This is a genomic window from Xanthobacter sp. SG618 (assembly GCF_012932745.1).
In the GTDB taxonomy this organism is placed as follows: Bacteria; Pseudomonadota; Alphaproteobacteria; order Rhizobiales; family Xanthobacteraceae; genus Xanthobacter; species Xanthobacter flavus.
On sequence record NZ_JABBHL010000011.1, the window covers coordinates 57,096 to 112,189 of the forward strand.

General features: G+C 67.8%; 56 protein-coding genes (2 of these 56 cut by a window edge). 19 read left to right on the forward strand and 37 right to left on the reverse strand.

Translation table 11 applies throughout. The annotated features are described in order from the left end of the window. Nucleotides 1–1,442, forward strand: partial view of a coniferyl aldehyde dehydrogenase gene (locus FHT36_RS23135; RefSeq protein WP_348644555.1) — the 3' portion only. Its footprint begins 34 nt before the window's first position; the window shows 1,442 of its 1,476 coding nt (coding positions 35–1,476); its start codon lies off the left edge, out of view; its stop codon occupies nt 1,440–1,442. A gap of 97 nt (nt 1,443–1,539) precedes the next feature. Here the strand turns inward: FHT36_RS23135 and FHT36_RS23140 are convergent, their stop codons facing one another. Continuing rightward, nucleotides 1,540–2,058, reverse strand: a complete 519-nt coding sequence (locus tag FHT36_RS23140) for a MarR family winged helix-turn-helix transcriptional regulator (protein WP_210257949.1) — start codon at nt 2,056–2,058, stop codon at nt 1,540–1,542. Between the two features lie 519 nt (nt 2,059–2,577). Here FHT36_RS23140 and FHT36_RS23145 point away from each other — a divergent pair. After that, nucleotides 2,578–3,513, forward strand: coding sequence for an ABC transporter substrate-binding protein (locus tag FHT36_RS23145; RefSeq protein WP_210257950.1), 936 nt, complete (start codon nt 2,578–2,580; stop codon nt 3,511–3,513). Nucleotides 3,514–3,553: 40 nt separating this feature from the next. Here FHT36_RS23145 and FHT36_RS23150 read toward each other — a convergent pair whose 3' ends face one another. The 13 genes from FHT36_RS23150 to FHT36_RS23210 all read right to left on the reverse strand — a co-directional run bounded on the left by FHT36_RS23150 (nt 3,554) and on the right by FHT36_RS23210 (nt 20,634). Further along, nucleotides 3,554–4,975 (reverse strand): amidase, encoded by a 1,422-nt coding sequence (locus FHT36_RS23150; protein WP_169124818.1) that lies wholly within the window; start codon nt 4,973–4,975, stop codon nt 3,554–3,556. Nucleotides 4,976–4,977: 2 nt separating this feature from the next. Next, nucleotides 4,978–5,499: an aromatic-ring-hydroxylating dioxygenase subunit beta gene (locus FHT36_RS23155; RefSeq protein ID WP_169124819.1), complete on the reverse strand. Its 522-nt coding sequence runs from the start codon at nt 5,497–5,499 to the stop codon at nt 4,978–4,980. A 12-nt stretch (nt 5,500–5,511) separates the two neighbouring features. Next, a complete protein-coding gene (locus tag FHT36_RS23160; protein WP_169124820.1) occupies nt 5,512–8,388 on the reverse strand; it encodes an FAD-dependent oxidoreductase in 2,877 nt (958 codons plus the stop codon). Nucleotides 8,389–8,474: 86 nt separating this feature from the next. Further along, the gene (locus FHT36_RS23165; RefSeq protein ID WP_169124821.1) at nt 8,475–9,602 is read right to left on the reverse strand and encodes a 2Fe-2S iron-sulfur cluster-binding protein; all 1,128 of its coding nucleotides are present in this window, start codon (nt 9,600–9,602) and stop codon (nt 8,475–8,477) included. Continuing rightward, nucleotides 9,599–10,420 (reverse strand): xanthine dehydrogenase family protein subunit M, encoded by an 822-nt coding sequence (locus tag FHT36_RS23170; RefSeq protein ID WP_169124822.1) that lies wholly within the window; start codon nt 10,418–10,420, stop codon nt 9,599–9,601. The genes FHT36_RS23165 and FHT36_RS23170 overlap by 4 nt, the downstream gene beginning before the upstream one ends. Further along, the gene (locus tag FHT36_RS23175) at nt 10,417–12,819 is read right to left on the reverse strand and encodes a xanthine dehydrogenase family protein molybdopterin-binding subunit (protein ID WP_210257951.1); all 2,403 of its coding nucleotides are present in this window, start codon (nt 12,817–12,819) and stop codon (nt 10,417–10,419) included. The genes FHT36_RS23170 and FHT36_RS23175 overlap by 4 nt, the downstream gene beginning before the upstream one ends. Nucleotides 12,820–12,896: 77 nt before the next feature. Further along, complete coding sequence (locus FHT36_RS23180; RefSeq protein WP_169124823.1) at nt 12,897–13,985, reverse strand: TRAP transporter substrate-binding protein; 1,089 nt, start codon at nt 13,983–13,985, stop codon at nt 12,897–12,899. A gap of 49 nt (nt 13,986–14,034) precedes the next feature. After that, nucleotides 14,035–15,924 (reverse strand): TRAP transporter large permease subunit, encoded by a 1,890-nt coding sequence (locus FHT36_RS23185; protein WP_169124824.1) that lies wholly within the window; start codon nt 15,922–15,924, stop codon nt 14,035–14,037. 54 nt (nt 15,925–15,978) lie between these two features. After that, nucleotides 15,979–16,587 (reverse strand): TRAP transporter small permease subunit, encoded by a 609-nt coding sequence (locus FHT36_RS23190; RefSeq protein WP_169124825.1) that lies wholly within the window; start codon nt 16,585–16,587, stop codon nt 15,979–15,981. Between the two features lie 70 nt (nt 16,588–16,657). Then, a complete protein-coding gene (gene maiA / locus FHT36_RS23195) occupies nt 16,658–17,293 on the reverse strand; it encodes a maleylacetoacetate isomerase (protein ID WP_169124826.1) in 636 nt (211 codons plus the stop codon). 100 nt (nt 17,294–17,393) lie between these two features. After that, the gene (locus FHT36_RS23200; protein WP_024276908.1) at nt 17,394–17,762 is read right to left on the reverse strand and encodes a hypothetical protein; all 369 of its coding nucleotides are present in this window, start codon (nt 17,760–17,762) and stop codon (nt 17,394–17,396) included. Between the two features lie 420 nt (nt 17,763–18,182). Then, on the reverse strand, nt 18,183–20,264 hold the full coding sequence (locus FHT36_RS23205) for an ATP-binding protein (protein ID WP_169124827.1): 2,082 nt from the start codon (nt 20,262–20,264) through the stop codon (nt 18,183–18,185). Further along, entirely contained in the window at nt 20,251–20,634 is a 384-nt protein-coding gene (locus tag FHT36_RS23210) for a response regulator (RefSeq protein ID WP_169124828.1), read from the reverse strand. Before FHT36_RS23210 ends, FHT36_RS23205 begins: the two co-directional genes overlap by 14 nt. A gap of 222 nt (nt 20,635–20,856) precedes the next feature. On the opposite strand from FHT36_RS23210, the gene FHT36_RS23215 reads away from it, so the two are divergent. After that, on the forward strand, nt 20,857–22,152 hold the full coding sequence (locus FHT36_RS23215; RefSeq protein ID WP_169124829.1) for an EAL domain-containing response regulator: 1,296 nt from the start codon (nt 20,857–20,859) through the stop codon (nt 22,150–22,152). Continuing rightward, nucleotides 22,142–22,957 (forward strand): response regulator, encoded by an 816-nt coding sequence (locus FHT36_RS23220; protein ID WP_246702405.1) that lies wholly within the window; start codon nt 22,142–22,144, stop codon nt 22,955–22,957. Before FHT36_RS23215 ends, FHT36_RS23220 begins: the two co-directional genes overlap by 11 nt. A gap of 65 nt (nt 22,958–23,022) precedes the next feature. Here the strand turns inward: FHT36_RS23220 and FHT36_RS23225 are convergent, their stop codons facing one another. From FHT36_RS23225 to FHT36_RS23335, 23 genes are all read right to left on the reverse strand, one after another. Then, nucleotides 23,023–24,699 carry a methyl-accepting chemotaxis protein gene (locus FHT36_RS23225; protein ID WP_169124830.1) on the reverse strand — a complete coding sequence of 559 codons (1,677 nt, stop codon included), beginning with the start codon at nt 24,697–24,699 and terminating at the stop codon, nt 23,023–23,025. Between the two features lie 119 nt (nt 24,700–24,818). Next, the gene (locus tag FHT36_RS23230; protein WP_169124831.1) at nt 24,819–25,490 is read right to left on the reverse strand and encodes a response regulator transcription factor; all 672 of its coding nucleotides are present in this window, start codon (nt 25,488–25,490) and stop codon (nt 24,819–24,821) included. A gap of 310 nt (nt 25,491–25,800) precedes the next feature. Further along, complete coding sequence (locus tag FHT36_RS23235; RefSeq protein ID WP_169124832.1) at nt 25,801–26,646, reverse strand: protein-glutamate O-methyltransferase CheR; 846 nt, start codon at nt 26,644–26,646, stop codon at nt 25,801–25,803. Then, entirely contained in the window at nt 26,643–27,788 is a 1,146-nt protein-coding gene (locus FHT36_RS23240) for a chemotaxis response regulator protein-glutamate methylesterase (protein ID WP_210257952.1), read from the reverse strand. Before FHT36_RS23240 ends, FHT36_RS23235 begins: the two co-directional genes overlap by 4 nt. After that, nucleotides 27,788–28,165 (reverse strand): response regulator, encoded by a 378-nt coding sequence (locus FHT36_RS23245; protein WP_169124833.1) that lies wholly within the window; start codon nt 28,163–28,165, stop codon nt 27,788–27,790. The genes FHT36_RS23240 and FHT36_RS23245 overlap by 1 nt, the downstream gene beginning before the upstream one ends. Continuing rightward, on the reverse strand, nt 28,166–28,678 hold the full coding sequence (locus tag FHT36_RS23250) for a chemotaxis protein CheW (protein WP_169124834.1): 513 nt from the start codon (nt 28,676–28,678) through the stop codon (nt 28,166–28,168). Further along, the gene (locus FHT36_RS23255) at nt 28,675–31,362 is read right to left on the reverse strand and encodes a chemotaxis protein CheW (RefSeq protein WP_169124835.1); all 2,688 of its coding nucleotides are present in this window, start codon (nt 31,360–31,362) and stop codon (nt 28,675–28,677) included. Before FHT36_RS23255 ends, FHT36_RS23250 begins: the two co-directional genes overlap by 4 nt. 90 nt (nt 31,363–31,452) lie before the next feature. Further along, entirely contained in the window at nt 31,453–32,010 is a 558-nt protein-coding gene (locus FHT36_RS23260; protein WP_169124836.1) for a hypothetical protein, read from the reverse strand. Further along, a complete protein-coding gene (locus FHT36_RS23265; RefSeq protein WP_169124837.1) occupies nt 32,007–32,396 on the reverse strand; it encodes a hypothetical protein in 390 nt (129 codons plus the stop codon). The genes FHT36_RS23260 and FHT36_RS23265 overlap by 4 nt, the downstream gene beginning before the upstream one ends. Further along, nucleotides 32,393–32,977, reverse strand: coding sequence for a rod-binding protein (locus tag FHT36_RS23270; RefSeq protein WP_169124838.1), 585 nt, complete (start codon nt 32,975–32,977; stop codon nt 32,393–32,395). The genes FHT36_RS23265 and FHT36_RS23270 overlap by 4 nt, the downstream gene beginning before the upstream one ends. Before the next feature lie 50 nt (nt 32,978–33,027). Beyond that, nucleotides 33,028–33,429: a hypothetical protein gene (locus FHT36_RS23275; protein WP_169124839.1), complete on the reverse strand. Its 402-nt coding sequence runs from the start codon at nt 33,427–33,429 to the stop codon at nt 33,028–33,030. Nucleotides 33,430–33,431: 2 nt separating this feature from the next. Then, on the reverse strand, nt 33,432–34,187 hold the full coding sequence (gene fliR, locus FHT36_RS23280) for a flagellar biosynthetic protein FliR (RefSeq protein WP_169124840.1): 756 nt from the start codon (nt 34,185–34,187) through the stop codon (nt 33,432–33,434). A gap of 7 nt (nt 34,188–34,194) precedes the next feature. After that, nucleotides 34,195–36,276: a flagellar biosynthesis protein FlhA gene (gene flhA / locus FHT36_RS23285; RefSeq protein WP_169124841.1), complete on the reverse strand. Its 2,082-nt coding sequence runs from the start codon at nt 36,274–36,276 to the stop codon at nt 34,195–34,197. Nucleotides 36,277–36,303: 27 nt separating this feature from the next. Next, entirely contained in the window at nt 36,304–36,570 is a 267-nt protein-coding gene (gene fliQ, locus FHT36_RS23290; RefSeq protein WP_169124842.1) for a flagellar biosynthesis protein FliQ, read from the reverse strand. Between the two features lies 1 nt (nt 36,571). Beyond that, complete coding sequence (gene flgD / locus FHT36_RS23295; RefSeq protein ID WP_169124843.1) at nt 36,572–36,979, reverse strand: flagellar hook assembly protein FlgD; 408 nt, start codon at nt 36,977–36,979, stop codon at nt 36,572–36,574. A gap of 90 nt (nt 36,980–37,069) precedes the next feature. Beyond that, nucleotides 37,070–37,483, reverse strand: coding sequence for a flagellar biosynthesis repressor FlbT (gene flbT / locus FHT36_RS23300; RefSeq protein WP_169124844.1), 414 nt, complete (start codon nt 37,481–37,483; stop codon nt 37,070–37,072). Beyond that, nucleotides 37,480–37,827, reverse strand: coding sequence for a flagellar biosynthesis regulator FlaF (gene flaF / locus FHT36_RS23305; RefSeq protein WP_169124845.1), 348 nt, complete (start codon nt 37,825–37,827; stop codon nt 37,480–37,482). The genes flbT and flaF overlap by 4 nt, the downstream gene beginning before the upstream one ends. A 14-nt stretch (nt 37,828–37,841) precedes the next feature. Then, the gene (locus tag FHT36_RS23310; protein WP_169124846.1) at nt 37,842–38,891 is read right to left on the reverse strand and encodes a flagellar hook-associated family protein; all 1,050 of its coding nucleotides are present in this window, start codon (nt 38,889–38,891) and stop codon (nt 37,842–37,844) included. 3 nt (nt 38,892–38,894) lie between these two features. Continuing rightward, nucleotides 38,895–40,349 carry a flagellar hook-associated protein FlgK gene (gene flgK / locus FHT36_RS23315; protein WP_169124847.1) on the reverse strand — a complete coding sequence of 485 codons (1,455 nt, stop codon included), beginning with the start codon at nt 40,347–40,349 and terminating at the stop codon, nt 38,895–38,897. Between the two features lie 32 nt (nt 40,350–40,381). Beyond that, nucleotides 40,382–41,638, reverse strand: a complete 1,257-nt coding sequence (locus FHT36_RS23320; protein WP_169124848.1) for a flagellar hook protein FlgE — start codon at nt 41,636–41,638, stop codon at nt 40,382–40,384. 109 nt (nt 41,639–41,747) lie between these two features. Continuing rightward, the gene (fliI, locus tag FHT36_RS23325; protein ID WP_169124933.1) at nt 41,748–43,070 is read right to left on the reverse strand and encodes a flagellar protein export ATPase FliI; all 1,323 of its coding nucleotides are present in this window, start codon (nt 43,068–43,070) and stop codon (nt 41,748–41,750) included. 26 nt (nt 43,071–43,096) lie between these two features. Further along, nucleotides 43,097–43,819 (reverse strand): flagellar basal-body rod protein FlgF, encoded by a 723-nt coding sequence (flgF, locus tag FHT36_RS23330; RefSeq protein WP_169124849.1) that lies wholly within the window; start codon nt 43,817–43,819, stop codon nt 43,097–43,099. A gap of 1 nt (nt 43,820) precedes the next feature. Beyond that, entirely contained in the window at nt 43,821–44,585 is a 765-nt protein-coding gene (locus FHT36_RS23335) for a DUF1217 domain-containing protein (RefSeq protein WP_169124850.1), read from the reverse strand. A 443-nt stretch (nt 44,586–45,028) separates the two neighbouring features. On the opposite strand from FHT36_RS23335, the gene motA reads away from it, so the two are divergent. The 15 genes from motA to FHT36_RS23410 all read left to right on the forward strand — a co-directional run. Further along, entirely contained in the window at nt 45,029–45,916 is an 888-nt protein-coding gene (gene motA / locus FHT36_RS23340; RefSeq protein WP_169124851.1) for a flagellar motor stator protein MotA, read from the forward strand. A 3-nt stretch (nt 45,917–45,919) separates the two neighbouring features. Beyond that, nucleotides 45,920–46,855 (forward strand): flagellar motor switch protein FliM, encoded by a 936-nt coding sequence (locus tag FHT36_RS23345; protein ID WP_169124852.1) that lies wholly within the window; start codon nt 45,920–45,922, stop codon nt 46,853–46,855. Next, nucleotides 46,836–47,138 carry a hypothetical protein gene (locus tag FHT36_RS23350; protein WP_169124853.1) on the forward strand — a complete coding sequence of 101 codons (303 nt, stop codon included), beginning with the start codon at nt 46,836–46,838 and terminating at the stop codon, nt 47,136–47,138. Before FHT36_RS23345 ends, FHT36_RS23350 begins: the two co-directional genes overlap by 20 nt. A gap of 51 nt (nt 47,139–47,189) precedes the next feature. Next, nucleotides 47,190–47,516: a flagellar motor switch protein FliN gene (fliN, locus tag FHT36_RS23355; RefSeq protein ID WP_371745101.1), complete on the forward strand. Its 327-nt coding sequence runs from the start codon at nt 47,190–47,192 to the stop codon at nt 47,514–47,516. A 7-nt stretch (nt 47,517–47,523) separates the two neighbouring features. Then, nucleotides 47,524–48,546 carry a flagellar motor switch protein FliG gene (locus FHT36_RS23360; protein WP_169124855.1) on the forward strand — a complete coding sequence of 341 codons (1,023 nt, stop codon included), beginning with the start codon at nt 47,524–47,526 and terminating at the stop codon, nt 48,544–48,546. Between the two features lie 38 nt (nt 48,547–48,584). Then, nucleotides 48,585–49,661, forward strand: coding sequence for a flagellar biosynthesis protein FlhB (flhB, locus tag FHT36_RS23365; protein WP_169124856.1), 1,077 nt, complete (start codon nt 48,585–48,587; stop codon nt 49,659–49,661). Continuing rightward, on the forward strand, nt 49,648–50,103 hold the full coding sequence (locus FHT36_RS23370; RefSeq protein ID WP_169124857.1) for a hypothetical protein: 456 nt from the start codon (nt 49,648–49,650) through the stop codon (nt 50,101–50,103). Before flhB ends, FHT36_RS23370 begins: the two co-directional genes overlap by 14 nt. A gap of 114 nt (nt 50,104–50,217) precedes the next feature. Then, nucleotides 50,218–50,598, forward strand: a complete 381-nt coding sequence (flgB, locus tag FHT36_RS23375) for a flagellar basal body rod protein FlgB (RefSeq protein ID WP_169124858.1) — start codon at nt 50,218–50,220, stop codon at nt 50,596–50,598. Then, nucleotides 50,595–51,017: a flagellar basal body rod protein FlgC gene (gene flgC / locus FHT36_RS23380; RefSeq protein WP_169124859.1), complete on the forward strand. Its 423-nt coding sequence runs from the start codon at nt 50,595–50,597 to the stop codon at nt 51,015–51,017. The genes flgB and flgC overlap by 4 nt, the downstream gene beginning before the upstream one ends. Then, a complete protein-coding gene (locus tag FHT36_RS23385) occupies nt 51,017–51,343 on the forward strand; it encodes a flagellar hook-basal body complex protein FliE (protein ID WP_169124860.1) in 327 nt (108 codons plus the stop codon). The genes flgC and FHT36_RS23385 overlap by 1 nt, the downstream gene beginning before the upstream one ends. Before the next feature lie 10 nt (nt 51,344–51,353). Next, the gene (gene flgG / locus FHT36_RS23390; RefSeq protein WP_169124861.1) at nt 51,354–52,142 is read left to right on the forward strand and encodes a flagellar basal-body rod protein FlgG; all 789 of its coding nucleotides are present in this window, start codon (nt 51,354–51,356) and stop codon (nt 52,140–52,142) included. 89 nt (nt 52,143–52,231) lie between these two features. Continuing rightward, complete coding sequence (gene flgA, locus FHT36_RS23395; protein WP_169124862.1) at nt 52,232–52,753, forward strand: flagellar basal body P-ring formation chaperone FlgA; 522 nt, start codon at nt 52,232–52,234, stop codon at nt 52,751–52,753. Next, nucleotides 52,750–53,856 (forward strand): flagellar basal body P-ring protein FlgI, encoded by a 1,107-nt coding sequence (gene flgI, locus FHT36_RS23400; RefSeq protein WP_169124863.1) that lies wholly within the window; start codon nt 52,750–52,752, stop codon nt 53,854–53,856. The genes flgA and flgI overlap by 4 nt, the downstream gene beginning before the upstream one ends. A 108-nt stretch (nt 53,857–53,964) precedes the next feature. Then, a complete protein-coding gene (locus tag FHT36_RS23405) occupies nt 53,965–54,660 on the forward strand; it encodes a MotE family protein (protein WP_246702406.1) in 696 nt (231 codons plus the stop codon). Further along, nucleotides 54,660–55,094, forward strand: partial view of a flagellar basal body L-ring protein FlgH gene (locus FHT36_RS23410; RefSeq protein ID WP_169124864.1) — the 5' portion only. 303 nt of this gene lie beyond the right edge of the window; the window shows 435 of its 738 coding nt (coding positions 1–435); it begins with the start codon at nt 54,660–54,662; its stop codon lies off the right edge, out of view. The genes FHT36_RS23405 and FHT36_RS23410 overlap by 1 nt, the downstream gene beginning before the upstream one ends.

Sequence of the window (55,094 nt, forward strand, 5' to 3'; positions counted from 1 at the left end):
CGACGGAAGGGACGGAGCCCCATCCGCCGCAGGGCGACACCCCGCTGGCCCTTATGGCTCAGCTCTTCGCCGCCCAGCGACACGCCTCGCGGCAAGAGCCTCCCCCACCGGCCGAGGCCCGCCGGCAGGCCTTGTCGGCGCTGGAAACGATGGTGCGCAGCCATCTTTCCGAGATCGCCCAGGCCATCTCGCAGGATTTCGGCGGGCGGGCGGTTGCCGAGACGGAACTTCTCGAAGCGGTGCCGCTGCTCGGCGCCGTGCGCCATGCCCGGCGCCATCTCGCCCGCTGGATGCGTCCGGAGCGGCGGCTTGTGGCATGGCAGTTCCTGCCGTCCCGCGCCTATGTGCGGCATGAGCCGCTGGGCGTCGTCGGCATCCTGTCACCCTGGAACTATCCCCTGCTGCTCACGCTCTCGCCACTGGTCGATGCGCTTGCCGCCGGCAACCGGGCGCTGCTGAAGCCGTCCGAGCTGACGCCCTGCTTTTCCGCCCTGCTGGCGCGCCTGGTGAGCGAGGCCTTTCCCGCGGATCGCGTCGCGGTCGTCACCGGAGGGCCGGCGGTCGCGGCGGCGTTCTGCGCCCTGCCGTTCGATCACATCGTCTTCACCGGCTCCGGCGCTGTCGCCCGCAAGGTTCTGGCCGCGGCGGCGCCGAACCTCACCCCCGTGACTCTGGAGCTGGGCGGCAAGTCGCCGGCCATCGTCTGCCCGGACTATCCCCTCGCCGCCGCCGCGCGCAGCATCGCGCTCGGCAAGTTCCTGAACGCGGGCCAGACCTGCATCGCGCCCGACTATGTGCTGGTGCCCCACGACAAGACCGAGGAACTCGCTGAGGCCATCCTCGCGGAGGTCAGGCGCGCCTGGCCGACTATCGAAGACAATACCGACTATACCGCCGTCATCGAGCCGCGACACTTCGAGCGGCTTGCCACGGCCGTCGAGGAGGCGCGCGTAGGCGGAGCGCGCACCTTCGTCCATGGGATCGCGGGTGAGAGGGGGCGCTTTCCGCCCACCATCGTGCTGGATGCCCCGCCGGACAGCGTGCTCCTGCGGGAGGAGATATTCGGTCCGGTGTTACCCATCGTCCCCTACCAGAACCTCGATGACGCCCTGGCCTTCATCGTCGCGCGGGAGCGACCTCTGGCGCTCTATTGCTTCACCCATGACCGCGCCATGCGCGAAAAGCTGCTCGACGGCGCGACATCGGGCGGCGTGACAGTGAACGGCACATTGCTGCACGTGGCGCAGGAGGGGCTGCCCTTCGGCGGCATCGGACCGAGCGGCATGGGCGCCTATCATGGCCGCGACGGCTTCCTGCGCCTCTCCCATGCACGGGCGGTGCATGTCGCGGGACCGGTCAACGTGCTGGAATGGCTGGGACCGCCCTACGGCCGCTTCGCCCGCTTCGTCGCCGACCTGATGATCGGACGACGGAAGGGCTGAGCGTTCGGGGTGTGTCAGGAAGAGCCGATGGCACAAGGCCCGCCCACTGATTTCATTGCCCGACTTGGGACGAACGGGTCAGACCTCGGCCTGGCGTTCAATCCTCTTCCCGTCCGCGGCGACGGCGAACCTTGAAATCGGCCTTCAGCTCCGCGCGGCTGTAGTGATTGTTGCCCTCCACCAACTGGGTCAGCATGGCGAGGAAGGCCGAGCGATACTCCGGATCAAGCGGCTCCAGCAGACGCTGCTGGGCGCGAACCATGGCGCTGTACATCTCGCCCACCAGCGCCCGTCCCTGCTCGGTGAGGAAGGCGTTCATGGCGCGCCGGTCCGTCTCCGACCGCTCACGGCGGACGAGGCCGCGCTCGGAAAGCCGTTCCAGCACGTCCGCGACGTTGGTGCGATCGATGCCCACCTCGACGCCGATGGTGCGCTGGTCGCTGCCGGAATGCTGGAGCAACGTGGTCATCAGGCCGTACTGCACGGGCGTGATGTTGAAGGCCTTGCACTCCTCCAGGAAGATGGCGGAGTGGATCTGGTGCAGCCGGCGCACGAGATAGCCAGGGCGCTCCCAGAGCGGCATGGTCGGCGAAGAACCATCGCGCGCGGCAGGCATCTCCCGGGGCTCGGCATCCGCGCGAACGCGTGAAGCCGCACCGTTCCGCGCACGTGCCGGCTCCTGCTCGGGGGGCTGTCCGGTCTCCTGGGCCTTCTGCGCCCCCCTTCGCCGGCGTCCCGCATCCCGACCGCGGGCGGCGGTTGCGTCCAAGGCGCCGGAAGCCGTCATGTCCTTCCCCTTCAAAGCCTCACCTTCCATCTTTCTCGAACGGCGGCGCGAGACTGCACTGCGCTGCATAACGCCTTGGCCGGAAAGGATGGGAGCACAACCACCGCCACGCCGGCAAGCGCCAGCACCTCTCGTCGAATCCCGCTCTGGAAGAGCCTTCCCACCAAGGGCACGTTTCGTGCAGTGTACCACATTGTATCACGCTCGATACGGGCTTTTCCCGTGAGGCAAGAACACTGGAAGCGCTATCAGAAAAGGATCAATCCGATGTTTGGACTGTCTGCCCCGGCCCTCCTTGCATCAATTATGAGCTGTATGCTGATTACCCTCCCAGCACATGCAGCAGATGTGATCCGCGTACGGCTCGACTGGACGCCATGGGGTAACCATGCCCCATTCCACCTTGCCGCAAAGAAAGGCCTGTTCGCCGCGAACGGGCTCGACGTGGAGCTGGTGGATGGAATCGGCTCCGTGTCCACCGTGCAGATCGTCGGCAATGGCGAATATGACGTGGGCCATGCGTCTCTCGCCCCCATGGCGATCGCCCGCGCCAAGGGATTGCCGGTGAAGGCCATCGCCGGCTTCATACGCCAGAACGACATCGGCCTCCTCGTTCCGAAAGACAGCGGTATCAACGGTCCGGCTGACCTGAAGGGCAAGAAGCTCGCCTTCACCGCGGGCTCGCTGGAGGCCCCCTTCATCGATCGCTTCCTGACCGCCGGCGGTCTGAAGCGCTCGGACGTGGAACTGGTGGCCGTGGATGCGTCCGCAAAGGGCGGCACCTACATGGCTGGACGCTCGGACGGGGTCTTCTCCACCGTGCCCTTCATCCTGCCGGTGGTGAATGCGCAGCGCCCGTCCAACACCATCAATTTCACGACCTATGGACTGGCCTTCCCCAGCTTCGGTCTGTTCGCGACGGAGAAGACCATCGCGGCCAAGGCCGACGCCCTGCGCCGCTTCTCGAGCATCGTTGCCGGCATGTGGACCTACATCATGAACGGACACGAGGATGAGGCCGTTGCCGCCATCGTGGAGGCGCGACCCAATGCCAAGCTCAATCCGGCCATCCTGCGTCAGCAGATCGACGTGCTGAAGGGCTTCGTCTCCACCCCGGCCACCCAGGACAAGCCCATGGGCATCATGGCCGAGGCCGATTGGACCAAGGCGCTGGACGTGCTGGCGGAAGGCGGGCTGGTGCCCGCCGGCCAGGCTGCGCCCAGCTATTTCACCAACGACTTGATCGATACCAATCTGTCGAGCCGGATCGCATCCGGGAAATAGGACGCATCTCCCGCAGCCGGCCACCCGGCTGCGGGAGTTTTCAGATGGAAAGCCCAGTAGCGGAACAGACCGGCGGGGGCATCTCGGCCGCAAGACCCGCAGCCGCCGAAAGCAGCGCCATGTCGGCGTTCCACCGTCCCACCAGTTGGACGGCGAGCGGACCGCCATTTTCCGCAAGCCCGACGGGAACGGCGAGCGCGGGGTGGCCGGACAGGTCGAACAGGGACAGGGCCGATGTCCATTCCGCCCGGAGCGGACCGACCGCCTCGCCGTCGATCACCAGCGGCTCCGAAAGGTCGAAGTCCGCCGCCACCAGCGGTGCAGAGAGGCAGGGGGTCAGGATAAAGTCGTACTGCGCGAACTTCGCCTGAACGCCCCGGAACAACTGGGCACGGGCCACCTGCGCCCGCATCAGATCGAGCGCGCTAAAGCCCCGCGCGGCCTCGATCCCGGCCCTGAGCGCCGGCGAGAGCCGCGCGAAATCTTCTGCGGAGGTCGAGGCGAAACGCAGCGCCCAGTTGGTCTGCTGCAGGGTGCTCCAGATCGGATCGGGCGCGGCGAGGGCGTAGTCCTCCTCGACCACCTCTGCGCCGAGACGCTCCAGCGCCTGCGCCGCCACCCGGGTCGCGGCCTCGACTTCGCGCGAGACGCGGGCATTGCCGGCGCGCATCCACAGGAGCACGCGGGAGCCCTCCAGACTTGCGGCGGCCGGGGCGAGCGGCGGCGCCCGCAGACTCCAGGGGTCAGCCGGCGACGGGCCGGCGATCACGGACAGGGTCGCCGCAATGTCGGCCACGCTGCGGGCGATCAGCCCGAGATGGATGAAGCTGCCGAACGCATCCGGCACACGCTCGTGGGGCACGAGGCCGAGGGTGGGCTTGAAGCCATAGGTCCCCGTCGCGGCGGCCGGCAGGCGGCTGGAGCAGCCGGCGTCGGTGGCGAGCGATACCGGTGTCACCCCCAGAGCGACGCTCGTTCCGGCGCCGGAGGAGGAGCCGCCACAGGTCAGCCCCGGCGCGAAAGGGTTGAGCGTCAGCCCGTTGAGCGGCGACGAGCCGAGCGGCGAATGGGCAAATTCCGTCGTCGTCGTCTTGCCGATGATGATGGCACCGGCCGCCCTGAGCCGCGACACGGCCGCAATGTCCGAGGCTGCGGGCTGGGCGGCGGCGAACAGAAGCGAACCCCAGCGGGTCGGCAGGCCGGCACAGTCCAGGATGTCCTTGACCGAGACCGGCACACCTGTGAGCGGCCCCGGCGTCTGTCCAGCAGCGATGCGGGCATCCATGTCCGCCGCAGCGGCGCGGGCCCGGGCGCCGTCGAGGGCGGCGAAGCAGTTGAAGCCCGCCTGGGCCGCCTCCGCACGTGCCAGCGCCCCGTCCAGGCTTTCCGTCACCCGCCGCGTGCCGGCCGCATGAGCTGCAGCAAGGCGCGCGACTTCGCTCTCTCTTCCGATGCCGTCCATGCTCACACCGGGATGCACAAGGCGTTGTCGATGAGCAGGCTGTCATAGATGCAGACGCGCGAGGCGAGCTTGAGGCCCCCCTCCTCCCGCACGAAGCGGTCGATGTAGCGCCCCACCTGATGGATGGTCGCATCCGGCCGGTCGAACAGCACCTGGAACACCACATAGTTCGCCGTGGCATCGATGCTGCCGTCCGCGGCCTCCGCGACCTTGATGTTGCCGACCATGTGCCGCAGGTAGCGCGGCGCGAACATGGCGGTCTTTTCCAGCGCGAAGGCGCGGTCGCGGATCATGCCGCGATTCTCGCAATAGATGAGGCCGACCGGCAGCTTCCGGTCGTAGTTCTCGCGCGAGATGATGTTGTAGAAGCCGTTGACGGTGAACATCTCGGCCCAGTCCGCGAGGCGCTGCTCGTCGAGGGCGGAGGCATAGGCCTCGTTGAAGGCCTCCACCTCGGCCTTCAGCAGCAGCGCATCGATAAGATCGTCACGGGAAGGCGCGTTGGCGCTTGCAGGGTTCAGCATATTCGCACCTCCTCAGGCGATGCCCATGGCGTCGCGCCAGTGGCGGTACATGGCACGGATGGCCGCTTCCGAAATGAGCGTATCGGCAGTGCCCGCCTCGGTGCCGGGATCGAGCTTTACGAGATGCTCGCCGCCAGGCACGCCCAGCATGCCGTCCTGGACGAACTTGATGGCCTCGTTGTCCTCCAGCCCCAGAAAGCCGGCCGGCCCCATGAGGTTGCCCTGGCGCAGGCGATGGCGGGTCATCTCCTCGTCGTCGCCCTCGAAGCCGAACATGGTCCATTTCATGATGAACTCGTTCGGACCGGTCGGCACGATATGGCGGATGCCCAGCGTGTTCATTTCCCGCTGCACGATGAGGTTCGGCCAGATGGTCGCCATGGTGACGGACCACGGGCTGTCGAACTCGTCGATGAAGTCCATGAAGCGCGGCTCCTCGAGGGTCATTCCCTCCTTGTAGGCGCGCATTTCCTTCTTCTTGTCGGCGTCGATGTGGGTGGTGTCCGACTTGGCGGAGGCCATCACCCCGTGCCGGCCGGAAGGGTCCGCCAGCATCAGCGACTTGTTGCCCGCCACCAGCAGGCCGAACGTGACCAGGAAGGTGTGCAGCAGGGTCGCGTGATAGGGGTCCTTGAGGTTCTCGTGATAGAGCTTCCAGTTGCCCGGCAGGCTATGGCGGTAATGGCCGAGCAGCTTGGGCTTGCGGCCGTCGAAGGTGGCCTCGAACTCGCGCAGCACCTCGGGACCGAGATAGTCCGGGAAGCTCTCCATGCCGTCGGCATAGGAGGCGAAGACGACGCCCCGATGGGTGGTGACGTTGAGCTGCTTCAGGCCATGGTCGGCCGGCTTGAAGTCCTTCGGCATGCCGCCCTTGCCGTCCACGCCACGGCGGAAGGGCACGCCGACGAGGTTGCCCTTCAGGTCGTAGGACCACTGGTGATAGGGGCAGACGAACTCCTTGGCGTTGCCCGACAAATCCCGGCAGAACTCGGCCGCGCGATGGGCGCAGCGGTTCTCGAAGACGTGGATCGTCCCATCTTCTGCACGGGCCACGACCACGGGGGTGGGGCCGACATTGGACCTGATGAAGTCGCCGGGATTCTCAATCTCGCATTCCAACGCGACGAAATTCCATGTGCGACCGTGGAAGATGCGCTCCACCTCGCGCTGGTACACGGTCTCGTCCGTGTAGACCCAATCCGGGATGATGGAGAGGCCTTCCTGCGGCCATACGTATTTCTTGGCGAACTGGACGTCGGGGCTCGCGCTCATGTCGTCCTCCTCGGGATCGATCGGCGTGGGTTCGAATTCTCCCGGCGCAAGAAGACGCGCGCCGTGGGCGGCAAGGTCGAAGGGGGTGTCGGATGCCAATTCCGCGCGGGCGGCGCGGATGGCGGCGGCATCAGAGAAGGCGATCACGGCAGTGACGCGCCCGTCCGCGAGGGTGCGGTAGACGGCACCCGCAGCGCCGTCGGTGCCGCTCAGGGCCACGTCGTCGCTGGTGCCCGGCACGCCCAGCATCTGGATGTTGAGGCCGAACTGGTCAGTCCAGAACCAGGGCGCCTTCTCGGCGCGGATGGTGTCGTCGCCGGCGATGCTGCGGCCGGCGGCGGCGCCCTGTTCCTCGGCATTCTGCCAGCTCTCGAGCCGCCCGCGCCGGCCATTGAGCGGCGCATGATGGAGCGCGCAATCGCCGGCGGCCCATATGCCCTCGACGGAGGTGCGGCCGGCAGCATCCACCACGATGCCGCCCGCCACCTCGCAGCCGGCAAGGGCCGCGAGCTCGGTCTCCGGCACAAGGCCGACGCCCACGAGAACAGTGTCGGCGACGACCTCGCCCGCCGTGGTCGTGAGAGCCAGAGCCCCGTCCCGCGCAGTGATGGCCTCGACCGCGACATCGCGCCGGACCTCGACGCCATTGGCTTGCGCGAGCCTTCGGAAGGCCGCGCCAAGGCCCGGCGGCAGGAGGCGCGACATCAGCTCGCCCTCGCGCTCCAGCAGCACGACCTTAAGGCCGCGGGCACGCGCTGCGGAGGCGAGTTCCAGCCCGATGAAACCGCCGCCGACCACGGCAACGGTGCGGGCGGACGCAAGGGAGGAGGCGATGGATTGTGCATCCTCAAGGGTCCTGAGGTGATGCACGCCGGGCAGATCATGGCCGGGAACACCGAGCCGCCGGGCCGTGCCACCGGTGGCGATGAGGAGGGCGGCGTAGGGAATTTCCGCGCCATCCGAGAGGGTTGCGACACGTGCCGCCGCATCGACGGCGGTGACGCGCACGCCCGGATGGAAGGTCACGCCCAGCGCCGCCAGATCGGCGGGTGGTAGGCGGCAGGCGGACGCGGGATCGAAGGTGTCGCCCAGCGCTTCCTTGGAGAGCGGCGGCCGTTCATAGGGCAGATGCGGCTCGGCGCCGACGAGGTGGATCGGCGCGGAAAAGCCGGCCACCCGGGCCGCGCGGATGGCAGCGGCCGCCGCCTGCCCGGCGCCGGCGATCACCAGAGGAAGTGGCTCGACACTGGTGATTTCAATCACTTGGCCGGCATCCGCCTCACTCTCCGCAGCGGGGCTTTCGCTGGCGCTTTCGAGGTCGACGAGCACCGCGCCGCCCTCCACCTTGGCGGCGTAGGTGGCGAGGTCTCGGGTCAAGGGAGCGCATAAAGCGCGGCCGGTTCGGATGTCGAAGACGCCCTGGTGGAGGGGGCACTCGATGGTGCCGTCCTCCACATAGCCGTCCTTCAGGAAAGCCAGCGCGTGGGTGCAGATTCCGTGGGTGGCGTGGACCTCATTTCCCATACGAAACAAGGCGATAGGAACACCGTCCACCTCGACGCCGGTGACACCGCCGTCGCGCAGCGCGTCGAGTTCCGCCACCTTCCTGAAGCCCATCGCGTCCTCCCACCGTTTCCGGCGAATTTAATCAGTATACTTTCTATTTTCGGGCGACAAGGCACCCGGCATTCAAACGTTCGGTATCAGTTCGGGGGGCGTTTCACCCAGGTTTTCACCCGTTCACCCCACGTTGCCAGCACCACTTTGAAAATGCCCAGTGCCGAAAGCCCCGCCGGAGCGGTCGGCGCCTCGCCCTTCAGGGCGGCGGCGAGATTGGTGGCGAACACCCCTGTCAGGTGCGCGACCAGGTTCTGCACCAGCGCCCCCCGCGAGAACTGGGCGAGGGGGCCGGAGATGCGGTAGCGCAGGGAGAGGTCGATGGTGCTGCCCGTGCCGGCCGGCTTCAGGGCGAAGGCGATCTCGCCGTGGGCTTTTGAGCCGGAGCCGGTGTCGCGACCTGAGCCGTTGACGAGGCCGGTGCGGGCGGCATCGTCGAAGGCCACGGTGGCGTCACCACCGAAGGCCGCCTTGATGGGACCGAAGGTGACGACCATGCGGCCCTCCAGCCTCTGCCCGTCGAAGGCCGTGACCTCGGCACCGGGCAGGCAGCGGGCGATGAGGTGGATGTCCTTCAGTGCCGGCCAGACCACCTCCGGCGCGGCATCCACGGTGAGGCTCTGGCGGATCTCGCTGCCGCCGGCGCCAACAGTCGCGGGAGCCGACGCCGCCTTCACGGCGGAAGCCACAGCGGCCACCGGCGCGGGCGCGGCAGCCGCCGCGATGCCGATCGCCTCCGCCTGCGCTGCCGGAGACTTGCCGGCCGAGACGGCACAAACGGCATTCACAATGCCCACATAGCCGGTGCAGCGGCAGAGATTGCCGCTCAGCTCCTCGCGCACCGTGCGCTCGGAGCTTTCGCCGAGGCGGCTCACGATGTCCCGCGAGGAGATGAGCATGCCCGGCGTGCAGAAGCCGCATTGCAGGGCATGGTGGGCGGAGAAGGCCTCGCGCAGCTCCGCCATCAGAGGATCGGCATCGAAGCCCTCGATGGTGCGGATGTCCGCCCCGTCACAGGCGGCGGCGGAGGCGATGCAGGAGCGCTGGGGCTTGCCGTCGATGAGCACGGTGCAGGCGCCGCATACCCCCTGCTCGCAGCCGAGATGCGTGCCGGTGAGGTTCAGCTCCTCCCGCAGGAAATCGGCGAGATGGGTGCGCGGCTCTACCTGACGGGACAGGCGCTGGCCGTTGACGGTAAGGGTGATGGCGTTCATGCGAGCCCCGCATCGCTGAAGGCGCGGTCCACGGCCACCTGATGGAGCGCGCGGAACGCCTCCGGATGGCCCGCCAGCACGGCCTCGATTTCGTCCTGAGCGGCGGCGCGCGCCCCCGCAATGTCCCCGGCCTTGAGGCGTTCACCGGCCCCGGCCAGCACCAGCGGCGGCGCCTCCACGGCGCCCGCCACCACCCGGGTGAGGCCCCGCTCGGCATCCACCACAACGGCGCCGATGGCCTGGGCAAACTCGCCGGTCTTGCGGCACACCTTGTGGTAGCCCGTCTTCGCTCCGGCGGAGAGCACCGGCACACGGATGGCGGTGATGATCTCGCCCGCCACGAGCGTGGTGGTGTAGGCCGCCAGCATGAAGTCGGCCATGGCGCAGGCCCGCGTGCCGCTGCGCCCGCGAATGAGGAGCGTCGCGCCCAGCACGGTCATGGTGGTGATCCAGTCGGCCGCCGGGTCCGCATGGGCGATGCTGCCCCCGATGGTCCCGCGATTGCGCACGGCACGATAGGCGATGCCGTGGGCGACGCGGCGCATGAGGCCGGCCGTCACGTCCGGCACCACGCCGTCCTCGATCTCCGCATGGGTCCAGCCGGCGCCGATGTCGAGATGGGTCGCGCTGCCCTCAAGGGTACGCAGCTCGCTGACGCGGCGCAGGTCCACGAGCGCGGCGGGGCGGGCCAGCCGCAGGTTCAGCATCGGCCCCAGCGAGCAGCCGCCGGAGACGAGCTTCGTCCCCTCCCCTGCCAACATGGAGAGCGCCTGATCGAGGGAGGTCGCGAGGGTGAGGTCGAAGGCTGCGGGCTTCATGCGGCGCTCCGTCCGGAGGTGGTGCGTCGCGCCTCGGCGAGGGCCGCGAGCACCCGCTCCGGCGTCGCGGGAATCTCGCACAGGGTGGCGCCGAGCCCCTTCAGCGCATCGTTGATGGCATTCACGATGGCGCCGGCCGGGGCGATGGCGCCGCCCTCGCCCACCCCCTTGATGCCATGGGCGGAGAAGGGGGACAGCGTCTCGGTGTGGGCGATGCGCACCTTGGGCAGCTCGGTGGGGCCGGGCAGCAGATAGTCCACGAGGGTGGAGGCGAGCGGCTGGCCTTCGGAATCGTAGGTGCTTTCCTCGAACAGCGCCGTGCCGATGCCCTGGGCGACGCCGCCATAGGCCTGCCCCTCGACGATCATGGGGTTCACCATGCGCCCGCAATCCTCCACCACCACATAATCGAGGATTTCCGTGGCGCCGGTCTTCACGTCCACGGCCACGAGGGCGGCGTGGGTGGCGTAGGAGAAGAGGCCCGTGTCCACGTCCGGCTTGTAACCCTCGGTCACTTCCAGGCCGCCGGTGTCCACGCCATCGGGCAGAACCTCGGGGGTGCGATACCATGCGCGGGCGATCTCGGCGAAGGTCACGGATCCGGTCGGCCCGTGGATGGCGCCGCCCTCGAACCGCACCTGTTCGGCCGCGCATTGCATGAGGTGGGCGGCCAGCGCCTTCACCTTCTCCGCCAGCTTCTGCGCTGCCTTGGAGACCGCACCGCCGGCCATGACCATGCCGCGCGAGGCATAGGCGCCGGTGGAGAAGGGCGTGGTCGCGGTGTCGCCCAGCGTCACGCGGATCTGCGCGATGGGCAGCGTGAGGATCTCGCTCGCCACCTGCGCCAGCGTCGTCTCAAGCCCCTGGCCGATGGTGTGGATGCCCGCCTTCACGTCGGCGCTGCCGTCCGGGTTCAGGCGGATGGTGGCCTGCTCGTAGCCGGGCACCAGCGGCGTGCCCCAGGAGGCGAACACCTTGGTGCCGTGGGCGGACTGCTCGGTATAGGTGGAGAAGCCGACGCCGATGCGCCGCCCATCCTTTTCCCCCGCCTGCTGCCGGGCGCGGATGGCGTCGAAGCCGATCATCTCACGGGCGGTGGCCAGCGAGGCCGGATAGTCGCCGCTATCGTAGAATTTCTTGGTGATGTTCAGATAGGGCATGGCCGAGGCGGGCACGAGGTTCTCCGCCCGCACGTCCACCGCCTCGCGGCCCACGGCGGCGGCGACCGCATCGATGGTCAGCTCCATGGCGAAGCACACGCCCGGCCGCGCCACGCCGCGATAGGGGGCGAAGGGCGGCTTGTTGGTGGCCACCGAATAGGTCTTGCAGCGATATTGGGGCCAGATGTACGGCCCCGGCAGGTTGCCGCCCGCCTGCGCCGCCTCGAGGCACGCGGTGAAGGGCCACACGGAATAGGCCCCCACATTCACTGCCACTTCCGCATCGAGGGCGAGCAGCTTGCCGCGTTCGTCCGCATAGGCGGTGATGACATATTCGTGCTCGCGGGCATTGGCGCCGGCGGTGAGATGCTCGCGCCGGTCCTCGATCCAGCGGAAGGGGCGCTTCAGCGTCATCGCCAGCCACGCCACCAGCACTTCCTCGGGCTGGAGCAGGCACTTGTAGCCGAAGCCGCCGCCCACGTCCGGCGGGGCGATGCGGATCTGCGCCTCCGGCAGTCCCAGCGTCTCGGCAAGGCCGGCGCGGATCATGTGGGGCACCTGGGTGGAGGTGTTCACCACCAGCGTGTCGTTCTGGAAATCCCACCACGCCACCAGCCCCTTGCCCTCCATGGGGTGCATGCACTGGCGTCCGGTGCGGAAGCGCTTCTCCACCTTCACCGCGGCGGTGCGGGCGACCTCCTCGATGCCACCGGAATCGAAGCTGGTTTCAAGGAACAGGTTGTCGCCCCAAGCCTCGTGCAGAAGCGCGGCACCGGGGGCGCGGCCGCTGTCGCAATCGACGATGGCGGGCAATTCCTCATAGTCGAAGAGGGTGGCTTCGCAGATGTCTTCCGCCTCGGCGCGGGTGGGCGCATAGGCCATGGCGACGATGTCGCCCACGAAGCGCACCTTGTCGCGCGCCAGCGGCGGATGGGCGGAGAGCTTGTAGCCGGGGATGGTGGAGCGGGTGATGATGTCGGCGACATCAGCGCAGTCGGCCGAGGTGAACACCTCGCCCTCCCGCCCCTGCGGCTTGGTGACGGAGAGAATGCGCGCGTGGGCCACCGGGCTGCGCAGGAAGGCGACGTCGCTCATGCCGGGCATGCGGATGTCGCCAGCGAAGCGGCCGCGGCCCATCAGGTGGCGCGCATCCTCCTTGCGGCGGACGCGGGCGCCGATGCCTTCGCCGCTGACGGCGGGATGGGTTTCATGATCCCGAGTGTCCTGGTCGACGGACATGGCGTCCCCTCAATCTTGGGCTGGCAGGGCGGCAGAGACCGCCGCCCCGCATCGTTCTCAGGTCGCGACTGTTCCGCTCACGGCCACTTGGGCGCGGAGAAGCGGAAGGAGTCGAGGCGGAAGTCCGCCACGCGCATCCAGGCGTTGGATTCGTTCAGGAAGGTCTTCCACGGCTCGTAGATCTTCTTGAAATCGGGGTTCGAGGCGGCGAGTTCCGCGAAGGTGTCGAGGGTCGCCTTGTAGACGGCCTCCATCACCGGCTGCGGGAAGGCACGCAGCTCGACGCCAGCGGCCAGGAGGCGACGCAGCGCCTCGGGGTTCTTGGTGTCGTAGTTCGCGAGCATCATCAGGTTCTGCTCGGTGGCGGCGGTCTCGAAGGCCGCCTTGAAGCCGGGCGGCAGCGCGTCCCAGGCTTCCTTGTTGGTCAGCGTGGTGATCTGGGCGCTGCCCTCCCACCAGCCGGGCGTGTAGTAGTATTTCGCAACCTTGTTGAAGCCGAGCTTCTCGTCGTCATAGGGGCCGATCCACTCGGCCGCGTCGATGGTGCCGCGCTCCAGCGAGGGATAGATGTCACCCGGCGCGATCTGCTGCGGCACCGCGCCGAGCTTGCTCAGGATGCGGCCGCCGAGGCCGGCGATGCGCATCTTGAGGCCCTGCAGATCCTCGAGGGTCTTGATCTCCTTGCGATACCAGCCACCCATCTGCACGCCGGTGTTGCCACACGGGAAGGAGACCATGTTCTCCTTGCCGAACAGCTCCTGGATCAGCGCCTTGCCGCCCCCGTAATAATACCACGCATTCTGCTGGCGGGCATTGGTGCCGAAGGCGATGCCGCCGTCGAAGGCATAGGCCGGGTTCTTGCCGGTGAAGAAGGAGGTGAGGGTGTGGGAGCACTCCACCGTCTTGTTCTTGGTGGCGTCGAACACCTGCGTCGCGCCGACGATCTCGCCGCCGGCGAACGGCATCACCTCGAACTTGCCTTCGGTCAGCTCGCCGATGCGCTGGCACATGGCGACGGCCGAGCCGTAGATGGTGTCGAGGCTCTTCGGCCAGCTCGTCGCCATGCGCCACTTCACCGTGGGCTGGCTCTGGGCGATGGCCGGCGCGGCCACCATGGTCGCCGCGGAGCCGGCGGCGATCTGGGTCAGGAAGGTCCGTCTCTTCATTGTCATTCCCCTTATTTTTGACTGGTCGGCGTCGGTCGGCAAATCGGGGTCAGAGCCCGGCTCCGGGCTTCGGCAAATCGTCGAGGCCGGGCATGGAGGGCAGGCCAAGGCCGCTCGCGGGCGCATCGAGGCTGTCGAGCTGGCGCTGGGCGGCCGCGGGATCGGCTGTGGGCGCCGACGACTTGTAGTGCATCACCATTCCGGGGAAGGCGGCGATGAGGCCGACCATCACCAGCTGGATCACCACGAAGGGGATGGCGCCCCAGTAGATCTGCGCCGAGGTCACCGGCTCCATGCGCTTGCCGGTGAGGCGGTCGAGATAGGCCGTCTTCGGCGCCACCGAGCGCAGATAGAAGAGGGCGAAGCCGAAGGGCGGGTGCATGAAGGAGGTCTGCATGTTCACCCCCAGCATCACGCCGAGCCAGATGAGATCAATGCCGAGCTTGTCCGCCGCCGGCGCCAGCAGCGGCACGACGATGAAGGCGAGCTCGAAGAAATCGAGGAAGAAGGCGAGGACGAAGATCAGCGCGTTGATGAACAGCAAGAAGCCCATCTGCCCGCCCGGCAGGCTGGTGAGCAGGTGCTCCACCCACAGGTGGCCGTTGATGCCGTAAAAAGTGAGCGAGAACACACGCGCGCCGACCACGATGAAAATGGCGAAGGCGGAGAGCTTGGCGGTCGTCTGCGTCGCCTGAGTGAGGATGGACAGCGAAAAGCGCGCGGGGTTCTTCTCCAGACGGCGCTTCAGTGCGGCGAGCACCATGGCGCCGAGCGCGCCCATGGCGCCGCCCTCCGTCGGCGTCGCGACGCCGAGGAAGATGGTGCCGAGCACCAGGAAGATGAGCAGCAGCGGAGGCACCATCACGAAGGTGACGCGCTCGGCCATGCGCGAGACCAGCGGCATGCCGGTGAAGCGCTCGACGCCGCCGGCGATGAAGGCATAGAGCGCGCCGGCGGCGACGATGTCCGCCATCAGCCCCGCCGTCGGATGTCCGCTCTCGCGCAGCATCACATAGGCACCGGCGAAGGCTGCGGTGAGGACGGCGGAGAGCACCAGCCGCCGCGCGCCGAGGAAGCGGTTGAGCAGGGCACTGACGAGGGCCACCACCACCGCCACGCAGATGGCGAGGATGGCATAGTCCGCGCCCGCCTTGATGCCGGTGTCGCGCATCACCACCGTGGCGACGGCGGCCGAATAGGCGACCAGCACGCCGAGCTGCCACACGCCGCGCGCCCCGGACGGCTCGCAGCAGGTGAGCGCCTCGCGCGGCAGGCCGGGGGCGGACTTCGGCGACACGATCGTCACCACGAACACGAACAGCGCGTAGAGGCCGGAGAGCACGAGGCCGGGCAGGAAGGCCCCCTCATACATGTCGCCCACCGAGCGGCCGAGCTGGTCGGCCATCACGATCAGCACCAGGGAGGGCGGTATGATCTGCGCAAGCGTGCCGGAGGCGGCGATGACGCCGGAGGCGAGGCGCCGATCGTAGCCGTAGCGCAGCATGATGGGCAGCGAGATGAGCCCCATGGAGATCACCGAGGCCGCCACCACGCCCGTGGTCGCCGCCAGCAGTGCGCCAACGAAGATCACCGCATAGGCAAGACCGCCACGCACCGTGCCGAACAACTGGCCGATGGTCTCCAGCAGGTCTTCCGCCATGCCGGAACGCTCCAGCACCAACCCCATGAAGGTGAAGAAGGGGATGGCGAGCAGCACCTCGTTGGCCATGGTGCCGAACACCCGCTCCGGCAGTGCCTGGAGGAGCGGCCAGGACAAGGTAATCGCGTCCGGCGCGTAGGGCGAAAGCTCGACGGCAATGAAGAAGAACAGCAGCCCGTTGGCGGCCAGCGCGAAGGCGACGGGATAGCCCAGCAGCATGAATACGACCAGCGTCGCAAACATGATGGGGGCGAGGTTATGGGCAATGAACTCGATCATCGGGGCGGCCTCGGGCGGGGCGGGCGAAAGATGGCGGCGTGTCGGGTGGCGGCCTCAGGGCCTCATGCCGCCTTCCGATATCCGCGGGTCCACCTTCGCGAGTTCATGGAGGATGCGCTCCGCCTCAGCCTCGTGCAGGTCTGCCCCGGCGGCTTCTGCGAGGTCGCCGCGCATGATGGCGATGCGCTTGATGAGTTCGCTCACGCCCTGCAGCAGCAAGAGCACAAAGCCGATGAGGATCAGCGCCTTGGCCGGCCACAGAATGAGCCCGCCGGCATTGGTGGAGGTTTCGCCCGACTTCAGCGAGTCGAACACGAACGGAACCGAGAGCCACACCATCAGCGTGGAGAACACCATCAGGAACAGGACGATGCAGACGATCTCGATGATGTTGGTCACGCGGCGGCTCAGCCGGGAGGCCACGATATCGATGCGGATGTGCTCGTTGAGCTGGAGCGTCCACGGCGCGCAAAGCATGAAGACTGCGCCGAACAGGTACCATTGCAGTTCCAGCCAGGCATTGGACGACACGCCGAACATCTTGCGGACCACCGCATTGGCGGCCGAAACGAGGATGGCGACGAAGATGGCCCAGCAGGCGACCCGGCCGACGAAAACATTGAGCGCGTCGATGGAACGCGAGAACGACAATAGGGCTTTCATGCCTCTACTCCCGGGGCAGGGGGACGTGAGTGGCGAATAATTTTATAACTGGAACAAGAACTATTCTAATCTAAGCGGCGTCAGACAGATACTTTGGGTGCGTGGCCTCGAAGCAATCGAGGGCCATGCAGTTCTCGTAAATGCCCATCACCAGCGGATAGGGCGTCACGTCGCAATTGAAGCGCTGGGCGTTGAACACCTGCGGCACGAGGCAGATGTCCGCCATGCCGGGCGCATCCCCCAGCACAAACCGGCCGCCGAGGCCCCGCGTCGCGAGCGTCGCCTCGAGGCTGCGGAAGCCTTCCGCGATCCAGTGGGCGTACCAGGCGTTGCGCGCGGCCTCGTCATGGCCGAGCCGGTCGAGATGCTTCAGCACCCGAACATTGTTGAGCGGGTGGATGTCGCAGCAGATGGCCTGGCTGAAGGCGCGCACATAGGCCCGCTCGATGGGATCCTTCGGCAGCAGCGCAGGCTCGGGCTGCGTCTCCTCCAGATATTCCATGATGGCGAGCGACTGGGTGAGCACCAGCGCACCATCCACCAGAGCCGGCACCAGCCCCTGCGGATTGAGGCGCACGAAGGCATCCGCCTTGTGCTCCATCTTCGGCAGGCTGACGGCGCGCGGCGTCGCGGATAGCCCCTTGAAGGCGAGCGCGATGCGCACCCTGTAGGACGCGGACGACCGGAAGAAACCGTAGAGTTCCATTTGCGCACTCTGGAAGTTTTGTTTTTTCTTCACACGCAAGGAACGGCGACGGCGCGGAGCCATCGCCGGAGAGGGGGCGGCACAGAGCCGCCCGGAAACGTCAGCCGGCGGCCTTGGCCAGGATTTCGTCGGGCGTGGACGACACGACCTTGGCGTAGCGCGGCACGAACTTGCCGCCGACGATGTGGCGGATGAAGGAGGGCTTGATCTCCTCGGCCAGGATCTTGCGGATCTTGGCGTGCTCCTCGATGTCCTTCCACTCGGCGATCAGATAGAAGCGCAGCGGATTTTCTTCATCACGAAGCAGAACGCCGTCCTTCACCTGCGCCCACGACTTGTGCATGGGGTTTCCATCCGAGTAGTCGAAGTCCTCGAACTCTCGGATGAACTCTTCCTCCACACCGGGATTGATGGTGAAGTCGTAGATGTGAAGGTAGTTGCCCTTGGTGGCAAGCGGCTCCTGAGCCATTCCTGTCTCCCTTCTTCGTCTGGAGACGGCAAGCCCGACCGCAACGCGACCGACGACGCCTGCTCCAGCGACGCCCGCCTGCGGCGGACTCCATTAATAGGAGTACACTGATTAATTCGGCCGTCAATGCGCCACATCAGAATTCCGCAAAATGGCGTCGATATGGGCTGAATGCTGGCAAATCGCGCAGATTCCTGCCGCTTCGCTGATCGGCGAAAATCCATAAAGGATGTAACACTGATTAATTATGCCCATTCCGATGGTGCAGCGCAGCGCGCAGATCAGGCCGCAGAGCGCCCATCGGATCGGTGAACACCGCGGCCTCGGGGGCCGATTGCATGAACGTCCGCGCGCCGCCGCGGCGCGGCGGCAATGAGATGTAATAGTGTGGATGCCCGGCACAGGGCACGCCGGGCGGCCTCAGACGGCCTTCGCCGCCTGCTCCTCCTCGAGCGCGGGCAGCTCGATGGTGAAGACCGCGCCGCCCGCACCGTTCTCGACGGAGAGCGCGCCGCCATGGTCGCGGATGATCCCGAAGCTCACCGAAAGGCCCAGCCCCGTGCCCTTACCGGGCGGCTTTGTGGTGAAGAAGGGCTGGAAGATGCGCTCCCGCACGTCGTCCGGGATGCCGCCGCCATTGTCTTCCACACGGATGCGCAGCACGCGGCCCGTCTTGCCGGGCTCGGAGCCGATGCTGAGGTGGATGAGGCCGGGGAAGTCCTGGCCGGAGCGGGCGCGGCGCTCGACGATGGCGTCGCGGGCATTCTGCACCAGGTTGATGATGACCTGCTCCAGCTGGTCCTGCCGGCACAGCACCTTCGGGATGTCCGGCCCCTGCGTGGTCCGGACCTCGACATTGTCGAGGCGCAGATGCGCCCCCACCACCTGCAGCGCGCCCTCCACCGCATCGAGCGGCCCGGAGGGCTGGAGGTGCTCGTCGCTCTTGCGGCCGAAGATGCGCATGTGGTCGATGATTCGGCTCATGCGCACGGTCTGCTGCACGATGCGGTCGAGCTTGGAGACGAGGTGCTCCGGCGGCAGTCCCATCTTCATGCCCGTGAGGGCATTGGAGGCGGCGAGGCGGATGACGCCGAGCGGCTGGTTGATCTCGTGGGCAAGCCCCGTTGCCACCTCACCCAGGGAGGCGAGCTTGGACATCTGGTAAAGCTTGTTCTCTTCCATCCGTCGCTGGGTCTGGTCGACGGCGACAACCACCACCTCCTGCATACCCAATCCGCCCCTGTCCATGCCCTGCAGGGGGGCGACGACGATCTCGGCCTCGATATCGGTCTCGCCGTCCGAGAGATGCTCGTTGATGTGGCGGGGCTCGCTCAGGTCTTCAACGAGGGTGCGGAAGCGTCGGCTGCCCAGATAGGTGCGCAGGAGGCATCCGAGCGCGCCGTCGGGCGGCGAGCCGATCTCGGTGGCGCCGTCCGGGGTGACGTGCATCACCGAGACACCCGGCACCCGGCTGATGGCGTCCAGCACCTTGGCCTCGCGCTGGCGGGCGAGCGCCTGCACCTCCTGCGCCTCCAGCCGCTTCTGCAGATTGAGGTAGCTGCCGCCCACCGCGACCACCACCAGCAGCGCGATGGAGAGGCCGGCCGCCGTGCTCCAGATCGCCGCCTTGAAGTCGGCCGTCTGGGCGCGGACGAAATCGGTGGAATAGGCGACGGAGACGAGGATCGGATACTTGCCGGATCGCACGGTGTAGCCAACCCGCTCCACCCCGTCGATGGTGCTCGCCTGGCGATAGGTGCCGCCACCTTGCTGCATGGCGGCGATGAAGGCCGGCGACGTGGAGACGTCGTCGCCGAAGCTGGTCTTGTTGGTGGCGCGGGCGCGAGCGATGCCGTCGGTGCCCATGAGGGCAATCAGCTCGCCATCCTCGATGCGCAGTTGCTTGTAGAAGTCGATGAAGTCGCTGATGGCGTAAGACGCCACCACCACGCCGGCAAACTCCCCATGGGCATCGGTGAGCGGCCGGGTCAGCTGGATGGTGTATTTCTTGGAGACGCGCCCGAGCACGGGCTTGCTGATGAAGAGCTGCCCCTTCGCCGGGTCCTTGCCCATGTGCACGCGGATGTGCTCGCGATCGGAGAGATCCACCTTCTCCGGCCCGGGCGGCGCAAGGCTGGTCGCGACCATGACCCCGTTCTTGTCCGTGACGGCGAGCTGGACCAGCGAGGCCGGGACGTTGAAATCCTTCAGCTGCTCGTAGATCTGGTAGGGCGCGGCGGTGGTGTCATGGCCGCTGGCGAAGTTCTGCAGCAAGGCGTCGATGGGCTCCACCGCCTGCTCGAAGCTGCGCATGAGCAGGGTCGCCATCCGGTGGGCGGCGATCTCCGCCTTCTCCACCTCGGTCTGGCTGTGGAGCTGGAACAGCACCAGCGCGGCGACCAGCGGAATGACGCCGACGAGGAGCACCAGCCCTCCCAGCATCAGCGTGACGCGGTTGAAGCCCCAGCCCTCCGGGCGGGAGAGAAGGTCAGGTGCTGGCATCGGCGACGCCTCCAAGCTCGACCAGCGCATCGCACAAGGCATCGAAGGCCAACGGCTTCGGGAAGCATCGCAGCACGCCCACCTCCCGGGCCCGCGCCATGTCGGCCTCGGCGGCATGACCCGTCATCATCAGAAAGCGCAGATCGCGGGTGGGGAATCGCCCGAGCACCGTTTCAACCAGCGCGACGCCGTCCATGTCCGGCATCCGCATATCAGTGAGCACCACGCGGATATCGGGATCGTGGGCGAGCACGTCGAGCGCATCCGCCCCGCGCCCCACCGAGCGGGTGGACAAGCCGCGAAAGGCCAGCGCCTCGACCAGTTCGTCGAGATATTCCGGTTCGTCATCGACGATAAGAACGTGATTCATCTGCCGTCGGACCTGTTCGGACGGTATTGATTGGCGGCTATCGGAACTGCGCCGCACTCCACGCTTCGCCCGCCCCATCGTCAAGGCCAACTCATTCCGTTTTGGAGCGAAATCCGGACCAGTTGCCGCCTTGCATTGTGACAACCGGAGTGAAATATAAAAGACAAGAGCGGAACGCCTTGGGCAATCTAAAAGATTCAGGCGCCGCGAAAGAGGGATTCCATGTCGGAGGAACGCGATCCGGTCAATCATCGTGCCGGGCGCGCAAGGCTTCGGCGGATCCTCATCCTGGACGATGACGACGCCTTCCGGGAGGACTTAGCAGAATACCTCACACTCGCCGGCCACCAAGTGGATCATACCTCCCAACCGGAGACTTTGACCCCGGCCCGCATGTGCCAGATCGACCTGCTCCTGCTGGATCTGAACATGCCGGGCATCGATGGCGTGGACGTGCTGCGCAATCTCTGTCGCTGCGTGCTGAGCCCTCAGGTGGTCCTCATCAGCGGAAGTGACGTAGATGTGATTGCGGCCGCCGCGGAGGCCGGGCGCATGAGCAACATCCGCGTCCTTGGCACGCTGCACAAGCCGTTCGATCCCGAAGAGCTGCTGACTCTCATCGGGGGTGATGCGGCCCAGGAGTTCGATCGTGGCGCCCCCGGCGGCGCGCCGTCTGAGGCGCAGGTGATCGCCTCGGTGGAAGCTTCCCTCGCAGCCGGCACCGTGCCGGTGATGTTCCAGCCCAAGTGCCGCCCGGACCACCGCACCTTCGCGGGAGCCGAGGCGCTGCTCGGCGACGTGTGGCCCGGCCTCGGCCGGATATCGCCATCTGCCGTGATCGCGGCGGCAAGCGTGAATCAGGATCTGATGCGACGGCTCACGCTCCGCGTGGTCGAGACCGCCACGCGGGGCGCCGCGGCGTGGCAGCAGGCCGGCCTTCGCGGCCCCGTCAGCATCAACATGCCCATCGACGTGCTCACCGAGCGCCAGGCGGCCAGCCTTCTGGCCGCCGCTGTTCGCAATGCCGGGCTCTCCCCCGCCGACGTCATTCTGGAGCTGACCGAGGACGCGCTCTATGGCTCCTCCAGCGATGCAATGATGGCGATCGCCCAGATGCGCCTGGCGGGATTCGGCATCGCCCTGGACGACGTAGGCCAGCGGCAGAGCGGGCTGCTCCAGCTGGCCCGCCTGCCCATCACCGAGCTGAAGGTCGACCGCGCGCTGATCGTGCAGTCCCGGGGCACGGAAAAGTCGCGCAGCATCCTCGAGGCGCTGATCCAGCTCGGCCATCGCCTCGGCCTGAAGGTGGTAGCCGAAGGCATTGAGACCGAAGAGGATTTGTCACGGGTCAAGGCGATGGGGGCCGATCTGGTCCAAGGTTATCTGATATCGCGCAAACTTGCCCTTGCCGAACTGATCGCGATGTTCAAGGAATGGACCAAACCGGACACCACAACCGGGGACGTCAAGGCCGAAGAAGCCCAACGCGAGGACGCCAAGCCAGATAATGCGCAATGACAGCTCCAAGCAGGGCCTGGGCGAAGCGTCCATGGCCGAGCCGCAGGTGCTTCTGGTCGATGATGACCCCGACGTGCTGGAAGAGCTGCACGACGGCCTCTCGATGCTCGGCATCCCCTCCCTCACCGCCACCACGGCCGTGGAAGCGCTGGATCTCGTGCAGCGCAACGATCCGCTGAAGGTGATCGTTACCGATTTGCAGATGCCCCGCATCGACGGCATCGAGCTGCTGCAGAAGCTCTCGGTGCGGCGCCGCAAGCACCCCATGGCCGCCATCGTCATCACCGGCCATGCCTCCCTCGATCGCGCCGTGGGCGCGCTGCGCCTCCAGGCGGTGGACTTCCTCCAGAAGCCGCTCGCCGCCGAGGAGGTGGCCCATGCCATTCACCGCGCGCTGGCCATCGTCGAGGACGAGGCGCTGGCCGCGAACGGTGAGGACGATCCGCCCGCCACCATCGCCCGGCCCAATTACATGAAGGCGCTGGTCGCCGCCCGCGCCGACCGCGACGCCATCTTCCAGGCCGGCCTGTTCTCCGATCCCGCGTGGGAGATGATGCTCGACCTCGCGGTGGCCGAGGCGAGTGCCCGGCCCATCTCGGTCACCAGCCTGTGCATCGCCTCCGGCGCACCCACCACCACGGCGCTGCGCCGCATCGATGAACTGGAGGAGGTGGGACTGGTGAAGCGCGTGCCGGACGCCCGCGACCGGCGACGCATTCTCGTGGTGCTGACCGAGCTGGGCCGCAGCCGCATGGAGGCCTTCGTGCAGCGCCAGGCCGACCGCTTCGGCATCAAGCTCGACTGACCCGCTTCCGCAAATGAAAAGGGCCGGTGTCTCGCGACACCGGCCCTTCTTTTTTGTGCCTTGGATCAGGCCGCCCGGAGGGTGGAGACGAAGCTCGTCACCTCGCGCTGGAGATCCTGGGACTGCTCGGAGAGGGCCGAGGACAGGCTCATGAGCTGGGTCGCGGCGGAGCCGGTCATGCCGGCGGCCTGGCCAACGCCCGACATGTTGCTCGTCACCTGCGTGGCGCCCTGCGCCGCACGGTGGGTGTTGGCGGCGATCTCGCTGGTGGCGGCCCGCTGCTCCTCCACCGCGCCGGCGATGATGGCGGTCAGGTCGCGCACGTTGTTGATGGTGGTCACGATGCTCTGGATGGAGGTCACCGTGGCCGAGGTGGCGTGCTGGATCTCGCCGATCTTCATGGAGATCTCGTCGGTGGCCTTCGCCGTCTGGGCGGCGAGTTCCTTCACCTCGGAGGCGACCACCGCGAAGCCGCGGCCCGCATCACCCGCCCGCGCCGCCTCGATGGTGGCGTTGAGGGCGAGCAGGTTGGTCTGCTCGGCGATCTCCTTGATGAGGTTCAGCACCTGCCCGATGGACTGGGCCGCCTCGGAGAGCTGGCGGATGTTCTCGTTGGTGCGCTCGGCCTCCTCGGCCGCCGAGCGGGCGATGACCGCCGAGTTCGAGACCTGGTCACTCATCTCGCGGATGGAGGCGGACAGCTCCTCGGCGGAGGCGGCGACGGTCTGCACGTTGTCCGAGGCACCCTCGGCGGCGAGCGTCACCGACTGGGCCTGGCGGGAGGTCTCCTCCGCCGTGGCGGAGAGGTTTCGGGCGGCGTCGGCCACCTCGCCGGACGAGCCGGAGAAGCGCTCGGCAAGGGCACCCATGCGGCTCTGGAACGAGTTGGCGATGCTGGCACGCTCGGCAACGAGCTGCTGCGCCATCTCCTCTTCCTTGCGCTTCTGCTCGACGCGCAGCCGCTCATTGTCGGCAAGGCCGTCGCGGAACACCTCGAGGGTGCGGGCGATGTCGCCGATCTCGTTCTTCGTCTCGCGGTTCGGCACATCGGTATCGAGGGCGCCGCCGGCGATCTTGCCCATGGCGTCGGTAACGCGGTTGAGCGGGCGGGTGATGCCGATGACGATGAAGGCGACGGCGCCGAGGCCGAGCACGATCTGGACGCCGATGGACACGAGCAGCACGAACCGCGCCTCGGCATAGTCCGCATCCGAGGCGTTGGCTGCGGCCTGCGCGGCCTTGTCGTTAATCTCGACGTTCTTGTTGAGGCTGATCGTCAGATCGTCGAAGGCCGCGACGGTCTTGGTGGCGAGATCGATGGCCCCCTCTGTATCGCCGGCGCGACGCTTGGAGACCATGTCCGCCTGCAGGGCCACATATTCGGCCCAGTGCGTCATCGTCCCGTTCCACAGCTCGCGCTCCTCGGGAGCCGAGATCAGCTTCTCATAGGTGGAAATGGCCTTGCCAGTCTCCGACATCAGGCGCGTGGTGCGCTCGGCCAGAGCGGCAACGTCCTTGGGGTCGGTCACCATCAGGGCGCGCATGCCGGCGACGCGAAAGCGGGTCATCTGATACTTGACCTCGCCGAGGGCGCGCACGCTCGGCAGGAATTCCCTGGCGATGGTCTCGCCGTTGTCGTTGATGTGGCTGAGCTTGTTGAGGGCCAGAACCCCCTGTCCGGCCGCCAGGGCGACCAGGACGAGGTAGAGGCCGATCAGTGTGCTCTTGACGGTCAGACGCATTATCTGTCTCCCTTCTCCGGGCTTTTGAGCTTGTCTTGAATTTGAAAGACAAAGATCCGTGCCGTCATAGTCATCGAAGCTGGATTGGGGCTTGCGATCCTGCGGCCGACTTCGGGCCTTCAGCCCACGTACTGGTAGCCGAGATAGCGGCGGGCATCGATCACGTCGCGGCCGAGCTTCAGGCGCAGCTTCTTGCGCAGCTTGCTCATGTGGCCCTCGACCACGCTCTCGTCCACGTCCTCGTTGAAGATGCCGTAGATGGTGTTGAAGATCTGGGTCTTGGTGACCCGGCGCTTCGAGTTCTTCACCAGATATTCGAGGATGTGCCGCTCGCGGCGCGGCAGGGCCAGCGGCTCGCCGTCCACTTCCGGGTCGCGGCCATCGAAGAACACGCGCAGGCGCTCGTCGAGCGGCATCTGGATGTCGCCCGAGCGCACCCGCCGCCACACCGCATCGGCGCGGGCCACGATCTCCCGCACATGGACGGGCTTGCGCACCACGTCGTCAATGCCGGCGGTGAAGAGTTCCAGCGTCTGGGTGAGGGACTTCACGTCCTCCAGCGCGATGATCGGGGCCTGGCTGTGGGAGCGGATGAGGTCGGGATAGGTGATCCGCGCGTCGGATTCCCCGATCAGGAAGCTTTCGACCGCGCCGAGATCCTGATCCGAGGTGGTCTCGATCCAGTCCCGAAACTCGCTACCTGAGAAGCTCTGCGAAGAAAATCCTTCGCGGGAGAAGGCCGACACATAGCTTTCAGCAACAGACGCACGCTCATCAACGACCACGTACATGATACCCTCCATCATGTCACAGCATTTCCGCGCGGTCGGCGTCGATGTCTTAATGACTTATTGACGGGCCGAACGACACAAAATCCCTATGACGAGGCGGGAGAGCGAGCAATCTGAAGAGTAACGGGTTTGGGAGCGAATTGATTGCCAGATCGGAGCGACCTCGGGATCACCCGGCTCAGAAGCGCCGAAGCCGGCGGCGGATGCTGGATCCGCGACGCCGGCTTCGGATTTATCGACCCGTCTTGCTCCGGATTGGCTCCGATCCGGAATGATCCCTCAGCCGCCCGGCGACCGGGAAAGACGCCAGCTACCGCCGGGCGGCGACTATCGTCGAGGGCGCGCGGGTGTGGACGTACGTGCCGCGATGGTCCGGCAGCGGACGGAAGGCATCGCAGATGCCGATCGCCGTCTCCGCCCCGCCGAGCTGGAGGAAGCCGTCGGGCGCGAGCTGGCGCGACATGCGCAGCAGGATGTCGGCCTTGGTGGGCACGTCGAAATAGATCAGCACGTTCCGGCACATGATGAGATCGAAGGTGCCAAGCCCACCGAAGGGTTCGAGGAGGTTGAACTTGCGATACTCGACGACGGACTTGAGCTGCGGGATGACCTCCCACCAGTCGCCCGACTTCACGAAATACTTGAGCAGCTGCTGCACCGAGAGGCCGCGCTGCACCTCGAACTGGTTGTAGCGGCCGGCGCGGGCCCGCTCCAGCACGTCGCTGGAGATGTCCGTGCCGAGGATCTGCACCCGCCGCCCGCCGGTCAGCTCCGGCCGCTCCGCCAGCAGCATGGCAATGGAATAGGGCTCCTGCCCCGTCGAGGCGGCGGCGCACCAGATGCGCAGCGTGTGCGTCTTCAGCCGCGCCGCGCACAGGGCCGGCAACAGCGAGCGAGCCATGTCCTCGAACGGCACCTTGTCGCGGAAGAACAAGGACTCATTCGTGGTCATCGCCTCCACCACCGCCTCCGCGATGATGGGCGCCTCGTTGCTCTTCAGGATTTCCGCCAAGCGCGCGAAGTCAGGAATCGCGAAGCGGTTGAGCAGCGGGATGAGGCGACTTTCCAGGAGATAATGCTTGTCGTCGGTCAGGATGAGCCCCGACTTCTCTTTCAGGAACCGGGCGAAGAACTCGTAGTCCGCGGGGCGGATCATCCGCGCCTCCTCGCAAGCATGGCGATGACCTTGGGACCGATGGCCTGGAGGGGGAGCACCTCGCTGGCGTTCCCTGCGCTGGCGGTGGCGCCGGGCATGCCCCAGACCACGCTTGTCTCCTCGTCCTGCACGATGACGCTGCCGCCCGCATCGGCGATGATGCCGGCCCCGCGCGCGCCGTCGCTGCCCATGCCGGTGAGCACGAGGGCCAGCGCGTTGCGGCGGTAGATCTGCGCCACCGTGTCGAACATGGGGTCCACCGCCGGCTTGCAGAAATTCACCGCCGGCCCGTCGGACAGGCGGATGAGGGTGCGCGGCCCGTCGCGCTCCAGCAGCATGTGCTTGCCGCCGGGGGCGATGTAGATGCGCCCGGCGCGCAGCGCCTCGCCATCCTGCCCCTCGGCCGCCTGCCGCCCCGCGGCGCGGGTGACATGCTCGGCGAGGAGCGCGGTGAAGGTTGGCGGCATGTGCTGGGTGATGACCACCGGGATGCGGTCGATATAGGGCCCGAGCACCGCGAAGAGGCGCGTCAGTGCCTGCGGCCCCCCGGTGGAGCTGCCCACGGCGATGAGCGAGACGTCGGACACGGAATAGGGTCGCAAGCGGATCGGCCCCCTCGGCTGGCTGGGCAATGCCGCCGCCTGCGGCTGGGCGGTGGGCGGCGGCGCGAGCGGCGCGCGGCCCGCCTGCCGCAGCACCTTCAGGCCGAGGCTGCGGACCTTCTCCATCAGCTCGCGCTTGAAGTCGTCGGTAGCAAACGTGCCCTTGGTGGCGTCGGGCTTCGGCAGATAGTCCGCGGCGCCCAGCGTGAGCGCCTTGAGGCTCACCTCGGCGCCACGGCGGGAGAGCGCCGAGGCGACGATGACGGTGGTGTTGCGGCGCTGCTTCAGGATCAGCGGCAGGGCGGTGAGTCCGTCCATCTCCGGCATTTCAAGGTCTAGGATGACCACGTCGGGCTGCACCCGGTCGAGATCGCCGAGCGCCGCCTTCCCGTTGGAAAAGGTGCCGACAAGCTCGAAGGCGGGGTCTTCCGACAACCAGCGCGAGACGATGCCGCGCACGAACACGCTGTCGTCCACCACCATCACGCGGATGGCGGAGCCGAGCGCGGACGTCGCCGGCGGGGAGATCGATTGCGGCATCAGTCCACCCTGTCCAGGAGGCCGACGGCCTCGAGCTTCTCGCGCAGGATTTCAGAATCGAAGGGCTTCATGATGTATTCGTCCGCCCCCAGCGAAACGGCGCGGGCGATGTGCTCCATGTCGTTCTTGGCGGTGCAGAAGATGACCTTCGGCGCGCGCCCGGCTTCGCTCGACCTGAGCTGTTCGAGAACGGCGAGGCCGTCCGTCACCGGCATGGACCAGTCGAGCAGGATGGCGTCCGGCATGGCGCGGGCGCACATCTCCAGCGCCGGGGCGCCGTCTGCCGCCTCCTCCACGCAGAAGCCGAGATCTTCGAGGATGCCGCGGGCAACCTTGCGGACGACGCTGGAGTCGTCCACCACGAGACAGGTCTTCATTCAAAGCTCCGCGCGTTTGCCGGCATCCTGGCGGGCGACGGCCGAGCCGGCCCGATCGAGCACCAGGTCCACATTGAGGATCAGCATCAGGTCGCCGGAGAGGCGATGGACGCCGGCGGCCACCTGCGCCCAGCGCGGGTCGAGGTTGGCCGGGTTGGCTTCGCGGCGGGCCGCATCGAGGGAGAGCACCTCGCCCACCTCGTCGATGATGAGGCCGAAGGCCTCGCCGTGGTGCTCGATGCCCACCGCCATGGGCGCGCCTTCCGCGTCGGGCAGCGACAGCAGGCGCCGCATGGCCACCATGGTGACGATGCGTCCCCGCAGGTTCAGCACGCCGGCGATCTCGCCGGGGGCGAGCGGCACGCGGGTGATGGCCTCCGGCACGAACACCTCGTGCACCAGCGCGATGGGCAGGCCGAACAGCTGCGGCCCGATGCGTACCGTGACGTACTGGACGACGTCGTGCGCGGCGGTCGGCGCTGCCTCGTGGGTCAGGGGCGTATGGGCGTTCATGCGGCAATTCCCTGTCGGCCGGTGAATTCCTTCAGCGCGGCGATGAGGCCGGAGCGATCAAACTTGGCAACACAGTCGGTGAAGCCGACGGCGCGGCCCCGCTCCAGCGCATCGCGGTCCTGCGCGGTGGCGAGCGCGATGATCGGCACCTCGCGGATGCGCGGGTCGCCACGCACGGCGGCGGCGAGGGCGAAGCCGTCCATGTCGGGCAGGTCCACGTCGCTGACGATGGCGTCGAAGCCGTCCTCCGTGCCGAGCCGCGCCAGCGCCTCGCCACCGGAGGCACAGGCCGTGACCTCGTAGCCGTTGCCGTTGAGCATGGGCGCCAGCAGGTCGCGGTGGAACGGGCTCTCATCCACCAGGAGCAGGCGCGGCCGCTCGGACGAGCGCACCAGATGGCGGAAGCGCTCGCCGAAGGCCACCTGCACGTAGAAGGCGACGTCGAGGATCTCGGTGGCCTGGCCCGACAGCACCGCGGCGCCGAGCACCTCCGGCATGTTGGACGGCGACAGCTCCATGTCGAGCTCGGCCTCCACGATGTCGACGATCTCGTCCACCACGAGGCCCATGACCCGCCCGCCATCGGCGAACACCAGCATGGGCTGGGTACCGGCGGCCACGCGCTGGACCTCCTCGTTGGCGTAGAGCACCGGGATCAGCGCGCCGCGATACTGCAGCACCGGGTAGCCGTTGACGCGCTCGATGCGTGCCACCTCCAACTCCTCGATGCGGGTGACGAGGCCGAGCGGCACCGCCTTGAGATCGCGCGAGCCGGCGCGGAACAGCAGCAGGGACGAGCGCTTCTGGCTGGCGCGCGACTGCCGGCCGGCGCCGTGATGGCTGACCTCCTCCGCGGCGCCGCCGCGCGCCGCCGCATGCTGGGCGAGGCCCGCGGGATCGAGGATCATGATGACCCGCCCGTCGCCGAGGATGGTGCTGCCGGAGACCATGGGCAGCTGGCGGAGCGCCGAGGCCATGGGCTTCACCACGATTTCCTCGGTGTGGGAGACCGCTTCCACCACCACGCCGAAGGTCTGGTGGCCCACCTTCATCACCACGATGAGCGCCCGCTCCCACAGCGCCTCGTCGCGCCCGTCGCGCTCCGGCGAGAGGCCGAGCAGGGCGCCGAGGCTGACAATGGGCAGGAGGCGATCGCGCAGGCCGAGCACGGGCGAGTTGTTCAGCCAGGTGATCTCGTGGTCCGAGCCCGCCTGCACCCGCACCAATTCCTCCACCGCGCTCTGCGGCAGGGCGAAGCGCTCACCGGCCGCACGCACGATGAGGGCGGGGACGATGGCAAGCGTCAGCGGGATCTTGATGACGAAGGTGGAGCCCTCGCCCTGCCGCGAGCGCACATCGACGGTGCCGCCGATGGATTCGAGGTTGGAGCGCACCACGTCCATGCCGACGCCGCGGCCGGAGACGTTGGTCACCTTCTGCGCGGTGGAAAAGCCGGCGTGGAAGATGAAGCGGAACACCTGGGAGTCCGGCATCTTCGCCAGTTCGGCCTCGGTGGCGAGGCCATTCTCCAGCGCCTTCTGCTTGATGCGCGCGACATCGAGGCCGCGGCCATCGTCGGAAATCTCGACGATGACATGGCCGCCCTCGTGATAGGCGGAGAGGCGGATGAGGCCGCGCTCGGACTTGCCCGCGGCGCGACGCTGCTCTGGCATCTCCAGACCGTGGTCGGCGGAGTTGCGGACCATGTGGGTGAGCGGGTCCTTGATCTGGTCCAGCACCTGCCGGTCCAGCTCGGTATCGGCGCCCACCTGCTCCAGCTCGATCTGCTTGCCCAGCTCCTGCGCGAGGTCACGCACGATGCGCGGCAGCTTCTGCCAGGCGTTGCCGATGGGCTGCATGCGCGTGCGCATCACCGCCTCCTGCAACTCGCCCGTGACATTGGACAGGCGCTGCAGGGAGACCTTGTATTCCGGCTCGTCGTGGCGACGGGCGATCTCCATCAGCTGGTTGCGGGTCAGCACCAGCTCGGAAACCATGGTCATCAGCTGTTCCAGCACCCCCACATGAACGCGGATGGACTGGGCGGCGACGCCATGGGCCTCGCCGGCCTGAGCCGCGGCGTGGGTGGCATCGGCGTCGGCCTTGGGCATGGCCGGCGCCGGCTTGGGCGGGGCGGCCTGGGCGGCGGGAGCGGGCACGGGCGCGGGCGTGATCGGGTCCACCTTGGTCTCGCGGAAGATGCGGTCCAGCTCGTCCAGCGGCAGCTCGCCGGGCAGCAGCGGGCGCTCCAGCGTCTGCGCCAGCTGGGGCGGCGGCGCCGGTGGGGGGGGACCTGCGGGGGCGTCCACGGCCTCCGCCATAGCCTCGAGGAGGGAGATGAGATCGCGGTCCTCACCCTCGGGCTCGGAACCCTCGGTCTCCTCCACGTGCTGGAGCAGGAGCTTGATGCGATCGATGGTGGAAAGCACCAGCCCCACCGCATCGGTGGTGACGGGCCGGCCCTCGCGGAAGCGGTCCATCAGCGTCTCGGCGGCGTGCGCGAGGGAGGCGAGGCGAGGCAGGCCGATGAAGCCGCAGGTGCCCTTGATGGTGTGCACCAGGCGGAAGATGTTGTTCAGAATCTGCGCGTTATTCGGGTCCTGCTCGAACTTCACGAGCTCCACGTCGGCGACGTCGAGGCTCTCGCTGGTCTCGGTCAGGAACTCGCGCAAGAGATCATCCATGATCCTGGCTCCGGGGCGATGCGGCGGGGCCGCGGCTGATGTGAGGGATGAGGCGCCGGGCGCGAAGGGCGAAGGTGAGGGCGCGCATGGTCAATGCCCGCCCTTGGCCGGCTTGGCGTCGGCCTCGCCGTGGCCGGACTTGTCGCCGGACTTGCCTGCCGGCTTCTCGCCCGAGGAACTCGCGACGTTGACGCCGACGCCGGTGCGCATGTCGGTCTTGTCGATATAGTTGAGGGAATCCACGAGCACTTCGCGGATCACCTCGCCCTTGAGATACGTATTGGTACTGGACTTGATACGGCCCATCATCTCGGGAAGATTATACTTGGTGATCTTTCCGCTCTCGATGCGACCGTTCACATAGATCTCGCTGAAGGCGGCGTTCACCGCGAACACCGTGGGCTCCATGGGCAGCTTGCGCAGCTCGGCCGCATCAGCCGTGATGACGAGCTTCGCAAGCACATAGCCCTGCAGCTTGCCGTCCACGATCATGGGCACGGTGATGGCGGGCAGGCGGCGATATTCGAGGCCGGCGAGATAGGGGTCCTCGCTCTTGCGCGGGGCGCCCGCGGCATACCAGGCGGCGGCGTAGCTGGAGCCGAGGCCGACGAGGCAGGCCCACACGCCGATTATGACGAAGCGGATCATGCGCCCGCTCCCGAGCGCGCGGGGTGGGCCGAATAGGTGCCGTCCGACTCCGCCTCGGCCAGGGCCCGGTCGAGAATGGCGCCCACCTCGCGCGCGGCGGCGATGCGCAGGGCGATGACATATTGATTGCGATCGAGCTTCGCCTTCAGCCGCGCCAGCCGTCCGGCGGTCGCCGCGTCGAGGCGGTCCGGCAGGCCGCGGGCGACGCGGCTCAGTTCCAGCAAGGCGCGGCTCTTGCGCCGGTTGATCTCCACGAGATCGAGGGCGCCGCGCTCCTCGAACGCGACATTCTCCAGATCGATGGTCTCTTCCAGCCGGTCGAGGGCGCTGATGAGTGCGACGACCGACGGCGGGCGGGCGAAATGCAGATCGCTGTCGAAGCTCATGCCGCACCTCCCTTCGCCCTGGCGAAGACGGCGGAGGACTGGCCGAGGCGCGCGGCGAGGCCGATGCCGCCGGCGCGGGCGGCCTCCTCGCCCACCTTCTGGGTCAGCAGCGATTTCCAGGTGTCGCCGGCCGTGCCGGCGCCGAACATGGAGGATTTCGAGGTGGCGCCCTTGGCCGGCATCATGGTGTCGAGGAACTGGGAGAGCACCATGGCCTCGAACTTCTGCAGCGAGGCGGCGCCGGGCGTGCCGGCGAGCGGCGCGGCGCCGGCGGCTCCGCCCGCATGGTGCGGGCCGAGGGCGTGGGCGTTCTTCAGCCCTGTGAGGCTGGCGCCGGAAAAGGCGACGCCCGGCGGGATCAGTGCCGCAGCAGCGGCAGCCGCATCCTTGTCGCCCCGGGCGGTGGCCTTGTCCGCCCGCGCAACCGCTTTCGCCTCGGCGACCGTGTCCAGCTCGGTGCGGAAGGCACCATCGGCGGCGGGCGCGAGCGACTGAAGCTTGCCCATCACCTGCCGCGCGCGGGCGGCATCGGCGGCCTGCATCACGTCGAAGACGAGGTCGGTCGGCGGTGAGATGCCCATGGTGCGGCTTCCATCGAGAACGGTTCGGACGCCACCCTGCCCCGCCATGCTTATGCGAGGCTTGCACGCCCGCTGGATACGAGACTCGCCTCGGCGATCTCGTCGGTGGCGGTGCGCTCGGCTTCGGCGCGGGCGAGCCGTCCGGTCGCCTCGGCATGGCGCTCGGCGCGCTTCAGGGTGAAGCTTTCCGCCTTCACCTGACCGGCGGCGGCCACCTCGGCGGCGTGCGCCTGCTGGCGGGCGAGGGCGACGCGCTCCAGCCGCCGCGCCACGTTCTCCAGCATCAGCGGGGCGAACCGCCCGTCATCGAGGGCAGCCACAAGGTCCGCCGTCTCGCCATCGAGCCTCACCCCCTCGCGCACCGCCTCCGCACGGCGGGTCTCGGCGGCACGTTTCAGTTGCCGTTGCACGGCAACGAGGCGCTCGGCTTTGCGATGTCGCTCCTTGACCATGCTCAGCCCGCCTTCAGCCATTGGGAGAAGGCGACGAGGAAGGCCGAGAGCAGCGGCTCCACGCTCACATAGAGCAGCAGCAGCCCGCCGGCGGTGACGAAGGGCGTCGCCACGAAATAGACCGGGATCTGCGGAGTGAACTTGTTGATGAGGCCCACGGCGAAATTCACCATCACCGAATAGAGGATGAAGGGGCCGCAGAGCCGCACGGCCACGAGAAACACCGCCGACATCTGGTCCACGAGATCCACCAAAGCCGGCCGCACGGCGAGGAGGCTGCCCGGCGGCACGCGGGCGAAGCTGTCCACCAGCCCCTTCACCAGCTCCAGATGCAGGTCGGCGACGAAGATCAGGGCTGTGGCGGAGAAGACGATGAGGGTGGCGAGGATGGGCAGTTGCTCGTCCTCCTCCACCGACGCGCCCGGCATGGGAGAGACGCCCACCGCCTGGGCGATGAAGCTGGTGGCGAACTGGAGCGCCGTCACATAGAGCCGCGCCAAAAGGCCGATGAGGAGGCCGGTCAGAAGCTCCCCGGCGATCATGAACACGAAATCGCCGGAGCCCGCCGTCCGCACCTTCGGCGCCACCTGGTCCAGCACCAGCGGCAGGAAGGCGAAGGACAAAGCGAGCGCCAGGAACACCCTGACGCGCATGGGAATATGCCGGCCGCCGATGCCCGGCATCAGCATCAGCGCGCCGCCCACCCGGCAGAAGACGAGAAAGGCGGCGAGCACCGCCTCGCGGGCCAGGAGGCTCATGCGCGGCTCACGAGATGGCGCCTAGCGCCTTGATCTCCACCCCGCGGGCGATCTCCACGTGGGAGAGCACCGGCAGCGAGGGGAACATGCGCTCCACGATCATCCGCACATAGGGCCGTGCATCCGGCGCGGTGACGAGCACGAAGGGCGCGCCCGCCTTCATGCGCTCGCGCACGGCGGTGGCCGCCTCGGTGCCGAACTGCTCCACGAGGCGCGGATCGATGTCGAACTCGATCACTTCGCCCTTGGCGTCGCGCTTGAGGCTCTGGTGGAAGGCGAGATCCCAGCGGCTGCCGAGGCGCAGCACGTTCAAAACGCCACCCTCGGCGAGATCGCCGCAGATCTGCTGTGCCATGCGCATGCGCACATGCTCCGCCACCTGCTCGGAGCGGCGGGCATGGGGCACGATCTCCGCCACCGCCTCGAGGATGAGGTGCAGGTTGCGGATGGAGACGCGCTCCGCCAGCAGGAGCTTCAGCACCGCCTGCAGGCCGGAATAGGAGATCTGCGCCGGGCAGATGTCTTCCACGAGGCGCTTGTATTCGGGATCGAGCCTGTCGATCAGCGACCGCATGCTCTTGTAGGAGAGAAGCTGCGGCAGGTTGTTGGCGATGGCCTCGGAGAGGTGGGTGAGGATGACGGTGAGGTTGTCCACCGGCGCGAAGCCCTCGCGCTTCACCTCGGTGGCGTAGGCCTCGGGAATCCACATGGCCTTCATGCCGAAGGCCGGCTCGCGCGCCTCGTCGCCGGGCACGTCGGGCGGCGGCCCGTCGCCCACCACGACCAGCAACTCGCCGATGCGCATCTCCTGCGCCGCCAGCACCGTGCCATGCATCTTGATCTGATAGCCCTTCGCCGGGGCGGCGAGGCTTTCCGTCATGCGGATCTCGGGCACCACGAAGCCGTAGCGCAAAGCGAACTTGCGCCGCATCTTGCCGAGGCGGTTGCCGAGTTCGGAAGGCGTGCGCAGCACCTGCGTCGCCAGTTGCTTGCCGACGCAAACCTCGATCTCGGCGGTCTTCAATTGCTCCTTGACCGACTCCCGCGCCTCGCGGTCTGCCTGCTGCTTCGCATCGGCCTCCCGCGCATCGGCCTCCGCCTTCTGCCTGGCGAGCTGGCGGGGGACCGACCAGCCGACGAAGGCCATCATGCCGCCGATGATGGCGAAGGGCAGGAACGGCAGGCCCGGAACGAGCGCGAGGGCGAAGAGGAGGCCGGCGGCCACGAACAGCGCGCGGGGATAGGCCCCGAGTTGGCCCAGCACCGCCTTTTCCGCCCGCCCCCGCGTGCCGCCCTTGGAAACGAGCAGGCCGGCGGACAGCGAGACGATGAGCGCGGGAATCTGCGAGACGAGGCCGTCGCCCACGGAGAGGCGGGTGAAGATGTCCGCGGCGTCCGCGATGGGCATCTTGTGCCGGGTGACGCCGATGATGATGCCGCCGAAGATGTTCACCGCGATGGTGATGAGGCTCGCCACCGCCTCGCCGCGCACGAACTTGGAGGCGCCGTCCATGGAGCCGAAGAAGGCGCTTTCCTCCTCCAGCTCGGCGCGGCGGCGCTGGGCCTGCTTGTCGTCGATGAGGCCCGCATTGAGATCGGCATCGATCGCCATCTGCTTGCCCGGGATGGCATCGAGCGTGAAGCGCGCGCCCACCTCCGCGATGCGGGTCGCGCCCTTGGTGATGACGAGAAAGTTCACCGTCACCAGGATGAGGAACACCACGATGCCGATGACGAAATCGCCGCTCATGACGAGCTGCGAGAAGCCGTGGATGATGTGCCCGGCCGCACTCACGCCGTCCGAGCCGTGGGCGAGGATGAGGCGCGTCGTCGCCACCCCGAGGCCGAGGCGCAGCAGCGTCGCGATGAGGAGGACGGTGGGAAAGGCGGAGAATTCCAGCGGCTTGTCGATCCACAGCGCCACCATCAGGATCAGCACCGACAGCGCGATGGACAGCGCGAGGCCGATATCGATCAGGGCGGGCGGGATGGGCAGGAACAGGATGGCGAGGATCCCCACCATGCCCATGGCGAAGCCGATGTCGCGGCGCGAACCCTGCGCCGCATCGCGCACCGTAATGTCGGACATGCGTCAGGCTCCCCCGCAAACGTGGGCTCAGAAGCCGCTGGCGATGCGGCCGTAGATTTCCTCGGTGAAGGCCATGATCTGGGCGCCCATGAAGGAGCCCGTCACGGCCGCGACCACCAGCACCGCAACGATCTTCGGCACGAAGGTGAGGGTGACTTCCTGGATCTGCGTCAGCGCCTGGAACAGGGCGACGAGGATGCCGATGAGCATGGCCGCGGCGACCGCCGGTCCGGCGGCGACGAGGATGGTCCAGATGGCCGAATGGACAATGCCGAGCGCATCCGCCTCGTTCATCTCAGCTCACCGTCACGCCGGGGCCGATGAGCAGGCTCTTTCCGTTGGAGAGCTGCGCCAGCGGCCCGTCGGTGGTGATCTCCACCGAGGCGACCTTGCCGCTGATGCTGCCATCGGCGGAGGTCACGGTGTGGCCCAGCGCAAGGTTGGCGGTCTGCAAGGCGCTGGCGGCGAGCAGGGATTCCAGCTTCGCATTGCTCGCCACCTGCTGCTCCACCTGAGAGAAGGAGGCGAGCTGGGACATGTAGGCGGTGGAATCCATGGGCTGGGTCGGGTCCTGGTTCTGCAACTGCGCCACCAGGAGCTGGAGGAAGGCGTTGTAGTCGATGCTGTTCGCCTTGCCGGCCGAGGCCGTCTTGCTCGTTGCGGCGGCGCCGGCCGCGGACGCGACGCTCTGGACCTGGGTCATGCTGCGATCTCCTTTCGCCCCCTTCTCGCCCGCGAGGATTGCGCGAGGCCGACCTTGCGGAGGGCCCTGCGGGCAACCGTGCGGAGCGCGTCAGGCGACTTTCGGCGGCACGGCGCAGTTCAGGATCGCGTCCTCCTGCGGGAACATGCCGCGCAGCGCCTTCAGCGCCTCGAACGTCCGGCCCTCGCCGACGAGGCGGCCCGCTTCGTCGAGGTTCATCAGGATCGTGGCCTTGGTGAAGGTGGTCATCAGCGACGCCAGCTGGCGAAAGAACAGCCGGCGGGCGGCATCGGCATTGGCCGGGTCCACCAACAGCGACTGCGCGACGAAATAGAGCTGGCGCAGCGGTGTGGTGGTGTCTTCCGGCTGCATCACGTGGCTCTCCAGCAGGAAGGTCGCGTCGTTGAGCAGTTCCAGCGTCACCTTGCGGTCCACCTGGAAGACGGCGCCATTGAGAAACAGCTTTTCGCCGGCCTTGAGGGAGATGTGCATGGATTTCGTCATTTCAGACCATCCCGGATCGCAATATTGACGTCGATGAGCATGGGGATGTCGCCGCCCGTGCCGGAGATCAGCCGGTCACACTCCTGGATCACCCACAGGCCGAGGGACGCGAGAGTCGCGCGCAACTCGCGCGGCAGCTCGTTGTTGGCGTCGGCGAGATCGGTGATGAAGAAGCCCCAGAGCTTCTGCAGATAGGCGACCGCTGCCAGCACCTCGCAGGAGCCGGGTTCCGCCTTGGCTGCGAGGGTGAGCAGATTCACCGCCTGGTCGAGGGCGAGGCGTTCACGCTCGCGGTTGAGCGTCGCGGACTCATCAAGTATTTCCGCGTAGGAGAAACGGTACATCACGCACCCTCATGTCAGATGTAGTTCAGGATGCTCAGCTGCATCACCTTCGAGGTGGTCGCGTAGGACATCTGCAACTGCGTCGTCAGGGTGTCGAGGCGGGTCTTCGCCTCGGCGGGATCGACCCCTTCGAGGACGTTGATCCTCTGGTCGACGAGATCGGAAACCTTGGCGAGGGCCTCGTCCGCCGCATCGACGCGGGACTTGGACACCCCGAGCTGAGCCGACAGGGAGATGACGCCGCTCACGGCCGCGCCGGCGACGGTGACGGCCTTGTCGAGCACCACCTTGCGGGTCGCCTCCGAGAGGGTCGCCGTGCCAAGCTCCGACACCATCGTGAATGCCATGGCAAGGTTGCGCATGGCTGTCGTGTTGGCGGTGGTGGTGACGGGAACGCGCGCGGTGTCGGAGATCTGGCTGGTCAGCGCCTCGTCCGACGCGCCGGACCAGTTCGCGCCCCACGCGGGATCGGCGAACAGGTCCGCGAACGCGCCGTTGAGGAAGGACGACATGTCGGCAGCAGAGATATCCGCCACCTTCGGGTCCCCCTGCGGATCGGCGGGATCGAGGCCGAAGGCGCCGGCGAAGGCGGCATCCACCGTCGCCTTGGGGCCGGTGGCATAGTCCGCCATGGGTGGCTCGGCGCTGTTGATGCCGGCGAACAGGTAGCGCTGCCCGTCGGTGGCATTGAGATGGGCGGTCAGTGCATCCAGCGCCGATTTGGCCTGATCCGCGAGGATGGCGCCGGATGAATTGCCCGCTTGCCCGGCGAGGATGTCCTTCAGGAAGAGGTTGGCATCGTCGCTGATCTGGGAGAGCGCCGCCTGGCTGTGGCCGATGAGGCTGGAGGCAAGCGCGTTGCCCTCCTTCTGGGAGCGAATGGCCCCGCGCGCCAGATGCAGCGCCACGCTCTCCCCCGTCGCGACACCCAGCGCCAGGCCCACGTCCGCCTGACGGCCGGTGGCGATTTCGGTGGTGGCCTTGGAGATGTCCGATTGCAGCTTCGGCAGCGCCGCGCGGGACGGGGAGGTCCAGGCGAGGGTGGAGATGTAGGTGCTGCGCATGGCTTAGCCGATCATCTGGAAGAGGCTGTCATAAAGCTGGTTCACGACGCCCATCAGCTTGGAGGTGGCCTGATAGCCGCGCTCCAGTTCGAGCTGGCTGGCATATTCGTCGTCGAGGTTCACGCCGGTGGCGGCGGAGAGCGCGTTGGACGCCTGCGCCAGCACCGTCTTTTCGGAATCGAGCCGCGTGTCCGCCGCCTTGCGCGCGCCCTGCAGCCAGCTCACCGAGGCGGTGGCGAAGGAGACGAGGCTCTGGTTGTCGGAGAGCTGCGCGGCGCCGTCATAGGTGCGGGGGGCGTCAACCGCCGCCACCATCTCCTTGAGCCGGCCGGCGAAGCTCGCGGCGCCCGTGGTGTTGGAGGCGAAGGCCGCACCGTTCATGCCGCCGTCGCGCAGCAGGCGGATGTCGCCGCCCTGCGCGACGTCCACGGCCGCATTCACCGCCAGCGTTCCCGCAAGGCCGCGCGCGAGACCGCCGGGCACGGTGGCGCTCCCCGCCGCCGGCACGAACAGGCCGGCGCGGACAGTGCCGGCGCCGTCAGCCTCGGCGAAGGCGTCCACCAGCCCGCGGGCGAGCTCATCCAGCTGGGTCTGGTAGGTGCTCGCGGCCGTCTCGCGCAATTGGGTGAGGCCGGCGATGCGACCGCTGCGCACCGGCATTGTGGCATCGCGCCCCGTCACCGACACGCCGTCCACGAACACGCTGCCGCCGTCCCTCTTCGCATCGAGCGTATGGGACGGAGTGAAGCCCACCGTGCGGGCGGTGGTCTCGAACAGGGTGGCGCCGCCCTCGGTGTAGATGACGATGTCGTTGTTGGCGCGCGTCACCGTGGAGATGCCGATCTCCTCGGAGAGCCTGGCGAGGATGGCATCGCGCCGGTCCAGCGCATCGGTCATGTCGGCGCCGGCGGCGGTGCCCTTCACGATGCCGCTGTTCTCCGCCTCGAACTGGTGGAGCAGGTCGTTGACGTTGCCGACAGAGGTGGCGATGGCCGCGTCCGCATCCGTGCGCACCTGCTGCACCGTGTCGGTGGCGGTGTTGAGGGAAGAGGCGAGGTCCTGCGCGGCGGTCACGGCCGCCTGGGCCAGCGTCATGTCGTCCGGCGTATCGGCGGCGCGGGTGAGGGCGTCCTTCAGCGTGCCGAGGCGGGCGACGGGCGACGTCGGGTCCTGCGGGTCGCCCACGGTCTGGGCAAGGCGGTCGAGGCCGCTGGCGAGGGCCTGCTGCGCGGCGCTGTCGGAGGTGGCGCCGAGCATCCGGTCGAACAACGCACTGCCTGTGGCGCGGGTGATGGAAACCACCCGCACCGATCCGTCCGCCGCCGTGGTGGTGACGGCGATCTTCCGCGAGGCGGAGGCCTCGCCCGCTCCTGCCACGTTGCGGCTGGACAGGGCGATCTTCGCCGCATTGGCGGAGAGCGAGGACTGCGCCGTGTTGAAGGCGAGGGAAAGGCTCATGATGCACCCGTGCGCGGCGCGGCGGCGTCAGATCAGCGCTTCAGGTTCATCAGCACGTCGAGCAGCTCGGTGCCGGTCTGGAACACCTTGGAATTGGCGGTGTAGTCGCGCTGCGCCACGATCATGCGGGTGAGTTCGGAGGCCATGTCCACGTTGGACTGCTCGGTGGCGCCGGAGAGCAGCGTGCCGACCCCGCCCTCATTGGGAAAGCCGATCTGGATGGCACCGGATTCCAGCGTGGTGGTGTAGGCATTGCCGGTGAGCGGCTCCAGCCGGTCGGCGCTCTGAACGGTGCCGAGCGGGATGCGGTAGATGGCGGATTTCCGGCCATTGGCATCGGTGGCGTAGACGATGCCGTCCTTGGCGATGGAGAAGTCGGAAATGGCACTCGGCGCATTGCCGTTTACGCTGGCGGTGAACGGCGTGTAGGGCGCCGCGAGCTGCGACATGCCGGCAAGATCCAGCGTCAGCGTCGCCCCGTTCGGCACGGCAAGCGAGATGCTGTTGCCCGAGGCGAGCTTGCCGGTGGCGTCGAAGCTCAGCGTCTGCGTAGACAGCGGCCCGGACGCATAGGGGAACGTGCCGGTGGCGGGCGCGCCGGCGCGGTCATAGACCGCGAGCTGCCAGGTGTCGGGGCTCGCCGCGGTCTTGGTCAGGTAGAGATCGAGCGTCACCGCATTGCCGAGATTGTCGTAGGCGACGAGCGAGGACTTCTCCGAAAAGCTCGCACCCGCAACGTTGGCGCCGGCGTTGGGGGCGGCGGCGACCGCCGCGTTGGATGGCAGGTTGGCCGCGAACGTGCCCTCGGTGGAGGGCGTCGCCGCGAGCTTGGTGTTCTGCAAATTAATGGGCACGAGGCCGGCCGTGCCGTTGAGCACCACGTTGGGGTCGCCGGCCGAGACGTCATAGCCCATCAGGGTGAGGCCGGCGCTGTTCACGAGGTTGCCGGTGCTGGCGTCCACCTGGAACGAGCCGGCGCGGGTCAATTGGGTCTGGCCGGAGGGGTCGGTGACGAGGAAAAAGCCCGAACCCTGCACCGCGAGATCGGTGGAGGACGAGGTGTAGTTCAGCGCGCCCTGCTGGCTGATGGCGTAGCGCACGTCCGTATTGACCGAGCCGGATTGATATTCCGTGCCGCCGGTCTCCAAGAGAAGCGAGGAGAATTGCGTGTCGGCGCGCTTGTAGCCCGCGGTGCCGGCATTGGCGATGTTGTCGGAGACCGTGCCGAGCAGGTTGGATTGCGCGGTCATCCCCGACACGCTGGTGCGCAGCATTCCGTAAAGGCTCATGGCTCGGTCCTCATCGCGGTGTGGAGGGGGCGCGCCGTCCGCCGGAGGGCGGAGCCTGCGCCAGTGTCATTGGCGCATCTGAGGGCGGATGGCTTGCGCGGGGCTGGAGTCAGGCCTTCAGCGCGGCCGCGAGATCGGAGAAGGCGGCAAGGCTGGGCGGATCGCCGGGGTCCTGCCGCAGGGCGTCATAGATGCGCGGCACGATGGCCACCGCCTGGTCCAGCTCGCCATCGGCGCCGGGCTGGTAGCCACCCATCAGGCGCAGGTCGCTTGTGTCCTCGAAGCGGGCGATCATGGCCTTCAGCCGCCGCACCAGATCGCGCTCCGGCTCGCTCCACACCTCGCCGGCCAGCCGCGAGATGGAGCCCAGCAAATTGATGGCCGGAAAGCGCCCCTGGTCCGCGATGGCGCGGTCGAGCACGATGTGGCCGTCCAGCGTGCCGCGGATGGCATCGGCGACGGGGTCGTTGTGGTCGTCGCCATCCACCAGCACCGAGAAGATGCCGGTGATGGCCCCCTCCCCCTCCATGCCCGGCCCGGCCCGCTCCAGCAGCTTCGGCAGCGTGGAGAAGACACTCGGCGCATAGCCCCGCGCCACCGCCGGCTCGCCCGCCGCCAGCGCCACGTCGCGCGCGGCATGGGCATAGCGGGTGACGGAATCGACGATGAGCAGCACGCTTTCCCCGGCATCGCGGAAATACTCCGCCACCGCCAGCGCCGCCTGCGGGGCGAGGCGGCGCATCATCGGGCTCTGGTCGGAGGTGGAGACGATGACCACCGCTCGATCACGGCTGGCGGCGAGCGGGCCTTCGAGGAATTCGCGCACCTCGCGCCCGCGTTCGCCCACCAGTGCCACCACCACCGTGTCGAAGCCGGCCGAGCGCGCGAACATGGAGAGCAGCGTGGACTTGCCCACGCCCGAGCCGGCGAAGATGCCGATGCGCTGGCCCTCGCAGATGGGGGTGAAGATATCCACAGCGCGTACCCCGGTGACGAGGGGCCGATGCACCCGCCCGCGCGCCATGGCCGGCGGCGGCTCCGCATCGAGCGGCATGCGGCGGGGGCCATGGGCCAGCGGCTCGGGCCGGTCCAGCGGGCGGCCCAGCGCGTCGATGACGCGGCCCTTCCAGGAGCGATCCGGGCTGAGCGCGAGGGGGCCGATGCGGAAGGCCGGCGTGCCAATGCCCACCGACACCCGCTCGTCGAACGGCTTCACCACCGCGCCAGCGGCATCGATGCGCACGACCTCGCCGATGCTGGTGCCCGACGCCTGCTCGAAGCCCACCCGCTCGCCCAGCGTGACGAAGCTGGAGAGGCCGGAGACCCGCACATGGGTCGGCGCCACCTCCCGCACGATGCCGCCGACGCGCACGAGGGGATGCTCCTCCATCCCGCTTTCCACGGCGTGGCGCAGGCGCTGAAGCGCGTTCATCGGGGGCGTGTTCACGGGGGGCGCACTCATCCGGGACCAAGCTCGCGGATGGTCTGGGAGGTGGAATCCTCGGTCTGCGACACGGCGGAGGCGGCCATCTCGAAGGCGCGCTGGAGGGCGATGAGACGCGTCATTTCGGTGATGGCATCCACGTTGGCGCCTTCCACGAAACCCTGCCGCACCACGTTGCGGTTGTAGTTCTGCACCAGCGCTGCGGGCTTGTCCGGCACCACCAACGCGCCGTCACGGCGGGTGAGCTTCGCGTCCTCGGGGATCAGGAACAGGCCGATGCGGCCGACGGCGCGCCGGTTCTGCGAGATCGAGCCATCGGTGCCGATGCGCACCGTCCCGCCGGTGGGATCGATGACCACCGGCGCACCGGAGGCATCGAGGATCGGCCGGCCGGAGAGGGTGCGCAATTCGCCCTCCGGACTCATATTCATGCGCCCGTCGCGGGTATAGGCGGTGGTCGCGCCGTCGCGCACCGCGAACCAGCCCTTCCCCTCCACCGCGATGTCCAGCGGATTGCCGGTGGGGTTGATCGGCCCCGACTTGCGCGAGGTGTAGGTCTCGCCCGTGGAGGTGAAGGACACGTCCTGCCCCCCCGCCTTGGAGACCATCTCCTCGAACCGCACCTCTTCGGCGCGGTATCCGGCGGTGTTTAGGTTGGCCACGTTGTTGGCGATGGTGGTCAGGCGCTTGTCGGCGGCGAGCTGCGCCGAAAGCGAGACGTATAGTCCCGAGCCCATCTCAGCCCCCGTACTTCAGATTGAGGATGGAGAAGGAGGCGGCGCTGGAGGTGCGTGCCGAGAAGAGATCCAGCACCGGGGCGGCATCCACGCCCTGCGCCACGTCCCATTTGGCGGTGAAGCGGCGCAGCAGCGCATCGAGCTTCGCCGGCTCCTTCAGGTCCGCGATGTTGAACTGCGCCTTCACCGCCTTGGCCTGCTTCTCGATGGGGGCGGCCGCCATGGCGTCGGGAAAGTCGTAGATGGTCTTCATCACCTTCCAGAGCGCGGGATCGGCGAGCAGGCCGTAGACGGATTTCACGGTGGGCGCCTGGCGCTGGAAATAGAGCGCGAGCTGCACGCCTTCGTTGCTGGCGCCCTGGTCCGCCTCCAACGCCTGGCGCACATAGCGGTCCACCACCTTCTGGCCGGCCTCGGCCGATTGGGTGGCGGCGGCGCCGAGGCCCTTGAAATCGAACACCTTGGCGAAGGCCTTGAAGCGATCGTCGTTGAGCTTGTTGGCGAAGCTCTTGGGATCGGTCACGCCCTCCTTCAACACCTTGCGCATGTAGCCCTTGGCATAGGCCATGTCCTCAAGGCCGAACGCCTTCATGGCATAGGTGAAGAGCCGGGTGTCCTTCAGGAAGCCGTCGATGCTCGTCACCTTGCCGATGTGCTTGAGGTAATAGCTCGATTCCAAAGCCACCGGCTTCTCGGCCGCCTTGGTCGACAAGGAGCGCGTCATGTCGCGCGCCAGCAGGCGGTAGGTGAGGAGCGTGCTTTCCATGGGAGCATCCGCAACGGCAAGGAGCAGGGGCACGTGCGGCGGGAGCCGCGCGGGCTGGCCCATTTCGCCCGCGCTGCCTTGCGCGAGCCTTGCCTGCGCCGGCCTTCCGACGTCAAGCGATTGAATATGTGAGATTTTTGCGTGGCGAGCCCAGCGCGGACCGGAAGACGTCATCGCTGACACCCCCCGGTCCGGCCACCCCGTGCCGGTCAGGGCTTGGCACGGGATATCGAAGGCTTCGCAAAGGCCGTACGTGCAACCAGAAAGGCCTGCGAGCCAAGACGCGAGTTGTGTAGCATGCACAACCCATGGAAGGCAGAACAATCCATTCCATTTTGGCGGTGATTATGGAGTGAACGGCGGTCATTGCAAAGCTCGACAGAGCACAGCCTCGCACAATCCTCGCCCCCTACCACCGGACACCGGACAAAACGGGGGAAGCCGTGGCCGTCATCATCGGAATCATCTTGGGGCTGGCCGCGACCTTCGGCGGGTTCATGGCCATGGGCGGCCACCCGGAAGTGGTGTGGCAGCCGTTTGAATATCTCATCATCGGCGGCATCGCCTTTTCCACCTTCATCATCGCCAACCCGCTGTCCGTCATCAAGGACACGGGCTCCGGCATCATGCAGGCGGCCATGGGGACCGGGCCGAAGCGCAAGGATTTCCTCGCCCTCCTCAGTCTCCTCTACGCGCTGATGCGCGACATGCGCCAGAAGCCGCGCAACGAGATCGAGGCGCATATCGACGACCCGGCAAGCTCCGCGCTGTTCGGCCATTTCCCGAGCCTGCTCAAGGACAAGGAACTGACCCAGTACATCTGCGACTACGCCCGCCTCATCCTCATCGGCAACGCCAAGTCGCACGAGATCGAGGCGCTGATGGAGCAGGAGATCTCCACCATCAAGAAGCACAAGACCAAGGCCGCCGGCGCCCTTGGCACGGTGGCGGAAGCACTGCCCGCGCTCGGCATCTGCGCCGCGGTGCTCGGCATCGTGAAGGCCATGGGCGCCATCGACCAGTCGCCGGAAATCCTCGGCCACTATATCGGCTCGGCGCTCATCGGCACCTTCGTCGGCATCTACTCGTCCTACGCCATCATCTCGCCCCTCGCCGCCAAGGTGAAGAGCACGCGCGAGAAGCAGTGCCAGCCCTTCATCATCACCAAGCAGGCGCTGATTGCCTTCATGAACGGCGCGCTGCCCCCCATCGCGCTGGAGCACGGCCGCAAGACCATTTCCGCCGGCGAGCGCCCCACCATCGACGAGGTGGAGAGCGAGGCCATCCAGGCCGCACCCTCGGCCAACGGCACCGTGCAGCAGGCGGCCTGAGCCATGGCACCCAAATCCGCCTCCAAGCACCACGACATCCGCGACATGCTGCTGGATGCCGCCGGCCTCTCGCTGGACCGGCTCCCCATGCTGCACGTGCTGTTCGACCGCATGGCCACATTCTGCGCCGACGGGCTCCGGCAGGTGGCCGCCTCGCAGGCCTATTACTCGCTCTCCAGCGTCGAGAGCGGGCGCATCGGCGATGTGCTGGAAGCCTATGAGGGCATGGCCATCGCCGGCATCTTCAATGCCCCCTCGTGGGACAGCCAGCTCATCGTCGGCTTCGACCGTGATTTCATCTTCACCATGATCGAGGTGCTGTTCGGCGCCGACGGGTCCGAGCCGCCGGTGGAGGACGAGCGCTCCTTCTCCAACATCGAGGGGCGCGTGGCGCAGCTCCTGTTCGAGCAGATGACGAAGGCGCTGAAATCCGCTTTCGCCCTCGTCAGCGACACCACCTTCCAGTTCGAGCGGCAGGAAACCCGCATGGATTTCGCCGTGATCGGCCGGCGCAACAATCTGGCAGTGACCGCGAAATTCCTTTTGCAGGCGCTGAACCGCGGCGGCGAGATGTTCGTCACCATTCCGCAGTCCGCCCTCACGCCGCTGCGCCGCGCGCTCGCCAGCACCAGCCAGGCCGAGACCGGCGGGCGCGACCCGAAATGGGCGCAGAAGATCCGCGACGAGGTCAACCGCACCGAGGTGGAGTTGCGCGCCGTGCTGGACGAGCACGAGGTGACGCTCGGCGACATCGCCGCTCTCAAGGTCGGCCAGATCCTCAAGCTCGACGCCACGCCCGCGAGCCGGGTGAAGCTGGAGAGCGCCGCCCAGCCGCTCTTCTGGTGCCATCTCGGCCAGTCGGACGGCGGCTACGTGGTGCGCCTCGACGAGCAGATCAACCAGCATCAGGACTTCATCGATGACATCCTTCCCCGCTGATCTCATCCTCCTCGCCGCGCTGGTCGTCACGACCGCTTCTGTCGCCCTGCTCAACCGCCGGCTCAAGGCGGTGGACCGGCTGAATGCCGACTACGGCAAGGCGCTGGCGGAGGCCTCCTCGGCCCTCATCTGCGCCCGTGACGCGCTCGACACCTTCGGCCGCGACGGCCGCGAGGTTCTGGTGCTGCTCGCCGGCCGCATCGACACCGCCCATGCCCTCCTCGCCGAGATCGACGCGCGCCAGTCCCGCGCGTCCCTGGCGCCCGAGCTGCACGACCGCTGACCGCCCTCGCACTTCCGGATCAAAGCCATGTCCGCTCCCGACATCGAAACCATGACCCCGTCCAGCGCGCTGGAGGAAGCCCTTCTGTCCAAGGCCGGCGAGACGCTCGGCTCCGGCGCGGGGCTTGAGACCGTCAAGCGCATCCCAGTGCTGCTGCAGGTGGTACTCGGCTCGGCCAGCATGCCCGTTTCAAGCCTGTTGAAGCTCAATCGCGGCACCGTCGTGCCCCTTGACCACCGGGTGGGCGAGCCGGTGGACGTGGTGGTGAACGGCCGCGTCATCGCCCGCGGCGAGGTGATGGTGGTGGAGGACGACAATTCCCGCTTCGGCGTCTCCCTGACCGAGATCGTCGGCCCCAACGACGCCGACGCCGGCTGAGGCGGCCATGCCGGCTGCGAGCGCGGCGAAACCGCGCCCCCTCCAGGGCATCGACCGCGTGGCGGCCCTGCTGATGGCCATGGGCACGCCCGCGGCCAACCGGGTGATGAAGCATTTCGAGCCGGACGAGATCCGCCTCATCACCCGCTCCATCGCATCGCTGAAGCCGGTCAGCACCGCGCAGATCGAGAGCCTGGTCGAGGACTTCGCCAGCAATTTCGCCGGCGGGGCGAACCTCGTCGGCACGGTCGCCGACGTGGAGCGGCTGCTTCAGGGCGTCCTGCCGCCCGAGCAGATCGCCGACATCATGAACGACATCATGGGTGCGGCGAACCAGTCGATCTGGGACCGCATCTCCACCGTCAACGAGAACGTGCTCGCCACCTACGTCGCCAAGGAGCACCCGCAGACCGCCGCGCTGATGCTCTCCAAGGTCAGGCCCGCCTGCGCCGCCAAGGTGCTGAGCTTCATCCCGGAGGAGAAGCGCAACGGCATCATGCGGCGGATGCTCACCTTCAAGCCCATCGTGGACGCCACCATGCAGGTCATCGAGCGCACGGTGCACGAGGACTTCATGATGAACTTCTCGCGCAATGCCGGCGCCGACCCGCACGCGCGCATGGCCGACATCATCAACAAGATGGACCGCGACGCCATGGAGACGGTGCTCGCGAGCCTCGCCTCGACGCGGCCGAAGTCCGCCGAGATCCTGAAGGGCCTGCTCTTCACCTTCGACGACATCGTGAAGCTGACGCCGCGCGCCCGCACCGCGCTGTTCGACCAGGTGCCCACCGACAAATTGGTGCTGGCGCTGAAGGGCACCGATCCCGAGTTCCGCGAGATCATCCTCCAGTCGCTCGGTGCCCGCGTGCGCCGCATGGTGGAGCAGGAGATGGCGGGCAGCGAGCCGGCCCCGGCCAAGGACGTGATGGAGGCGCGCCGCACCGTCACCGACCTCGCCCTCGACATGGCCGGCCGCGGCGAGATCGAGATCTCCTCCGGCACGGAGGAGGATGCCTATGTGCGCTGACCGCCACCTCCTGAGCCGCCCCCCGCAGTGGGGGCGCCATGTCTGAGGAACAGGACAAGGAGAGCAAGACAGAAGAGGCGAGCGAGAAGAAGATTTCCGACGCCGTGGAGAAGGGCAACGTGCCTTTCTCGCGGGAGGCGGCGCTGTTCGCCTCGCTCCTCGGCATCCTCGCCATCCTCGCCTTCTTCGTCACCGCCCCGGTGCGGCTGCTGACCGCCGACCTCTCCCGCCTCATCGACGATCCCGCTGGCTTTCCCATCTCCACGGGCAATGACGCGGTCTCGATCCTTTGGGGGGCGCTGGCCGGGGCGGGGCGCTTCCTGATGCCCATGGTGATCGTGCTGATGCTGGCCGGGCTTGTGGCTTCGGGCTTCCAGAATGTGCCGGCGCTGGTGGCCGAACGCATCCGGCCGCAATGGTCGCGGGTGTCGCCCTCGGCCGGCTTCAAGCGCATCTTCGGCACGCAGGGCCACATCGAGTTCGGCAAGGCGCTGTTCAAGCTCTTCGCCATCGGCATCGTCGCGGCGCTGGTGCTCTATGCGCAGGAGCACGAGGTGGTGAACGCCATGTTCACCGATCCCCTGCGCCTGCCGAGCGTGCTCCTCGCCCTCGCCATGCGGCTGGTCGCCACGGTGTGCGTCGTCACCATCGGGCTGGTGGCCGCCGACATCGTGTGGTCGCGGGTCAGCTGGAAGACCAACCTGCGCATGACGAAGCAGGAGGTGAAGGACGAGTTCAAGCAGGCCGAGGGCGACCCCATGGTGAAGGCACGCATCCGCGCCGTCGCCCGCGAGCGGGCGCGCCAGCGCATGATGAACGCCGTGCCCAAGGCCACCGTGGTGATCGCCAACCCGACGCACTATGCCGTCGCCCTGCAATACGATCGGCAGACCGGCGGCGCGCCGCTGGTGGTGGCCAAGGGCGTGGACCTCATCGCCCTCAAGATCCGCGAGATCGCGGAGCGCCACGGCGTGCCGGTGATCGAGGACCGTCCGCTCGCCCGCGCCCTGTTCGCGGCGGTGGAGGTGGACCAGTGGATTCCGCAGGACTTCTACCGGCCGGTGGCGAAGATCCTGCACTACATCTATGCGAGGCCGGGCCATGGCGCGAAATGAATTCCTCCGCCTCCAGCGTCTCGCCGCCCGGCCGAAGATGGAGCGGCTTGCCTGCGAGCGGGCGCTGGCCGGCGCGCTGCGCGAGGTGATGACCGAACTGTTCTTCACCAATGCCGGGCTGCTCATGGCCTATATCCATGCCGGGCAGACCAACATCATCGACGACATCGTCGCCTCCTGCGCCGAGCGCTCCCTGAAGCCGGGCGCGCTGCGCTATGGCGGGCAGGCGGTGATCCAGGCCGACTGGGGCGTCGCCCCCACCGTCTCCATGGACATGGAACTCGGCTGCGACGACTGCTCGCTCTACTTCCGCATCATCTTCGATGCGGGCGCCGTGGGCGTGGAGATGGACAGCATCCTCTACCACGGCGACGAGCCCGCGCCCGATGCCCTCCTCGAACACCTCACGGCGACACTGGACCAGGTGCGCCTTGGCGCGTGAAGACCGGGTTCGGGGACGATCACCGCCCGGCCAGCCTCGGGCAAGTTTCGCGCGCTAGGAAACGGTCATCCCTCGCCCCTTCCGAAGGCGCGCGAGCCATCTGGGGAATGTGCCATGGAGCCCCTGTTCCTGTTCAATCTCGCCTCGCGGCACGCCCAGTGGGCGACGGTGCGGCAGACGGCCATCGCGGGAAACATCGCGAATGCCAATACCCCCGGCTACAAGGCGGTGGATACCGAGCCGTTCAGCGCGATCCTCGATCGCACGCGGCTCTCCCTCGCCCGCACCTCCGGCAGCCACATGGACCTCGCCGCTGGCGGGATCGGCGCCACCAAGACCGCCGCGCGCGAGGGCTGGGACACCTCCCATTCCGGCAACAGCGTGAGCCTTGAGCAGGAGATGCTGAAGGCCGACGAGGTGAACCGCGCCTATTCGCTCAACACCTCCATCGTCCGCTCCTTCCACCGCATGATCCTCGCGAGCGTGAAGTCATGATCGGCGATCCCTTCAAGACCATCACCGGCATCGCATCGAGCGGCCTCGCGGCGCAGACCCAGCGCATGCGCATCGTCGCCGAGAACATCGCCAATGCGCGTTCCACCGGTACGTCGCCCGGCGCCGATCCCTATCGCCGCAAGACGGTTCAGTTCGCGCAGGAGCCGGACCGCGCGCTGGGCGCGTCGCGGGTGACGGTGAAGGCGACGAGCGTGGACCGCAGCGCCTTTTCCATCGAGTTCGACCCCGGCAACCCCGCCGCCGACGCCGATGGCCGGGTGAAGGTGCCGAACGTCAACCCGCTCTCCGAGATGGCGGATCTCCGCGAGGCCGGCCGCAGCTACCAGGCCAACCTGCAGATGATCAAGCAGGCACGCTCCATGGTCGCCATGACCATCGATCTGTTGAGGACGCCGTGATGATCGACGCCGTTTCCCTCAATGCGCTGAGCCGCACCTCCGCCATCAGCGCCACCACCGCCGCCCGTGCCACAGAGGCGGCGAGCGCCACCCAGAGCGCGGGCAGCATTTCCGATTTCTCCACCATGCTCGCCCGCATGTCGTCGGACGCCGTGGACCAGGTGAAGACGGCCGAGGCGAGCGCCATTTCCGGCATCCACGGCAAGGTGTCGGTGCAGCAGGTGGTGGAGGCGGTCATGTCGGCCGAGCAGACGCTCCAGACCGCCATCGCCGTGCGCGACAAGGTGGTCGCCGCCTATCAGGAAATCAGCCGGATGGCCATCTGAGGAGAGTGACATGAGAGCTTTGGCCATCGCCGCGACCGGCATGTCGGCCCAGCAGACCAATGTGGAGGTGATCGCGAACAACATCGCGAACATCAACACCACCGGCTTCAAGCGCGCCCGCGCCGAGTTCACGGATCTGCTCTATCAGGCCGAACGCGCCCAGGGCGTGCCGAACCAGGATGGCGCCGAGCCGGTGCCGGAGGGTGCCCTCGTCGGCCTCGGCGTGCGCACCATCGGCATCCGCAATCTTCATCTGCAGGGGCCGCTGGCGCAGACCGGAAACCCGCTCGACCTCGCGCTCAACGGGCGCGGCTGGTTTCAGATCACCAGCCCCTCGGGCGACACGCTCTATACCCGCGCCGGCTCGTTCAACAAGGGCCCGACCGGCCAGCTCGTGACCGCCGACGGCTATGCCCTGAACCCCGCGCTGACCCTGCCGCAGGATGCGAGCAGCATCGTCATCAACGAGTCGGGCCAAGTCTATGCGCAGATCGCGAACCAGTCCGCGCCGACGCTGGTGGGCCAGCTGACGCTGGCCACCTTCGCCAACGATTCCGGCCTCGAGCCGCTGGGCGACAACCTCTATCGCGAGACCTCCGCCTCCGGCCAGCCGGTGACGGGCGTCGCCGGCACCACCGGCTTCGGCGCCGTGGTGCAGGGGTATCTGGAAGGCTCCAACGTCGATCCCATCAAGGAAATCACCCAGCTCATCCAGGCCCAGCGGGCCTATGAGATGAACTCCAAGGTGATCCAGGCCGCCGACGACATGGCCGGCGTGGTCTCCAAGGGCATCCGGTGAACGGGGCAGCGGAAATGACTCATCCGCAGCGGCGGCCCGCCCGTAGGAGGGCATGGTTGCGGGCCGGCATCGCTGCCGGAATCTGGACCATGCTCTGCGCCGTGGCCGCCCCTGCGATGGCGCAGAGCATTTCCTCCCTTGCCCAGCAGGCCGCCGCCGGTCGCGAAGAGGTCGATGCGCCGCGCGCCGCCCCGGTGCGCCCGCCGGCCGAGGCCGCGCCGACCGCGCGCATTCCGGTCGCCGCCGTCACCCTCTATCCGGGCGATGTCATTTCCGCCGGCATGTTGTCCCAGCGCGAGGTGTCCGATGCCGTGCTTGACCGCGGCGGCATCGCGCTTCAGTCCTCCGCCGTTGTGGGCAAGGCGGCGCGGCGGGTGATAGCCGCCGGCCAGCCGGTGCCGCTCAACGCCCTCACGGAGGTGACCCTCGTCACCAAGGGCGTCGCTACCCGCATCCAGCTGAAGGACGGCGGGCTCGCCATCTCCGGCTATGGCATGCCTCTCGATTCCGGCGCGGCCGGCGCAACCATCCGGCTCAAGAACATGGATTCCGGCCAGATCATCGTCGGCGAAGTGGCGGGCGACGGCACCGTGTGGGTGAAGACCCGATGATCCGCCTGATCGCCACGGCGCTCGCCGCCCTTCTGGCCCTCGCGAGCCCTGCGGCCGCCCAGTCGACGACGCGCATCAAGGACATCTCCTCCATCCAGGGCGTGCGCGACAACCAGCTCGTCGGCTACGGCCTCATCATCGGCCTGCAAGGCACCGGCGACACCCTGCGCAACTCGCCCTTCACCGAGCAGGCCATGCAATCCATGCTCGACCGCATGGGCATCAACGTGCAGGGCCTGTCGCTGCGCGCCAAGAACGTGGCGGCGGTGGCGGTGACGGCGAACCTGCCTGCCTTCGCCGGCCTCGGCACCCGCATCGACGTGACCATCGCTTCGCTCGGCGATGCGACGTCGCTGCGCGGCGGCACGCTGCTGGTGACCCCGCTCAACGGCGCGGACGGCGTGACCTATGCGGTGGCGCAGGGGCAGATCGTCTCCGGCATCCAGATCACCGGGCAGGCGGAGACGCTGAGCCAGGGTGTGCCCACCGCCGGGCGCATCGCGAACGGCGCATTGGTGGAACGGCAGATCCCCGGCCAGCTCTCCGAACTGCCGGAAATCCTCATCGACCTCACCAATCCGGATTTCCGCACCGCTGCGCTGATGGCCGACGTGATCAACGCCTATACCCAGGCCCGCTATGGCAAGCGCCTCGCCCGCGAGCGCGACCTGCGCACAGTGGTGGTGCAGCGCCCGCCCCATTCCGGCACCGCCCGCTTCATCGCGGAAATCGGCGAACTGCGCATCACGCCGGACACGCCCGCCAAGGTGGTGGTTGACCAGCGCACGGGAACGGTGGTCATCGGCCGCAACGTGCAGGTCTCCACCTTCGCCGTCACCCAGGGCAATCTCACGGTGCAGGTGACCGAGGCGCCAGAGGTGTCCCAGCCCGAGCCCTACACCTTCGGCGAGACGGTGGTGGTGCCGCGCACCAATATCCAGGCCGACGAAAGCGGCGGCCCCATCGGCATCGTCCGCGGCACCAACCTCCAGCAGCTGGTGAACGGCCTCAACCGCTTCGGGCTGAAGCCGTCGGACATCATCTCCATCCTCCAGGCGGTGAAGACCTCCGGCGCGCTGCAGGCCGAGCTGGTGTTCCAGTGACGGGCCCTCTCGCCCGCAAGCGTCGCGCAAGTCTCTCCGCCTAGACCGGAACCATCCAAGGCGCCCGTGCCCCCGCCCGGCGCTGCCCCTCGGGGAGGAGGAGGTTCCATGTCCGTCTCGACGGTCCTCATCGACGCCGCAATCATCTATGCGATCGTCTCGGTCTCGTGCTCGCTGCTCGTGGGCGTTGCCGCGCTCCGGCGCGTGACCTGCACGCGACTTCGCATCCTCGTCGTCACAGCCCGCCGCCGCAGGGCCGCCCGGGCCAGAAGCGGCACCGCGCTGGCGCTCGCCGCGCTCTGCGGCACCGTCCTGATGCTCCCGGCTGATGGCCGCGCCGAACCCGCCGCCCCGGCGCCCGATGCCGCGGCCGGCGAGAATGCGGCCCTCTACTGCCGCAACATTGCCGATGCCGCCGCCGACGCCCGCTTTACCCGCCAGCAGGCCGCGCTCGCCGCCATGGAGAAGGAGATCGAGGCCCGCCTCGCCCAGCTGGAAGCCAAGCGCGCCGAATACCAGGACTGGCTGGCGCGCCGCGAGGCCTTCCTGAAGAAGGCCGACGAAAGCCTCATCGCGGTGGTCTCGCAGATGCGCCCGGACGCCGCCGCCGCCCAGCTCGCGGCCATGAACGAGGACATGGCGGCCGCCGTGCTGGCCAGGCTCTCCCCCCGCGTCGCCAGCGCCATCCTCAACGAGAGCGAGCCGGCCCGCGCCGCGCGCCTCACCTCCACCATGGTGGGCATGGCCCGCCGGGCGCAGGAAGGCCGCCCCGACGCCCCCCGCACCACCGGGCGGCCGGGCTGATGCGCACCATGCTTCCCCTTCGCGCCGCCCTCGCAGCGATTACGTGCCTCGCCGTCGCCGGCTGCAAGACGAGCTATGACAACCTCGCCACCGGGCCGACCCTGACCCCCGTGGGCTACGGGCTCGACACCGCGAAGCGCGAGCCGCTGCCCATGACCTTCCAGCAGCCGCCCAAGACCACCTTCCGCTCCACCTGGGATCTCAACCGCTCATCGAGCATGTATCGCGACCTGCGCGCCGCCAAGGTGGGCGACGTGATCCGCGTCGCCATCGCCATCGACGATAAGGCCCAGTTCGACAACGCGACCGACCGCTCGCGCGAATCCAAGAGCAATCTCGGCTTCGACGCGGCGCTCACCCTCTCCGGCTTCGGCAAGGGCACGACCGCGGGCGCTGGCTCCGGCAATCTCGACATCAACGGCGATACCAAGACC

What these genes read in the sequence shown, in the direction of transcription:
- FHT36_RS23140 (WP_210257949.1), bottom strand. Translation starts at nt 2,058, where the DNA reads ATGCCTGCCGCGCGCGATGGTTCTTCGCCGACCATGCCGCTCTGGGAG.
- FHT36_RS23150 (WP_169124818.1), bottom strand. Translation starts at nt 4,975, where the DNA reads ATGGACGGCATCGGAAGAGAGAGCGAAGTCGCGCGCCTTGCTGCAGCT.
- FHT36_RS23155 (WP_169124819.1), bottom strand. Translation starts at nt 5,499, where the DNA reads ATGCTGAACCCTGCAAGCGCCAACGCGCCTTCCCGTGACGATCTTATC.
- FHT36_RS23160 (WP_169124820.1), bottom strand. Translation starts at nt 8,388, where the DNA reads ATGGGCTTCAGGAAGGTGGCGGAACTCGACGCGCTGCGCGACGGCGGT.
- FHT36_RS23165 (WP_169124821.1), bottom strand. Translation starts at nt 9,602, where the DNA reads ATGAACGCCATCACCCTTACCGTCAACGGCCAGCGCCTGTCCCGTCAG.
- FHT36_RS23170 (WP_169124822.1), bottom strand. Translation starts at nt 10,420, where the DNA reads ATGAAGCCCGCAGCCTTCGACCTCACCCTCGCGACCTCCCTCGATCAG.
- FHT36_RS23175 (WP_210257951.1), bottom strand. Translation starts at nt 12,819, where the DNA reads ATGTCCGTCGACCAGGACACTCGGGATCATGAAACCCATCCCGCCGTC.
- FHT36_RS23180 (WP_169124823.1), bottom strand. Translation starts at nt 13,985, where the DNA reads ATGAAGAGACGGACCTTCCTGACCCAGATCGCCGCCGGCTCCGCGGCG.
- FHT36_RS23185 (WP_169124824.1), bottom strand. Translation starts at nt 15,924, where the DNA reads ATGATCGAGTTCATTGCCCATAACCTCGCCCCCATCATGTTTGCGACG.
- FHT36_RS23190 (WP_169124825.1), bottom strand. Translation starts at nt 16,587, where the DNA reads ATGAAAGCCCTATTGTCGTTCTCGCGTTCCATCGACGCGCTCAATGTT.
- maiA (WP_169124826.1), bottom strand. Translation starts at nt 17,293, where the DNA reads ATGGAACTCTACGGTTTCTTCCGGTCGTCCGCGTCCTACAGGGTGCGC.
- FHT36_RS23200 (WP_024276908.1), bottom strand. Translation starts at nt 17,762, where the DNA reads ATGGCTCAGGAGCCGCTTGCCACCAAGGGCAACTACCTTCACATCTAC.
- FHT36_RS23205 (WP_169124827.1), bottom strand. Translation starts at nt 20,264, where the DNA reads ATGCCAGCACCTGACCTTCTCTCCCGCCCGGAGGGCTGGGGCTTCAAC.
- FHT36_RS23210 (WP_169124828.1), bottom strand. Translation starts at nt 20,634, where the DNA reads ATGAATCACGTTCTTATCGTCGATGACGAACCGGAATATCTCGACGAA.
- FHT36_RS23215 (WP_169124829.1), top strand. Translation starts at nt 20,857, where the DNA reads ATGTCGGAGGAACGCGATCCGGTCAATCATCGTGCCGGGCGCGCAAGG.
- FHT36_RS23220 (WP_246702405.1), top strand. Translation starts at nt 22,142, where the DNA reads ATGCGCAATGACAGCTCCAAGCAGGGCCTGGGCGAAGCGTCCATGGCC.
- FHT36_RS23225 (WP_169124830.1), bottom strand. Translation starts at nt 24,699, where the DNA reads ATGCGTCTGACCGTCAAGAGCACACTGATCGGCCTCTACCTCGTCCTG.
- FHT36_RS23230 (WP_169124831.1), bottom strand. Translation starts at nt 25,490, where the DNA reads ATGTACGTGGTCGTTGATGAGCGTGCGTCTGTTGCTGAAAGCTATGTG.
- FHT36_RS23235 (WP_169124832.1), bottom strand. Translation starts at nt 26,646, where the DNA reads ATGATCCGCCCCGCGGACTACGAGTTCTTCGCCCGGTTCCTGAAAGAG.
- FHT36_RS23240 (WP_210257952.1), bottom strand. Translation starts at nt 27,788, where the DNA reads ATGCCGCAATCGATCTCCCCGCCGGCGACGTCCGCGCTCGGCTCCGCC.
- FHT36_RS23245 (WP_169124833.1), bottom strand. Translation starts at nt 28,165, where the DNA reads ATGAAGACCTGTCTCGTGGTGGACGACTCCAGCGTCGTCCGCAAGGTT.
- FHT36_RS23250 (WP_169124834.1), bottom strand. Translation starts at nt 28,678, where the DNA reads ATGAACGCCCATACGCCCCTGACCCACGAGGCAGCGCCGACCGCCGCG.
- FHT36_RS23255 (WP_169124835.1), bottom strand. Translation starts at nt 31,362, where the DNA reads ATGGATGATCTCTTGCGCGAGTTCCTGACCGAGACCAGCGAGAGCCTC.
- FHT36_RS23260 (WP_169124836.1), bottom strand. Translation starts at nt 32,010, where the DNA reads ATGATCCGCTTCGTCATAATCGGCGTGTGGGCCTGCCTCGTCGGCCTC.
- FHT36_RS23265 (WP_169124837.1), bottom strand. Translation starts at nt 32,396, where the DNA reads ATGAGCTTCGACAGCGATCTGCATTTCGCCCGCCCGCCGTCGGTCGTC.
- FHT36_RS23270 (WP_169124838.1), bottom strand. Translation starts at nt 32,977, where the DNA reads ATGGGCATCTCACCGCCGACCGACCTCGTCTTCGACGTGATGCAGGCC.
- FHT36_RS23275 (WP_169124839.1), bottom strand. Translation starts at nt 33,429, where the DNA reads ATGGTCAAGGAGCGACATCGCAAAGCCGAGCGCCTCGTTGCCGTGCAA.
- fliR (WP_169124840.1), bottom strand. Translation starts at nt 34,187, where the DNA reads ATGAGCCTCCTGGCCCGCGAGGCGGTGCTCGCCGCCTTTCTCGTCTTC.
- flhA (WP_169124841.1), bottom strand. Translation starts at nt 36,276, where the DNA reads ATGTCCGACATTACGGTGCGCGATGCGGCGCAGGGTTCGCGCCGCGAC.
- fliQ (WP_169124842.1), bottom strand. Translation starts at nt 36,570, where the DNA reads ATGAACGAGGCGGATGCGCTCGGCATTGTCCATTCGGCCATCTGGACC.
- flgD (WP_169124843.1), bottom strand. Translation starts at nt 36,979, where the DNA reads ATGACCCAGGTCCAGAGCGTCGCGTCCGCGGCCGGCGCCGCCGCAACG.
- flbT (WP_169124844.1), bottom strand. Translation starts at nt 37,483, where the DNA reads ATGACGAAATCCATGCACATCTCCCTCAAGGCCGGCGAAAAGCTGTTT.
- flaF (WP_169124845.1), bottom strand. Translation starts at nt 37,827, where the DNA reads ATGTACCGTTTCTCCTACGCGGAAATACTTGATGAGTCCGCGACGCTC.
- FHT36_RS23310 (WP_169124846.1), bottom strand. Translation starts at nt 38,891, where the DNA reads ATGCGCAGCACCTACATCTCCACCCTCGCCTGGACCTCCCCGTCCCGC.
- flgK (WP_169124847.1), bottom strand. Translation starts at nt 40,349, where the DNA reads ATGAGCCTTTCCCTCGCCTTCAACACGGCGCAGTCCTCGCTCTCCGCC.
- FHT36_RS23320 (WP_169124848.1), bottom strand. Translation starts at nt 41,638, where the DNA reads ATGAGCCTTTACGGAATGCTGCGCACCAGCGTGTCGGGGATGACCGCG.
- fliI (WP_169124933.1), bottom strand. Translation starts at nt 43,070, where the DNA reads ATGAACGCGCTTCAGCGCCTGCGCCACGCCGTGGAAAGCGGGATGGAG.
- flgF (WP_169124849.1), bottom strand. Translation starts at nt 43,819, where the DNA reads ATGGGCTCGGGACTATACGTCTCGCTTTCGGCGCAGCTCGCCGCCGAC.
- FHT36_RS23335 (WP_169124850.1), bottom strand. Translation starts at nt 44,585, where the DNA reads ATGGAAAGCACGCTCCTCACCTACCGCCTGCTGGCGCGCGACATGACG.
- FHT36_RS23345 (WP_169124852.1), top strand. Translation starts at nt 45,920, where the DNA reads ATGGCACCCAAATCCGCCTCCAAGCACCACGACATCCGCGACATGCTG.
- FHT36_RS23350 (WP_169124853.1), top strand. Translation starts at nt 46,836, where the DNA reads ATGACATCCTTCCCCGCTGATCTCATCCTCCTCGCCGCGCTGGTCGTC.
- fliN (WP_371745101.1), top strand. Translation starts at nt 47,190, where the DNA reads ATGACCCCGTCCAGCGCGCTGGAGGAAGCCCTTCTGTCCAAGGCCGGC.
- FHT36_RS23360 (WP_169124855.1), top strand. Translation starts at nt 47,524, where the DNA reads ATGCCGGCTGCGAGCGCGGCGAAACCGCGCCCCCTCCAGGGCATCGAC.
- flhB (WP_169124856.1), top strand. Translation starts at nt 48,585, where the DNA reads ATGTCTGAGGAACAGGACAAGGAGAGCAAGACAGAAGAGGCGAGCGAG.
- FHT36_RS23370 (WP_169124857.1), top strand. Translation starts at nt 49,648, where the DNA reads ATGGCGCGAAATGAATTCCTCCGCCTCCAGCGTCTCGCCGCCCGGCCG.
- flgB (WP_169124858.1), top strand. Translation starts at nt 50,218, where the DNA reads ATGGAGCCCCTGTTCCTGTTCAATCTCGCCTCGCGGCACGCCCAGTGG.
- flgC (WP_169124859.1), top strand. Translation starts at nt 50,595, where the DNA reads ATGATCGGCGATCCCTTCAAGACCATCACCGGCATCGCATCGAGCGGC.
- FHT36_RS23385 (WP_169124860.1), top strand. Translation starts at nt 51,017, where the DNA reads ATGATCGACGCCGTTTCCCTCAATGCGCTGAGCCGCACCTCCGCCATC.
- flgG (WP_169124861.1), top strand. Translation starts at nt 51,354, where the DNA reads ATGAGAGCTTTGGCCATCGCCGCGACCGGCATGTCGGCCCAGCAGACC.
- flgA (WP_169124862.1), top strand. Translation starts at nt 52,232, where the DNA reads ATGCTCTGCGCCGTGGCCGCCCCTGCGATGGCGCAGAGCATTTCCTCC.
- flgI (WP_169124863.1), top strand. Translation starts at nt 52,750, where the DNA reads ATGATCCGCCTGATCGCCACGGCGCTCGCCGCCCTTCTGGCCCTCGCG.
- FHT36_RS23405 (WP_246702406.1), top strand. Translation starts at nt 53,965, where the DNA reads ATGTCCGTCTCGACGGTCCTCATCGACGCCGCAATCATCTATGCGATC.